The 57,671-nt window shown below is 38.0% G+C and carries 55 protein-coding genes and 4 pseudogenes (2 of these 59 running past the window's edge); 19 read left to right on the top strand and 40 right to left on the bottom strand.

Annotated features, from left to right (window positions below; all coding sequences use genetic code 11):
* Positions 1 to 518 (bottom strand): annotated as a pseudogene (malQ, locus tag AOR04_RS20850) (4-alpha-glucanotransferase); it reaches 1,473 nt to the left of the window's first position.
* A 9-nt stretch (positions 519 to 527) separates the two neighbouring features.
* The gene (locus AOR04_RS20845; RefSeq protein ID WP_007376355.1) at positions 528 to 830 is read right to left on the bottom strand and encodes an isoamylase early set domain-containing protein; all 303 of its coding nucleotides are present in this window, start codon (positions 828 to 830) and stop codon (positions 528 to 530) included.
* 391 nt (positions 831 to 1,221) lie between these two features.
* Here AOR04_RS20845 and AOR04_RS20840 point away from each other — a divergent pair, with 391 nt between their 5' ends.
* Complete coding sequence (locus AOR04_RS20840) at positions 1,222 to 2,154, top strand: hypothetical protein (protein WP_096794564.1); 933 nt, start codon at positions 1,222 to 1,224, stop codon at positions 2,152 to 2,154.
* A 59-nt stretch (positions 2,155 to 2,213) separates the two neighbouring features.
* Here AOR04_RS20840 and AOR04_RS20835 read toward each other — a convergent pair whose 3' ends face one another.
* Positions 2,214 to 3,383 carry a cache domain-containing protein gene (locus tag AOR04_RS20835; RefSeq protein ID WP_096794563.1) on the bottom strand — a complete coding sequence of 390 codons (1,170 nt, stop codon included), beginning with the start codon at positions 3,381 to 3,383 and terminating at the stop codon, positions 2,214 to 2,216.
* A gap of 153 nt (positions 3,384 to 3,536) precedes the next feature.
* Positions 3,537 to 3,770, bottom strand: a pseudogene (locus tag AOR04_RS20830) (IS3 family transposase); the annotation flags it as partial.
* A 155-nt stretch (positions 3,771 to 3,925) separates the two neighbouring features.
* Here AOR04_RS20830 and AOR04_RS21985 point away from each other — a divergent pair.
* Positions 3,926 to 4,319, top strand: a pseudogene (locus AOR04_RS21985) (IS5 family transposase); the annotation flags it as partial.
* A 118-nt stretch (positions 4,320 to 4,437) separates the two neighbouring features.
* On the opposite strand, the gene AOR04_RS20820 reads toward AOR04_RS21985, so the two are convergent.
* Entirely contained in the window at positions 4,438 to 4,866 is a 429-nt protein-coding gene (locus AOR04_RS20820) for an Lrp/AsnC family transcriptional regulator (protein WP_007376357.1), read from the bottom strand.
* 197 nt (positions 4,867 to 5,063) lie between these two features.
* Here AOR04_RS20820 and AOR04_RS20815 point away from each other — a divergent pair, with 197 nt between their 5' ends.
* The 5 genes from AOR04_RS20815 to AOR04_RS20795 are packed head-to-tail and all read left to right on the top strand — an operon-like array spanning position 5,064 to position 10,589.
* Positions 5,064 to 6,269 carry an aspartate aminotransferase family protein gene (locus tag AOR04_RS20815; protein WP_096794562.1) on the top strand — a complete coding sequence of 402 codons (1,206 nt, stop codon included), beginning with the start codon at positions 5,064 to 5,066 and terminating at the stop codon, positions 6,267 to 6,269.
* A gap of 50 nt (positions 6,270 to 6,319) precedes the next feature.
* Positions 6,320 to 7,354, top strand: a complete 1,035-nt coding sequence (astA, locus tag AOR04_RS20810) for an arginine N-succinyltransferase (protein WP_096794561.1) — start codon at positions 6,320 to 6,322, stop codon at positions 7,352 to 7,354.
* Positions 7,355 to 7,361: 7 nt separating this feature from the next.
* Positions 7,362 to 8,828 (top strand): succinylglutamate-semialdehyde dehydrogenase, encoded by a 1,467-nt coding sequence (astD, locus tag AOR04_RS20805; protein ID WP_096794560.1) that lies wholly within the window; start codon positions 7,362 to 7,364, stop codon positions 8,826 to 8,828.
* A gap of 35 nt (positions 8,829 to 8,863) precedes the next feature.
* Positions 8,864 to 9,667: a DUF1338 domain-containing protein gene (locus tag AOR04_RS20800; protein WP_096794559.1), complete on the top strand. Its 804-nt coding sequence runs from the start codon at positions 8,864 to 8,866 to the stop codon at positions 9,665 to 9,667.
* On the top strand, positions 9,567 to 10,589 hold the full coding sequence (locus AOR04_RS20795) for a hypothetical protein (protein WP_232525551.1): 1,023 nt from the start codon (positions 9,567 to 9,569) through the stop codon (positions 10,587 to 10,589). Before AOR04_RS20800 ends, AOR04_RS20795 begins: the two co-directional genes overlap by 101 nt.
* 495 nt (positions 10,590 to 11,084) lie before the next feature.
* Here AOR04_RS20795 and AOR04_RS20790 read toward each other — a convergent pair whose 3' ends face one another.
* The 3 genes from AOR04_RS20790 to AOR04_RS20780 form a co-directional block, all read right to left on the bottom strand.
* On the bottom strand, positions 11,085 to 11,558 hold the full coding sequence (locus AOR04_RS20790; RefSeq protein ID WP_096794558.1) for a hypothetical protein: 474 nt from the start codon (positions 11,556 to 11,558) through the stop codon (positions 11,085 to 11,087).
* A gap of 106 nt (positions 11,559 to 11,664) precedes the next feature.
* Complete coding sequence (locus AOR04_RS20785) at positions 11,665 to 14,640, bottom strand: TonB-dependent receptor (protein WP_232525550.1); 2,976 nt, start codon at positions 14,638 to 14,640, stop codon at positions 11,665 to 11,667.
* A 125-nt stretch (positions 14,641 to 14,765) separates the two neighbouring features.
* On the bottom strand, positions 14,766 to 16,046 hold the full coding sequence (locus tag AOR04_RS20780) for a flavohemoglobin expression-modulating QEGLA motif protein (protein ID WP_096794556.1): 1,281 nt from the start codon (positions 16,044 to 16,046) through the stop codon (positions 14,766 to 14,768).
* Between the two features lie 146 nt (positions 16,047 to 16,192).
* On the opposite strand from AOR04_RS20780, the gene AOR04_RS20775 reads away from it, so the two are divergent.
* The 7 genes from AOR04_RS20775 to AOR04_RS20745 all read left to right on the top strand — a co-directional run bounded on the left by AOR04_RS20775 (position 16,193) and on the right by AOR04_RS20745 (position 22,971).
* Complete coding sequence (locus AOR04_RS20775; RefSeq protein ID WP_008169639.1) at positions 16,193 to 16,450, top strand: DUF3081 domain-containing protein; 258 nt, start codon at positions 16,193 to 16,195, stop codon at positions 16,448 to 16,450.
* Positions 16,450 to 16,755, top strand: coding sequence for a hypothetical protein (locus AOR04_RS20770; protein WP_096794555.1), 306 nt, complete (start codon positions 16,450 to 16,452; stop codon positions 16,753 to 16,755). Before AOR04_RS20775 ends, AOR04_RS20770 begins: the two co-directional genes overlap by 1 nt.
* Before the next feature lie 409 nt (positions 16,756 to 17,164).
* Positions 17,165 to 17,740 (top strand): transcriptional regulator BetI, encoded by a 576-nt coding sequence (gene betI, locus AOR04_RS20765; RefSeq protein WP_007376366.1) that lies wholly within the window; start codon positions 17,165 to 17,167, stop codon positions 17,738 to 17,740.
* A 1-nt stretch (position 17,741) separates the two neighbouring features.
* Positions 17,742 to 19,205 (top strand): betaine-aldehyde dehydrogenase, encoded by a 1,464-nt coding sequence (gene betB / locus AOR04_RS20760; RefSeq protein ID WP_096794554.1) that lies wholly within the window; start codon positions 17,742 to 17,744, stop codon positions 19,203 to 19,205.
* 11 nt (positions 19,206 to 19,216) lie between these two features.
* On the top strand, positions 19,217 to 20,884 hold the full coding sequence (gene betA / locus AOR04_RS20755) for a choline dehydrogenase (RefSeq protein WP_096794553.1): 1,668 nt from the start codon (positions 19,217 to 19,219) through the stop codon (positions 20,882 to 20,884).
* A 158-nt stretch (positions 20,885 to 21,042) separates the two neighbouring features.
* Positions 21,043 to 22,260, top strand: coding sequence for a BCCT family transporter (locus tag AOR04_RS20750; protein ID WP_033038804.1), 1,218 nt, complete (start codon positions 21,043 to 21,045; stop codon positions 22,258 to 22,260).
* Between the two features lie 9 nt (positions 22,261 to 22,269).
* Positions 22,270 to 22,971, top strand: a complete 702-nt coding sequence (locus AOR04_RS20745; RefSeq protein WP_096794552.1) for a TorF family putative porin — start codon at positions 22,270 to 22,272, stop codon at positions 22,969 to 22,971.
* 29 nt (positions 22,972 to 23,000) lie between these two features.
* Here the strand turns inward: AOR04_RS20745 and AOR04_RS21980 are convergent, their stop codons facing one another.
* Entirely contained in the window at positions 23,001 to 24,176 is a 1,176-nt protein-coding gene (locus AOR04_RS21980; RefSeq protein WP_232525549.1) for a putative bifunctional diguanylate cyclase/phosphodiesterase, read from the bottom strand.
* Entirely contained in the window at positions 24,158 to 24,925 is a 768-nt protein-coding gene (locus AOR04_RS21975; protein WP_232525548.1) for a hypothetical protein, read from the bottom strand. Before AOR04_RS21975 ends, AOR04_RS21980 begins: the two co-directional genes overlap by 19 nt.
* 464 nt (positions 24,926 to 25,389) lie before the next feature.
* Here AOR04_RS21975 and AOR04_RS20735 point away from each other — a divergent pair, with 464 nt between their 5' ends.
* Positions 25,390 to 26,568 (top strand): IS4 family transposase, encoded by a 1,179-nt coding sequence (locus tag AOR04_RS20735; protein ID WP_050484169.1) that lies wholly within the window; start codon positions 25,390 to 25,392, stop codon positions 26,566 to 26,568.
* A gap of 269 nt (positions 26,569 to 26,837) precedes the next feature.
* On the opposite strand, the gene AOR04_RS20730 is transcribed toward AOR04_RS20735, so the two are convergent.
* Positions 26,838 to 29,081: a carbohydrate binding family 9 domain-containing protein gene (locus tag AOR04_RS20730; RefSeq protein WP_096794662.1), complete on the bottom strand. Its 2,244-nt coding sequence runs from the start codon at positions 29,079 to 29,081 to the stop codon at positions 26,838 to 26,840.
* Between the two features lie 147 nt (positions 29,082 to 29,228).
* The gene (fdxA, locus tag AOR04_RS20725; protein WP_007376373.1) at positions 29,229 to 29,552 is read right to left on the bottom strand and encodes a ferredoxin FdxA; all 324 of its coding nucleotides are present in this window, start codon (positions 29,550 to 29,552) and stop codon (positions 29,229 to 29,231) included.
* A gap of 195 nt (positions 29,553 to 29,747) precedes the next feature.
* Here fdxA and AOR04_RS20720 point away from each other — a divergent pair, with 195 nt between their 5' ends.
* Both AOR04_RS20720 and AOR04_RS20715 read left to right on the top strand, forming a co-directional pair.
* Positions 29,748 to 31,355, top strand: a complete 1,608-nt coding sequence (locus AOR04_RS20720; RefSeq protein WP_096794551.1) for an NAD(P)/FAD-dependent oxidoreductase — start codon at positions 29,748 to 29,750, stop codon at positions 31,353 to 31,355.
* 95 nt (positions 31,356 to 31,450) lie between these two features.
* Entirely contained in the window at positions 31,451 to 32,950 is a 1,500-nt protein-coding gene (locus AOR04_RS20715; RefSeq protein ID WP_096794550.1) for an amidase family protein, read from the top strand.
* 31 nt (positions 32,951 to 32,981) lie between these two features.
* On the opposite strand, the gene AOR04_RS20710 is transcribed toward AOR04_RS20715, so the two are convergent.
* From AOR04_RS20710 to dapA, 21 genes are all read right to left on the bottom strand, one after another.
* The gene (locus tag AOR04_RS20710; protein ID WP_002958629.1) at positions 32,982 to 34,286 is read right to left on the bottom strand and encodes a DEAD/DEAH box helicase; all 1,305 of its coding nucleotides are present in this window, start codon (positions 34,284 to 34,286) and stop codon (positions 32,982 to 32,984) included.
* Positions 34,287 to 34,376: 90 nt separating this feature from the next.
* Positions 34,377 to 35,606: a beta-ketoacyl-ACP synthase gene (locus AOR04_RS20705; protein WP_096794549.1), complete on the bottom strand. Its 1,230-nt coding sequence runs from the start codon at positions 35,604 to 35,606 to the stop codon at positions 34,377 to 34,379.
* Complete coding sequence (gene fabG, locus AOR04_RS20700; protein WP_007378697.1) at positions 35,606 to 36,331, bottom strand: 3-oxoacyl-ACP reductase FabG; 726 nt, start codon at positions 36,329 to 36,331, stop codon at positions 35,606 to 35,608. Before fabG ends, AOR04_RS20705 begins: the two co-directional genes overlap by 1 nt.
* Positions 36,328 to 36,783: an ApeP family dehydratase gene (locus AOR04_RS20695; protein WP_096794661.1), complete on the bottom strand. Its 456-nt coding sequence runs from the start codon at positions 36,781 to 36,783 to the stop codon at positions 36,328 to 36,330. The genes fabG and AOR04_RS20695 overlap by 4 nt, the downstream gene beginning before the upstream one ends.
* Complete coding sequence (locus AOR04_RS20690) at positions 36,776 to 37,945, bottom strand: beta-ketoacyl-ACP synthase (protein ID WP_096794548.1); 1,170 nt, start codon at positions 37,943 to 37,945, stop codon at positions 36,776 to 36,778. The genes AOR04_RS20695 and AOR04_RS20690 overlap by 8 nt, the downstream gene beginning before the upstream one ends.
* Complete coding sequence (locus tag AOR04_RS20685) at positions 37,942 to 38,502, bottom strand: DUF3261 domain-containing protein (RefSeq protein WP_096794547.1); 561 nt, start codon at positions 38,500 to 38,502, stop codon at positions 37,942 to 37,944. Before AOR04_RS20685 ends, AOR04_RS20690 begins: the two co-directional genes overlap by 4 nt.
* Positions 38,490 to 39,728, bottom strand: coding sequence for an NAD(P)/FAD-dependent oxidoreductase (locus tag AOR04_RS20680; RefSeq protein WP_096794546.1), 1,239 nt, complete (start codon positions 39,726 to 39,728; stop codon positions 38,490 to 38,492). Before AOR04_RS20680 ends, AOR04_RS20685 begins: the two co-directional genes overlap by 13 nt.
* 1 nt (position 39,729) lies before the next feature.
* Entirely contained in the window at positions 39,730 to 41,970 is a 2,241-nt protein-coding gene (locus AOR04_RS20675) for a transporter (protein WP_096794545.1), read from the bottom strand.
* Positions 41,971 to 42,016: 46 nt separating this feature from the next.
* Positions 42,017 to 42,526, bottom strand: a complete 510-nt coding sequence (locus tag AOR04_RS20670; protein WP_096794544.1) for an outer membrane lipoprotein carrier protein LolA — start codon at positions 42,524 to 42,526, stop codon at positions 42,017 to 42,019.
* A 23-nt stretch (positions 42,527 to 42,549) separates the two neighbouring features.
* Positions 42,550 to 42,978 (bottom strand): acyl-CoA thioesterase, encoded by a 429-nt coding sequence (locus tag AOR04_RS20665; protein WP_007378690.1) that lies wholly within the window; start codon positions 42,976 to 42,978, stop codon positions 42,550 to 42,552.
* Positions 42,971 to 44,515: an HAL/PAL/TAL family ammonia-lyase gene (locus AOR04_RS20660; protein ID WP_096794543.1), complete on the bottom strand. Its 1,545-nt coding sequence runs from the start codon at positions 44,513 to 44,515 to the stop codon at positions 42,971 to 42,973. The genes AOR04_RS20665 and AOR04_RS20660 overlap by 8 nt, the downstream gene beginning before the upstream one ends.
* Positions 44,508 to 45,476, bottom strand: a complete 969-nt coding sequence (locus AOR04_RS20655) for an LpxL/LpxP family acyltransferase (RefSeq protein WP_096794542.1) — start codon at positions 45,474 to 45,476, stop codon at positions 44,508 to 44,510. The genes AOR04_RS20660 and AOR04_RS20655 overlap by 8 nt, the downstream gene beginning before the upstream one ends.
* Positions 45,466 to 46,215, bottom strand: coding sequence for a glycosyltransferase family 2 protein (locus tag AOR04_RS20650; protein ID WP_096794541.1), 750 nt, complete (start codon positions 46,213 to 46,215; stop codon positions 45,466 to 45,468). Before AOR04_RS20650 ends, AOR04_RS20655 begins: the two co-directional genes overlap by 11 nt.
* Complete coding sequence (locus AOR04_RS20645) at positions 46,208 to 46,573, bottom strand: ApeI family dehydratase (protein ID WP_096794660.1); 366 nt, start codon at positions 46,571 to 46,573, stop codon at positions 46,208 to 46,210. The genes AOR04_RS20650 and AOR04_RS20645 overlap by 8 nt, the downstream gene beginning before the upstream one ends.
* Positions 46,557 to 47,921 carry an AMP-binding protein gene (locus AOR04_RS20640; protein WP_096794540.1) on the bottom strand — a complete coding sequence of 455 codons (1,365 nt, stop codon included), beginning with the start codon at positions 47,919 to 47,921 and terminating at the stop codon, positions 46,557 to 46,559. Before AOR04_RS20640 ends, AOR04_RS20645 begins: the two co-directional genes overlap by 17 nt.
* Positions 47,914 to 48,480: a hypothetical protein gene (locus AOR04_RS20635; protein ID WP_007378684.1), complete on the bottom strand. Its 567-nt coding sequence runs from the start codon at positions 48,478 to 48,480 to the stop codon at positions 47,914 to 47,916. Before AOR04_RS20635 ends, AOR04_RS20640 begins: the two co-directional genes overlap by 8 nt.
* 4 nt (positions 48,481 to 48,484) lie before the next feature.
* On the bottom strand, positions 48,485 to 48,730 hold the full coding sequence (locus AOR04_RS20630; RefSeq protein WP_002958648.1) for an acyl carrier protein: 246 nt from the start codon (positions 48,728 to 48,730) through the stop codon (positions 48,485 to 48,487).
* A 21-nt stretch (positions 48,731 to 48,751) separates the two neighbouring features.
* Complete coding sequence (locus AOR04_RS20625) at positions 48,752 to 49,009, bottom strand: phosphopantetheine-binding protein (RefSeq protein WP_008137204.1); 258 nt, start codon at positions 49,007 to 49,009, stop codon at positions 48,752 to 48,754.
* Positions 49,006 to 49,746: a lysophospholipid acyltransferase family protein gene (locus tag AOR04_RS20620; protein ID WP_033040640.1), complete on the bottom strand. Its 741-nt coding sequence runs from the start codon at positions 49,744 to 49,746 to the stop codon at positions 49,006 to 49,008. The genes AOR04_RS20625 and AOR04_RS20620 overlap by 4 nt, the downstream gene beginning before the upstream one ends.
* A gap of 34 nt (positions 49,747 to 49,780) precedes the next feature.
* Positions 49,781 to 50,494: a beta-ketoacyl synthase chain length factor gene (locus AOR04_RS20615; RefSeq protein WP_198403034.1), complete on the bottom strand. Its 714-nt coding sequence runs from the start codon at positions 50,492 to 50,494 to the stop codon at positions 49,781 to 49,783.
* Between the two features lie 116 nt (positions 50,495 to 50,610).
* Complete coding sequence (dapA, locus tag AOR04_RS20610; protein WP_096794539.1) at positions 50,611 to 51,528, bottom strand: 4-hydroxy-tetrahydrodipicolinate synthase; 918 nt, start codon at positions 51,526 to 51,528, stop codon at positions 50,611 to 50,613.
* A 171-nt stretch (positions 51,529 to 51,699) separates the two neighbouring features.
* On the opposite strand from dapA, the gene AOR04_RS20605 reads away from it, so the two are divergent.
* Positions 51,700 to 52,353 carry a DUF6058 family natural product biosynthesis protein gene (locus tag AOR04_RS20605; protein WP_007378679.1) on the top strand — a complete coding sequence of 218 codons (654 nt, stop codon included), beginning with the start codon at positions 51,700 to 51,702 and terminating at the stop codon, positions 52,351 to 52,353.
* 118 nt (positions 52,354 to 52,471) lie between these two features.
* Entirely contained in the window at positions 52,472 to 53,332 is an 861-nt protein-coding gene (locus AOR04_RS20600; RefSeq protein WP_008137213.1) for a delta-class carbonic anhydrase, read from the top strand.
* A 77-nt stretch (positions 53,333 to 53,409) separates the two neighbouring features.
* On the opposite strand, the gene AOR04_RS20595 is transcribed toward AOR04_RS20600, so the two are convergent.
* The 7 genes and pseudogenes from AOR04_RS20595 to AOR04_RS20575 all read right to left on the bottom strand — a co-directional run.
* On the bottom strand, positions 53,410 to 54,174 hold the full coding sequence (locus AOR04_RS20595; protein ID WP_096794538.1) for a 2-keto-4-pentenoate hydratase: 765 nt from the start codon (positions 54,172 to 54,174) through the stop codon (positions 53,410 to 53,412).
* A gap of 138 nt (positions 54,175 to 54,312) precedes the next feature.
* A pseudogene (locus tag AOR04_RS20590) lies at positions 54,313 to 54,716 on the bottom strand (hypothetical protein).
* Between the two features lie 108 nt (positions 54,717 to 54,824).
* Positions 54,825 to 54,983 (bottom strand): hypothetical protein, encoded by a 159-nt coding sequence (locus AOR04_RS21740; protein WP_007378675.1) that lies wholly within the window; start codon positions 54,981 to 54,983, stop codon positions 54,825 to 54,827.
* 26 nt (positions 54,984 to 55,009) lie between these two features.
* Entirely contained in the window at positions 55,010 to 55,165 is a 156-nt protein-coding gene (locus tag AOR04_RS21735) for a hypothetical protein (protein ID WP_198403033.1), read from the bottom strand.
* A gap of 302 nt (positions 55,166 to 55,467) precedes the next feature.
* Entirely contained in the window at positions 55,468 to 55,755 is a 288-nt protein-coding gene (locus tag AOR04_RS20585; protein ID WP_002958660.1) for a putative quinol monooxygenase, read from the bottom strand.
* A gap of 79 nt (positions 55,756 to 55,834) precedes the next feature.
* Positions 55,835 to 56,650, bottom strand: coding sequence for a 2,5-didehydrogluconate reductase DkgB (gene dkgB, locus AOR04_RS20580; RefSeq protein ID WP_096794537.1), 816 nt, complete (start codon positions 56,648 to 56,650; stop codon positions 55,835 to 55,837).
* 154 nt (positions 56,651 to 56,804) lie between these two features.
* Positions 56,805 to 57,671, bottom strand: the 3' portion of a protein-coding gene (locus tag AOR04_RS20575; RefSeq protein WP_096794658.1) for an MFS transporter. It continues 306 nt past the right edge of the window; 867 of the gene's 1,173 nt are visible here — the last part of the coding sequence; its start codon lies beyond the right edge, outside the window; its stop codon occupies positions 56,805 to 56,807.

The following is a 57,671-nucleotide window of genomic DNA, read 5'->3' as shown; positions in this document are numbered from 1 at the left end:
ATAGAGAGCCCTGTACGCTTTATATCATCTACTTGATATACTTGTTCAGGAACAGACCAAACCTGTGTATTTGAAAATTGCTCGCCTACTTTTATCGTTGCATCATAATATCCAGCTGGGATAAAAGGTAATTCAAGCGCAACCTCAATATATCGCACGCCATGCAAGTAATATTCACCTGTGACAGGTAAATCACGCATAGTTTGAAATGCCAAGTCAAGACCAAGCGCCTCTACTTTTATGCCTACACATAAATGCTGTTGACGCTCATCTATACGAATCTTTAAGGTATTTTCAGGCCATTCAAGCAAGCTAACACGCGGAACTAATTGCTGCCAAGTAGCTGCATCTAATTCATAGTTAAGATGCGCTATTTGATTAGCATCGTTAGTGTCAATACCACAGCACTGTAAAGCTTGCTTTCGTGTATCGTTGCTAAAAACAACCTGTTCACCAGTGTATTTAGTGAATTCATAACCAATGCCATGCAGGTAAAATAACTGCGAAAGAGCGTCCATTTATTGGCCTTAATTTATACGTTGCGTATTCACTATGCTATTTTCTGTGCCAAATGTATTACCAATGTAACCGTCGGCTTGGTGGTCGTTATCCCAAATATCTCCATTGATTAGATAACGAAAATGGAACTGCTGATCAATAGGAAGGCGTTGCTTACACTTAAAAACGCCCTGTTTTTTATTGAGCTTCATTGGCACTGGCTGCCAATCATTAAATTCACCTAGCAAACAGACTTGCTCTGCCTCAGGGTGAGTGAACTCAAAAGTAACTTCAGCTTCATCTTTTGTTTTAAAAAAACGTTTATTCAACATAGCAGGCTCCAACTAAACCATAAAGGGTAATTAATCTTTGCCACAGGCCATACAACTAAACAAAAAGGCGATGTGGATTCCATTCAAAATCATTAAACACGTTGTAAGTTAACCAAAACTTTATTTACGCATTATTACAGTGCAGCAATTCTTTTTTTTGCACCTAAAAAGTGCAGTTAGTATCTAAACATTCACTTTTGTAAAGCTCAATATTATAGAGCAATATTTAAACCAACTAGACGTGCCACACTTTATTTATTGTCTAAACTTTTATTAGTACCAAACATGAAATAATTCAAAAGTATTACTTAAACTTATAAAATTCTTTTGTTATGCGCTTTTATAAACGATAATAAACCGCATATTAATACTTTGAAATATCATAATTTTCATGTTGAAAAAAAGCATTCTAATAACTATAGCAATCACCTTTTTAATAATAGCCACACTTATTGGTTCTTCAATCTATACCCTTTATAGCAAAAAAGAAATCTCAGTTGATCCTAAATTAAAAGAAATATCAGGTATAGAATTTGATAAGCAAAAACGCCTATGGGCTATTAACGATGGAGGCAATGAACCCAAACTATATAGGCTCAATAAAGATGGCTCTATCGCCAAAGAAATCTTAGTTGAAAATGCCAAAAACATAGACTGGGAAGATATGAGTCAAAACAAGTTTGGGCATTTTTTCCTAGGTGATTTTGGCAATAACAAAAACGATCGCAGATGGCTCACTATTTATAAAATAGAAAACCCAATAGATATAAAAACAGATATAACTCAAGCAGAAATTATAAAGTTTACCTACCCAGAAATGGATGGAAGTCCAATAAAACCCAATAATCGAAATTTTGATTTAGAAGCATTTGTCGCGCTTGGCCGTCATTTATATTTATTTACTAAAAACCGCACTGAACCGTTTGATGGTATTACTAAGGTATATAAAGTGGGCGATCACGCCGCTAACTTCAAAGCTGAGTTAATCGATTCTTTCAAAACATGTACTACATTAGAAAAACTATGTTGGATAACATCAGCAGCCTTAAGTCCAGACCGTAAAAAATTGGTATTACTTGATTCAACCAGTATTTGGTTATTTGAAAACTTTGAAGGTGATAAATTTTTCTCTGGTGATGTATCAAAAATAGACCTAGGGATTGTTACTCAAAAAGAGGCTGTTACGTTCTTTGACGACAACACCATTGTATTTACCGATGAAGAGTTTAAAGGTATTGGCGGTAATGCTTACTTTATTAAGCTTGATGAAGCCAAAAAAGAAGTTATAAGAAAAAAGCCTACATCAGAAAAAATACTTCCGTAAAATAGTGTTAGCGAAGCTAAAGTTCTAAAGCTTAGCTAACTTATGTGAAATTTATCGAATTAGTTACTCTTTTCGTTTGACGAATGGAGTGATTTTTCTACATCAACACCTAAAATCAACACTCCAATATGACTATTATTATCATCTATAACAGGAAAACTTAGCTGTACTTGAAAATGATGTGTTGATGCATCATATGTAACGCTATCAAAGTTAAAGTCTTTTGACTGTTCAAAAATATTAGTAAACTTACTTTCATCTCCTTGCCAGTAATCACTGGTTAGCTTACTTATTGCTATATTTTTTCCTTGGCTATCAGTCAGTATAAGCTCAGTAACAACACCTTTAAATTGTGATTGCCATTTTTTAAATACTTTAGATAACGGTAAATCAAGCATAGTTAACCCATCAGCATGCTCAACGTGTTTATTTTCTTTTATCCATAGCTGGTCTCGTCTCTTAATTTCGGGCTCATTCAAAGGAGACTCATTACTTATTTGAACTTGCTCTACTAAACTAGGTAAGTTTAATAAGGTTTTAGCGCTCCTGTACAGCCTATCAAGTATTTGCTTTTCTTCACTTTTTGATAGTAAAAATGGAGCTTGCGCACAAGTATCTATATTTTCATCAAACTGCTGCAAAAATTTAGGAAAGCGTTTAATAAGTGAATGCGAAGCAAATAATCCCAAAGGTACATATCTAAAAAATTCTCTTTGATACTCGTCTTCATTAATGCCTAGCTTAGAGGCTGCTAATTCAAAATCATCTAAATTAAGTAGGATTCTATCAATCCGTTTATGGTGCATAACATTTACTATTTCTTCTAATGAATTTACTTCCACCTCAGCAATAATATTCTGAGTTTTAAACCAATTTGCTTGATAACTTCCTCTTACTGCACCATAACGCATTTTATTTTTTGGTTTATTAATGCTCTCTGGGTGAGTAAACCAGTACCAGCTTTCTAAAAAGATGGGAGATGATATGCGTCCATAAGCCTTCATTTCAGGCATTAAATGGGTTGTGAAATATCCATCTAAGCGATCTAACTTTACCTCTCGACGTGCACGTAACCATGGCAAGATTTTCAGCTGAAAAGGGGTTCCCATTTCAAATAAAATACATTCGACTTGGTTGACTGCATTATTAGGTGCTGTGGTGGGTAAATTTGTCCCTAACTGGATAGGCTCAGTTAAACCTAATAAGAGGGTAAAAAAATATGCGGGCATAATCCATAATAAATAATGTACAAATTAAAATGAGTATAGTCATGCATATTAAAAAAGCATAAATTCTCCTTACGAAATTTTTTATCTTGTCAATGGCTTTAATATTTAAATCTATGATCTATATGATCCCCAGCATTAAAACTGGACACAATACTAAGCAATGTTCTTTAGTTCAAATGTTTCTGAGCTGAGATAGCCATTCGCACTATGCCTTCTTGTTTTGTTGTAATAAACTTCAATGTATTCAAATACTGCTTGGCGCATTGTTTTCCTATCCATAATTGGCTCCCCATGAATAGCGTCGACTTTCAATAAGTAAAAGAAACTTTCTGCGCAGGCGTTGTCCCAACAATTTCCTTTTCTACTCATGCTTTGCTGTAATTCATAATTTTGCAGCTAACAGAACCGCTTCTTGTTTAAATTCAGTCGTATGAGTTTTACGTGGTTTCTTTGTTTTCATAAGTACATCTATGATTATTGTACTTACTTAGGGGCTGTTGATCTTTGTTTGAATTTAGTGCGCAAGCGGTGATCTCGTATAAAATACAAGTATAGTTCATTTAGCTGTTGATAGTTATGGCTTACCAATTGAATTTATTATTACTGGCGGCGATGTTTATGATAGTAAAGTGGCAAATGAACTGATTGAATTATTGCCCCAAGGCGATTTTGTTATCGCAGACAAAGGCTATGATAGGAAGCCATTAGAAATAAGGTTCGAGAGAAAAACTCAAGCCCAGTGATCCCTAGAAAGAAAAACTCAAAACAGGTAATGGTGATATTGATTGGTGCTTATATAAATATAGGCATTTAGTTGAAAATGCCTTCGCAAGGCTAAAGCACTTCCGTGCTATAGCGACAAGGTACGATAAATTGAAATTACAGTTTGAGAGTATGTTAGCACTGGCATGTGCAATGATTTGGCTACCAATGTGAAAGATCAACAGCCCCTAGTCGTGTGTCTAAAAATAATGGCAGGGATCACCCTTCTATTATTAACCTAAAGTATACCGAGTGTTCACTTAAAGACTAAAAACAAAAGAACTCAACGACTCTAGCGCTTAAATTTGGTTTCTAAAATAACAGACGATGTTGTACGCTCTACCCCATCAAGATTACCAATATCGTCTAGTAGATGACTAAGTTGCTCCAAATTTTGTGCTTGAACTACCGCAATTAAATCAAACTCGCCACTTATGGCATAAAGCTGTGAAATAGCGTCAATTTGTTTTAGTTCTAAGTTGGTTTTAGTGGTGAGCTTTTGCTTTACTTTTATTGATACATGCGCCGATACCATTTTGTTTAAATAGTCATCTCCGTAGTCTACGCTATACCCTTTAATTACCCCGCTTTCTTCTAACTTTAACATTCTACTTTGCACTGTAGAGCGCGACAGGTTCAATAGTCTGGCAAGGTCAGAAATACTCGCGCGTGCATTTGTTTTTAGTATCGATAATAGCTTTTCGTCTTGTGGAGTTATCATAATGGTTATTTATTTCGTTATTTTGCCTTTTATTCTAATCATTTTTCACAAAATAGCACTGCAATTTTAACTGCGAACCTTCGATAATAGTGTCCTATAAAAAATAATAACGTGTTTGCTCAAGAATAACGGCTATATTCTTCTTTAATTTAGCAACTAATCTTTTATCTAAGCCCATTTAATTTAGGTGTACAAAAATGCAAGTAACTAGAGACTTATTTAACGACGTAATGGTACCAAACTATAATCCATCAGCAATCATTCCAGTTCGTGGTGAAGGTTCACGCGTTTGGGACCAAAACAACAATGAGTTTATTGATTTTGCCGGTGGTATTGCAGTTAATTGTTTAGGTCACTGTCATCCTGCATTAGTAAAAGCACTAAAAGAACAAGGTGAAAAAATTTGGCACTTATCAAATGTTATGACCAATGAGCCAGCACTTCGTTTAGCTCAAAAAATGGTTGAAGCAACATTTGCTGATAAAGTTTACTTTGCAAACTCAGGCGCAGAAGCAAACGAAGCAGCGCTTAAGTTAGCTCGTCGTTATGCATTGGACGTATATGGCGCTGAAAAAACGCAAATTATTGCCTTTAATAAAGGTTTTCATGGTCGCACATTCTTTACAGTAACTGTGGGCGGGCAAGCGGCTTATTCAGACGGCTTTGGCCCAAAACCTGCTGACATAGTACATTGTGATTTTAACGATATATCGGCATTTGAAGCGCTGATCAGCGATAAAACATGTGCTGTTATGATGGAACCATTACAAGGTGAAGGCGGTATAATCTCACCAACAGATGACTTTGCTAAAAAAGTACGCGAACTTTGTACTAAACATAACGCGTTACTTATTTTTGATGAAGTACAAACGGGTGTTGGTCGCACAGGCGATTTATATGCTTATGAAGGTCTAGGGGTTGTTCCTGACATTTTAACAACGGCAAAAGCATTGGGTGGTGGTTTTCCAATTGGCGCTATGATCACACGTACACCGATTGCTGAGCATTTAAAAATTGGTACTCACGGTTCTACTTATGGCGGTAATCCGCTAGCTTGTGCTGTAGCTGAAGCCGCATTTGATACAGTAAATACACCAAACGTACTAAACGGAGTTAAAGAGCGCGAGCAATTATTCCGTGACGGATTAAACGCAATTAACGAAAAATACAACGTATTTAGCGAAGTACGTGGTAAAGGCTTATTAATTGGCGCAGTACTAAATGACAAATTTGAAGGCCGCGCACGCGACTTTTTAGTAGCCAGTGCTAATAATGGTTTGATGAATCTTGTAGCGGGTATGAATGTAATTCGCTTTACACCGTCTTTAGTTATCCCGTTTGAAGATATTAAAGAAGGCTTAGCGCGCTTTGAAAAAGCCGTTAGCGACGTAGTAAACGGTTAATATAGTTTAAATTAGCACGCCTACAGGCGTGCTATTGGAGCAAGCAATAAATGCAAGTATTACGTCCTATTACTGCCAATGATTTTGACGCGCTTAAACAAATAGCGATTGAATCCGGTCATGGGTTTACCTCTTTACCTGTGGACGATGCACAGCTTAAAGAAAAAATTGAACGTGCTGAAAAAAGCTTTGCCAAAAACATTAACCAGCCACTTGATGAAAGCTATTTATTTGTTTTAGAAGACAGTGAAACAGGTGACGTTATTGGCACAACCGCTATAGAAGCTGCGGTAGGTTTATCGGTGCCTTTATATCATTATCATTTAGGTAAAACAGTACACCACTCGCCTACTTTAAATGTATATAACACCGTTGATATTTTAAGCATGTGTAACGACTACACAGGTTGCTCAGAAATATGCACATTATTTTTGCGAGAAAATAGCCGCAAAGGTTTAACGGGTCGATTTTTATCACGTTCACGCTTTTTGTTTATGGCTCAGCATAGCGAGCGTTTTGCCGATACCGTTATCGCAGAAATGCGCGGTGTTAGCGACGAAGACGGTCATTCTCCTTTTTGGCAATGGCTGCAAGAGCACTTTTTTAGTATCGAATTTCCACAAGCGGATCACTTAGTTGGCTTAGGCGATAAGGTATTTATTAGCGAGTTAATGCCTAAATACCCTATTTATGTGAACTTACTTAGCAAAAAAGCCCAAGCAGTTATTGGACATGTGCATGAAAAAACAAAACCTGCACTAAAGTTATTAGAAAAAGAAGGTTTTGAGCACAGAGGCTACGTTGACTTATTTGACGCAGGCCCAACAGTTGAAGCAAAGCTTGGAAATATTCGCAGCATTCGCGACTCTCAAGTTTGCCCTGTTACGATTGGCGAGCTTGATCACATATCACAAAATAGCTCTGATACGCTGGCTGTATGTAATCAAGGCGTAAGTGGCTTTAGAGCAATATTTACCAAAGAAGCACATTACAATCATGCAAAACATACCCTCGTCATTAGCCAAGATGTGGCTAATGCGCTTAATTTAAGCCAAGGAGATGCAGCGCGATTTTTCCGCCTGTAAATAATTTATGAATACACACCTAATAAATAATCAGTGGCATGCAGGGCAAGGCCCAGCATTTGAGTCAATCAATCCTAGTAATGGCGATGTAGTATGGCAAGGTAATGGCGCAAACGCCCAGCAAGTAGATTCTGCTATAAAAGCAGCCAGAGCCGCGCAATTACAATGGGCAGACAAACCACTTAAAGAGCGTATCGCCATTTTAGAAAACTTCGCAGCACAATTAAAAGAACACAGCGAAGAATTTGCTACTATTATTGCACGCGAAACGGGTAAGCCATTATGGGAAACCCGCACCGAAGTGGGCGCAATGACAGGCAAAGTAGCTATATCTGTAAAAGCGTACCATGAGCGTACAGGTACAACCGAAAACCCAATGCCCGGTGCTAAAGCGTTTATTAGACACAAACCGCATGGCGTTGTGGCTATTTTTGGCCCGTATAACTTTCCGGGGCATTTACCAAACGGGCATATTGTTCCTGCAATTTTAGCCGGTAACACCGTGATATTTAAGCCATCAGAACTAACGCCGCACGTTGCAGAATTTACCCTCTCACTTTGGCTAAAAGCGGGCTTGCCAGCTGGTGTTATTAACCTTGTGCAAGGTGAAATTGAAACAGGTAAAGCACTTGCATCTCATAAAGACATAGATGGATTATTTTTTACTGGTAGCTCAAACACTGGTCACTTACTACATAAGCAATTTGCAGGACACCCAGGCAAAATATTAGCACTTGAAATGGGCGGTAATAATCCTCTTATTGTAAAAGATGTGAGTGATATAAGCGCCGCTGTGCACGATATTATTCAATCAGGCTTTATTACCTCAGGTCAGCGCTGTACGTGTGCACGCCGCTTATTTATTGAAAAATCGCTCAATGGCGATGCTATTTTAGAAAAGCTAATAAGCGCAACTAAAAACATAGTTGTAGACGACAGTTTTGCTACAGAGCAGCCTTATATGGGTGCAATGATAAGCGAAAAAGCAGCACTGGGTATGGTTGCCGCGCAAAGTGAATTAGTCTCAAAAGGCGCGCAAATCCTTGTTGAACTTAAGCAATTAAAACCAGGCACAGGTTTTGTAAGTCCAGGCATTATTGATGTAACAAGCATTACCGACATGCCAGATGAAGAGCATTTTGGGCCGCTAATTAAAGTGTATCGTTACACCGACTTTGACAGTGCAATTATTGAAGGCAACAACACAAGCTTTGGTTTATCTGCAGGTTTACTTAGCGACAGTGAAGATGATTACACTCACTTTTTAAAGCGCATTCGTGCCGGTATTGTTAACTGGAACCGCCCCATTACAGGAGCCTCTAGTGCAGCTCCATTTGGCGGTATTGGCGCCAGTGGTAATCACAGAGCAAGTGCCTATTACGCCGCCGATTATTGCGCATACCCTGTAGCATCTGTGGAGTCAGATAAAGTGAGCTTACCGCAAACCCTAGCGCCGGGCTTAGTAATTGAATAAGCAATAAAACCAAATTTTAGATTTAAGGACTTAACATGCATACTGATGTAAATACATTATTTGAGAACCTTTGGGAAAACTATTTAAACGTAACTCCATCGGCAGATAAAATTCATGACCTTTTAGGTTCAACGCAAAAAGATGACATCATTAACGATCATATTGCGCTGCGTACATTTAATATAGAAAAAGTGAGTCTTGAAAAGCTCGCCGCTCACTTTTTAGCAATTGGTTACAAAGAATGTGGTGAGTACCACTTTGAAGCTAAAAAACTTTACGCAAAACACTATGAGCATAGCGATCCTAATCAGCCAAAAGTATTTATCTCTGAACTGTTAGTAGAAAAATGCTCGCCAGAGTTACAAGCCATCGTGACAGATATGGTAAGTCAAATTGACGAAAGTGCAGTTACAGCAGACAACTTTTTATATTCAGGCACGCATTGGCAAGTAAGCACCGATACTTACAAACAACTGCTAGCTGAAAGCGAATATGCAGCGTGGATGTCGGCGTGGGGTTACCGTGCCAATCACTTTACCGTAAATATTAATACGCTTGCTAAGTTTGATAACATTCATGATGTTAACCAAGCTCTAAAAAATGCAGGTTTTTCGCTTAATACATCAGGCGGCGAAGTTAAAGGCTCACCAGAGGTGTTACTAGAGCAATCGTCAACACTTGCTGATGAATACTCAGTTACCTTTAGTGACGGTGATATGAGCATTCCTAGCTGCTTTTATGAGTTTGCTATTCGTTACCCTAAAGCAGACGGCGAGCTTTATACTGGTTTTGTTGCAGCCTCTGCTGACAAAATATTTGAAAGCACCAACGCTCGATAATAAAATTCAAAATTTAGTACAAAAAAGCCCGAAAGGGCTTTTTATAAAGACAACACTGGAGATACTTGGTATTTTTAAAGAAAAAGGCATAAATATGAAGTTTTTTAAAATATGTATTCTTATCAGTTTATTAGTTACACCTTCTTTAATTTATGCGACCCCCTCCCTTACTATTTTATCTTATTCGTATTTTTCAGATGAAGATGCCGATTCAAGGGCCCGCGAACAATACTATAATTTTTTTCAGCCAATTTTGAACACGTACTTTGATACCGTTTTAACGAGAACAAATCATGCTCGATTAATTAAACGTTTATCGACTAAAGAGGCTGTTTGTAGCTTTAATTTAATAAAAACAAAAGCTCGAAACAAACAGCTTGTCTTTTCTCAAATTCCAACTTATATGCATCAGCAACGCAAATTATTCGGTTTCAAAAACACTTTAAAAGATTTACCTGCAAAAGTTTCTATTTCAAAATTACTTAATAACAAATACACCTTTGCCATAGTTAGTTCAACAAGTTATCAACAATTAGATGCGATATTTTCGGATTATAGAACCCAAGTAGCAAAAATAACAGGCGCAAACAGCTTTGCTCAACTTAGCCAATTATTAATTCATAAACGTGTTGATATGATCATCGATTATGAAAACACTATGAAAATGAACTTAACAGATACGCAATTTTCTCAGCTAGAAAGTCGAGACATTAGTGAATACCCCGAGTTTATAAATGGGTACTTTGCTTGTAGTAAAACTTCAGAAGGAAAAAAAGCAATCGCCTTAATTGATAATTACATGAAAACACCTGCAGCCTATGATTTTTTAAAGCAGACTCACCATAATTCGACTTCGCCAGAGGTAGCAGAGCGGATGATGGCAATATATAAAACTACGTTTAATATAGCTCAACACAAATGAATATTAAGATTTGAAACTTAGTTAACCTTCATCTGACCCCTGTTTCTTGTCATGTTCATATAACCACTTGACAATTAATAATTAACTTCAAGAATTTTTAAGAGTCACCTACGAGGGACGTTTTACTCTTTGTTGCCGGCATGAGTATAACGGCGAGAGCCGAACGCGAAAGCTTTACTCGGTTTTTTACTTATCCCACTAAGTTACAAACCTCGTACTACGATTAAATCGTTCCTAAATAGAACAAATTCCAATCATGCAAGGTCAACAAAAGTGAATTTAACTGTGCACATACATTATTAGTGACACTGAACTGACTCGTAGATAAACCATACACAAACAGTTGTTTGTACTTACACCTACAGCTGGAGGTACGTGCACTAACTTGGCAACAACCAGTGAAGCCAACTTAGTTGCTAGCGAAGATATCCCGAGTGAAAGTACTATTCACAGGGTTCCAATTAAAAGCAGTTGCTCATTCCAACCGCGCTTTTATTAAATTGAACCTTCAAAACATTGCTTTTCCCTTAATCTACCCTCAATTATGAGTGGTTTTTTAAGTTTGGATTTTTTTATGTCCGAAACTATTTCTCGAGTGGTTTCATCTTCAATCCAAATAAATACATTATTTCCATCTATTTTTCTATTTAGAATATATCTTCCCCCTGATTTTAAATTAACTTTAAATTTTACAAAGGCATTTTTTATGCTCGATTGAAAATCTCTGTCACCAATTACTGCTTTAACCCATAAGATGTGTTCTCCTCTCTCATATTGTCTAGCCTGATGCCAGTCTGTTGGTAATTTATTATTACACATTAAAAATACGTATTCTCTTTTCTTACCTTTATCAAAAGCAAAGTTTTCAAAACGAAAATGATTATCTTTTATATCTATTTTAATAGGAAAATTTTGACATCCAGTTACAAAAGATAAGCAAACTAAAATTAATAAGTAAACTTGCTTCATATAATTTCTTCTTTATTATTGTTTTACTTCTAAAGGAGTCATAAAATAAAAAAGCACTATAAAATTATAGTGCCTTTATTAGATTCATTTCGACTAGGTCAAAAAATTAGAACATCATATTGAATACAACTTCAACACGACGTGGCGTTTGGAAATATAGAGAACTACCAAACTTCGCATTCGGGTTGAATGCTGCATCTTCTTCTGCTAATTCCTCATAAGTGGTAACATTTGAGGCATCAAATAAATTGAATACATTTAAAGCTATATATGCAGAGTCAAACGTCTCAAAGTCACTTAAGTCATATTTTATATTAGCATTAATTGTTGTAGTCCAAGGTGTTCGGCCAAAACTACCACGAGAGAATTTAGTATCTCCTACATAATAAGTATCACCGTATTCATAAGAACCTTGATCTGGAGCATAACCCGCACCAAGTGCATTACGAGGACGACCAGAAGTAATATTAGCATTCATACCAACAAGTAAGTTATCTGTAACAGCGTAAGAACCGAACAGTTTTAATGCATGACGACGATCATTTGGTAAATAACCGTTTGCACCATCCATTAAGTAAGGGTAATCCCAGTCAGTAGTTAAACCAGCATCATCTTGACCATTATCAGATTTCACATAACCTTCAGCATTGCCGTAACTTTGTGACCATGTATATGTTGCGTTAAACATCCACAGTCCGTCCCAAGATTTTTCAAGTACTACATCCACTGAGTTGTAGTTACGTTTAGCATCTGGATAACCTAGTTGCTCTGCAGTGAAATCGTAATCTTCTAATGTGCCGTCACCATCATAATCATACTGGAAGGAAACACCCTCACCAGGATTAAATAATAAGAAATGATCACTATCTAAACCAATATCCTTGAAGGCTTCAACCATACTGCCATCATCTATGATGCTTTTTACTTCACGGCGCGTAAATTTAACACCTAGTGACCAGTCTTCGTTAAGCATGCCTTGGTATCCGAAAATCAGCTCATCTTGGTACATTGGTTGTAGACCGTTATCACGCACACTAACAGGGCTAGGTGTAGTGCCATCCCCTATTACATCTGTCTCACCTAGCTTATCTCCAAGTACAGGAACACCATCAGAACCTTCACTTTGAATTGTATAGTAATCATGCGTATAAAGCTCTGCACCTGATAGACGAACATTTGTATTTGATGCAACTGGTAGATAGTAACGACCTGCGTTAGCAAATATCTTATGCTCACCATCACCAAATAAATCATATGCTAGACCTAAACGAGGAGCAAACTGATTATCAATTTTAACAAAAGTGTTACCACTTGCATTTAAGTTTTCAAAACTATCCCAACGTAAACCAATTGTTGCTGTTAATTGTTCTGTAACATTCCAAGTATCTTCTATATAAAATGCTTCATTATTGATATCAAATTCACCACCAACATTGTAGTTACGAACACGTACGTATCGGCCTGATTCATTAATTTCATAACCGTTTGGTAAAATTGAACCTGCATCATAACCAATATATCTGTAATAAATGCCACCAGATAAGTCAACCTGGCTTGTGGAAGTGTTTTTTTCAGCATCATACCCGAAGCGTAAACGATGATCGTCAGCAACTAACCAATCAAAATCTAAACGATACTGCTTTCGCTCATCGCTATTAGTAGAAATTTGAAAAGCTGATGGATCCCAACAACCTAAGTTTTGCCCTGCTTGAGCATCGATAACTACAGGGCAATCAGCGCCAGCTGAACGCGTAGTATCATTGAATTCTACTTTACCAGCCATTGCGGACACAGATAGATAATCTGTCAAATTGCCATTATAGCGGATAGACCAGCTAGTACCACCACTTAGTGTATTAGAGCTAGAAGCATTTTCTTTATCGAGAGCCCCATTTTCATCACGATCATAAGTAGTTGAGTATTCTTTAGATTCATCTTTAAACATCCAAGCCATTAAAGAGTGATCTTCATTAATATTCCAATCAAGACGACCCAAGTAATATGGGTCATCATCTGTACGATTCAGCAATGCCGTACCACGTGACGACAGATCATCGTAGTCGTACTCTCTAAACTCATAAAGAGCATAGAAAAATAAAGTGTCTTCGATTAATGCACCACTAGCAAAAATATCAGTAGTTCTTGATGCTCGTGAATCTTCGCTATTATCAGTTATAATATCACCAACTGTGTTTGCGCAAGTTTTAACAACTTCATCATTTACAGATTTATAACTACAATCATCTGATAAATAGTTTGTGTTCGGACGTTGGCCACCGAGTGATTCAATATTCTGGCGATGTTGAAGACCGAAATGAAATTCATTAGTCCCAGCTTTTGTTACTGAGTTAATTACACCGCCTGTAGAACGACCGAATTCAGCTGAATAACCACCCGTTTTGATTTGAAAAGAATCATAAGATAAGAATGGAATTGTAGAGCCCCCAACACCATTTCGGAAGTTGGTCATATTGAGACCATTTACATAATAAACATTTTCAGCTTGTGATGCCCCACCGAAACTCCCTAATGAATTCCCTTTTGCATCAGAAAAACGTGAGTCACCAAGGTTTACACCCGGCGATAATAATGCTACTGAGGTAATATCTTGCGCAACCGGCAGGCGAGTTAATTCATCAGCTGAAATATTAAATGAAGCCTCAGAACTAGTTACATCAACACGTGCAATTTTACTTCCTGTAACAGAAATAACTTCAATATCACCCTCAGTCATTCCAACTTCAATAGCAGCTGATTTACCGATACCAATTACAATGTTTTTAAGTTCTGATGTCTGGTAGCCTACTTTTTCAATTTTAATATTATAGGTACCAACTGGTACAGCGTTAAGATTAAATTGGCCATTGCTGTCAACCTGGATAGACTTAACATAACCATTCGCTGGATTCGAAATTGTTACAGTTGCACCTGCAATCGGAGCTTCGTTAGCTTGTTGTGTAATGATACCTTTAATTGCACCATCAACATTGCTAGCTGAACTAATACCACTATAAAAGGTTAATGTTGAGCATATTGCAGCGCATAACGCTGCTTTTTTAAATAGTTTTGCTTTTGTTTTCACGATAATTATCCCTGTTTTTGTTATTAAATTACATCCAAAAGGATGAAAAAATACAATAGCATTAGCGTTTCCAGTATGTAAACAAAAAAACAGATAGTTAACATAAAAAATAAAAATACCATTAATTATAAAAATAGCGGTTTATAATCGTTTTCTAACTTTTCAAACGACAAGTCGCCAATAAAACGGCCAAAGCTCAACCAAGTTGCCAAACCGCGTAAATCTTTAAAGTGTGGTGGTACAAATTGTGGGCTCTCTATTACACCTAAATCATGAAGCTGCGATATTAATCTAAAATCATCTATCGATATTTTACCTACCAGTAATAAAGGAAGTCTATCGATTCGACCAAGCTGTATTGCAACGCGTATTAAGTTATAAACCAGTACAAAGCCTTTAATGTAGGCAATATCTTTTGTAAAAGGCAAACCTGTTGGCGTACTGCCTCTAAATACACGCTGCGCAAGTGTGTAGCTGTCATCTTTTGATAAACCTTGCGCTACGTAATCACGGTAAATGTCTACAAACTCAGCGCCATCTATTACCTTTGTAACGGCTTGAATACGATTCACTAATTTAGATAAACGCCTTGGGGTCGATTTTAATGTAATAATTTCGGTTAGTACCGCTAAACCTTCTTGGGTAATAGTGGAGCTTGGCGTACCTTTACTCAAACACGTTAAATAAGGCTGAGCTAAACCATTTTGAGTGGTACCTACGTGTATCCACCCTTCGTGAACTTCTAAAATATCAAGTTCACGCTGCGAAAACTTAACATCTTGATTAAGCTTTATATTATTAGCACCTGCGGCTGCATCACTAACAATACCATCGCTAAGCATTACCTCTACGTTTATGCCTGCCATACTAGCGGTTACTTGCTCAAACAGAATACGCACTGCATCAACAGCATCAATATTTTTAGGGTCGTCAGGCAGTATGTCGGCTATAAGTAAATTTTGCAGCGGTTTATCTAGCATATTAGCTAGCTCAGAAAGTGAGGGCTCACCGGCATGAAATAAATCTTTAGGGTGACCAAATAACTCCACCGATAAGTCATGAAACTCTGGTGTGCCACGATACTCAAGCATGCTTAATACTGTTTTATACTCTGTGCACATTTTTCCCATGTATTGAGCAATGGGATTTAACTGCCCCAATTGATTAATAATGTTACGGTGCAAAGTAGAAAACGCTTGGCGTAACTCGCTAGGTACAAAACCAAGATCGCGCTGTTGATAGTATGCACGATCGATCAGTGGATTTTTTTGACATTTTTGTCTAAAAAACTCCTCTTTAGTTTGTTTATCCCAATTAATAGCATCGAGTATCCTAATAGGCGTTTGCAATGCAATTAATTGATCCGATAACTCACGAGTTTTTAGTAGTAACGCCTTGTCTATCAAGGTGTAAGCTCAACAATAAATGAATTTTGAGCATAATTTAAAAAGGCCAAATTACAAAGCAATATCACATTTTTTTAGCTATTGTTTTTAAGATGATCGACCCTCATATCTATATCGTATTAGCTTTTTAATAAAAGGTATAAAACATGAAAAACGAACTCGACAATAAACAGATTTTAGCCGTATATGAACGCATAATTCAAAAAGGTGAAATGACTGATGAAGGCAAACATTATCAGGGAGTTACTGCATATTCAGACGTAGACGGTTACACCGTATATCTACAAGGTAGCGGCGTAGAACTGCGCTTTGGTTTTCATAATACTTACCACCTTGACTACGAACATGAAAAGCATAAAGACGACTTTTTGAAAAAATTATATAACATTGCAAACGAGAGCTAATGCACCCACGAAAACTAAGACACCGCCCGACCAGTAAGCTCAATACTACTTTTATTAATCAAGTAGTAGAAGAGCTTAAAGCTAATCCAAGTAAAGTCTCTATTATTCAAGACAACCTAGAACAGTACCGTTCTCAAACTCATTTAAAGCGTGGTTTTTTACTGGCTATAGAGCGCTTTGATTGGGTATTTGAAGCAAACAAAGATATTGATTTCATTTGCCAGCAAATTTTAGCTGATGACTACATTGGCAATAGACTAAGACGTTACCCCCTACTTTTTAAAGGCGTTATTAATAATGCCTGACCTTTCAATACCAAGCGCTTTAAAACGATAAAACCACAAAGTTTACTCTCCATATAAATTTATTAGAGCACTAAGCAATTGCAGGTTTAGTGCTCTTTTGTATCAAAATAATACTGTTAGTACTCTAACTATTATTGTTCTAATGGTTTTTTGACATTTTATTCATTTATTTCTGTAAACAAATCATTACTATTATTAAATTTAAAAATTAAATTCTCAAGCCACTGTTTTAAATGAAATTAAACAAATAAAAACCTCATCTTCTTTGCCTTATTAATTGCACTTTTATTAATGATTAATCTACATTTTGGCATCTAGGTATTTACTTCAGCCTTGAATTGTTAGAACTATTACCTTAAGCTTATCTTTATTGAACGTTCAATTAATAATAATTATGCCTAAAGTCGGAATGGAACCTGTTAGACGTCAGCAGCTAATTGACGCAACTATAGAGTCAGTTGCTACTAAGGGACTTCAAGGCACAACGATAAACAGCATTAGTAAAAATGCAGGTTTATCATCAGGTATCATTAGCCATTATTTTGGTGGAAAGCAGGGGTTAATTGAAGCCACGGTTAGATACTTACTAACAAGCTTAAAGCAAGGCTTAATAAGTAAAGTAAGTCATCAAACCACTGCCACTGAGCGTTTAATGTTTATTATCGAAGCCAACTTTGCGCTTGTACAACAGCGTAATGATACAACCCGAACGTGGTTGAGTTTTTGGGCGCAATCGATGCACGATGAAGAATTACACAGACTACAAAACGTAAACAGTAAACGCTTGCAAAGTAATTTAGCATTTTCTTTTAAGCAATTAATGCCTATTGAGCAAGCAAATCAAGCTGCAGAACTTAGCGCCGCGATGATCGATGGCCTATGGTTAAGAGCAGTACTGAGTAAGTCAGACAATAATCAGTTTAAACACAGTGAAAAGTTAGCAAAAAGCTATGTACTTTCACTTATCAAGCAATATGGAGCCTAGCGTGACTACACCTGTCTATCAAAATTTTATTAACGGCCATTTTCTTGCAAACCAAAGCGGCAAAACATTTGATGTAACAAACCCAGCTACGGGCGAGGTTATTTACGCAGTAGAGATTGCCGACGAATTTATTCAAAACGCAGCCATTGCCAGTGCAAAGCAAGGCTTTGCTCAGTGGTCAGCAATGACACCCATTGAACGCAGCCGCATTTTATTAAAAGCAGTGGCTATTTTACGCGAGCGTAATGATGAGCTAGCACTTGTAGAAGTACTAGACACCGGTAAACCAATGCAAGAGGCAAATTGTGTTGATATTGAAACCGGCGCTGATGTAATTGAATACTTTGCAGGCCTTGCGCCAGCACAAGTAGGCCAACAGCAAATGGTGGGTGATGACTTTTACTACACACGTAAAGAACCGCTAGGTATATGTGCGGGTATTGGTGCATGGAACTACCCACTACAAATTGCATGTTGGAAGTCGGGCCCTGCCCTTGCTGCTGGTAATGCATTTATATTCAAACCATCTGAAGAAACACCTCTTGGCGCTATTAAACTTGCAGAAGTATTTGTTGAAGCTGGCGTACCTGCAGGTGTGTTTAATGTTGTTCAAGGTGCTGGTGATGTAGGCCAGTGGCTAACGCAGCATAACGAGATTGATAAAGTATCGTTTACAGGTGAAGTAGGCACTGGTAAAAAAGTAGTGGCAAGTGCTGCCGGTACTTTAAAAGATGTAACGATGGAGCTTGGTGGTAAATCTCCACTATTAGTATTTGATGATGCTAACATTGAGCAAGCGGTTAGCGCGGCTATGTTAGGTAACTTTTATACCCAAGGCGAAATTTGTACTAACTGTACACGTATTTACGTTCATAAAAATATCTATCAGCAGTTTATTGATGAACTTAAAGCGCGCACTGAGAAAAACATTATTGCCGGCGACCCACAAGATTTAAATACAAACTTTGGTGCGCTTATTTCTAAAAAGCACCAAGAACTAGTAATGAGCTACGTTAATAAAGGTATTGAAGAAGGTGCAACGCTATTAACTGGTGGTACAACGCTTTCACCTGAGTCTGCACCTAATGGCTATTTTGTAGCACCGACTGTGTTCATTGATTGCAACGACGATATGACTATCGTTAAAGAAGAAATATTTGGCCCTGTAATGAGCGTGCTTGTTTTTGACGACGAAGACGATGTTATTGCACGCGCTAACGCAACTCACCTAGGCTTGGCCGCAGGCGTATTTACTAGCGATATTAAACGTGCGCACCGCGTTATTCATAAGTTACAAGCTGGTATTTGTTGGATTAATGCATACGGTAACTCACCTGCTGAAATGCCAGTTGGCGGTTATAAGCAATCGGGCATTGGCCGTGAAAATGGTATACAAACTCTTGATCAATACACGCAAACTAAGTCTATTTATGTTGGTATGGCCGACATAGAAAGCCCATTTTAAGGCGCCCTACTATGAGTAATCATTACGACTATATTATTGTTGGCGCGGGTTCGGCGGGTTGTGTTTTAGCAAACCGTTTATCTGAAGATTCAAGTAACCGCGTGTTACTACTAGAAACTGGCGGTAGCGATAAAAGTATTTTTATAAAAATGCCAACCGCGTTATCTATTCCTATGAATAGTGACAAATACGCATGGCAGTTTCATACGCAGCCTGAGCCTCATTTAGATAACCGTGAAATGCATTGTCCTCGAGGCAAAGTATTAGGCGGCTCGTCATCTATCAACGGCATGGTATATGTACGTGGCCACGCAAAAGATTTTGACGAATGGCAGCAACACGGTGCAAACGGCTGGGATTACCAATCGTGTTTACCGTATTTTCAAAAAGCAGAAAGCTTTTACCTTGGTGAAAATACTTACCGTGGTGGAAAAGGCCCGCTTGGCGTTAATAACGGCAACGAAATGAAAAACCCGCTTTACCGCACCTTTATCAAAGCAGGTGTGCAAGCCGGTTACGCTTCTACAGATGATTATAATGCATCGCAGCAAGAGGGTTTTGGCCCAATGCACATGACCGTAAAAGACGGCGTGCGCAGCTCTGCTTCGCGTGAGTATTTAGACCCTGTTAAATCGCGTAGTAATTTAACGATTATTACAGGTGCACTCGCACAGCGCGTGATTTTAGATGGCAAAAAAGCCACAGGCATTGAATACAAAGTAAATGGCGACGTTAAAACTGCACATGCTGCAAAAGACGTTGTACTAAGTGCAGGCCCAATCGGCTCTCCACATATTTTACAACTCTCTGGTATTGGTGATACTCAAGCGCTTGAAAAAGCAGGCGTTGAAGTACAGCATCATCTACCAGGTGTAGGTCAAAACTTACAAGATCATCTTGAGTTTTACTTTCAATACAAGTGTAAGCAACCTATCACGCTTAACGGCAAGCTAGGCATTGTTTCAAAAGGGTTGATTGGCGCGCGCTGGTTATTAACGCGTTCGGGTTTAGGTGCAACGAATCATTTTGAATCGTGTGCGTTTATTCGCTCAAAACCAGGTGTTGAATGGCCAGATATTCAGTATCACTTTTTACCAGCGGCTATGCGTTACGATGGTAGAAGTGCATTTGCAGGTCATGGTTTTCAGGTGCATGTTGGTCATAACAAACCAAAAAGTCGCGGTAGTGTTACTATTGCTTCTGCGAACCCTGAGCAGCCACCAACTATTTTATTTAATTACCTTGAACACCAAGACGATATTGAAGGCTTTAGAGCGTGCGTTCGCTTAACACGCGACATAATCGAACAAAGTGCCTTTGATGAATACCGCGATGAAGAAATTCAACCTGGTAAACATATTCAAACAGATGAAGAAATAGATGCTTTTGTTCGCCAAGCCGTAGAAAGTGCCTACCACCCTTCTTGCTCATGCAAAATGGGTGAAGATGATATGGCCGTTGTTAATTCAAATACGCAAGTACATGGTATTGAAGGACTGCGTGTTGTTGACTCTTCTATATTCCCAACAGTTCCTAACGGAAACTTGAATGCGCCTACTATTATGGTTGCCGAAAAAGCAGCTGACATAATTTTGGGTAAAAACCCATTACAGAAATCGGATGTGAATGTTGCCATAACAACAAACTGGCAAGAAACACAACGTAGTTCAAAGATCTAACTTTAGCCACATGCTCAGGTTTAGCCTCGTCGGGCTAAACCTGAGCGTGCCTTGCAGTGGCACACGATGTAAATAGGTTACGTTGTGTTAATGCGAGAATAAAACAATAAAATACGGAGTGCTTATGAATTATTTTTATTCATTATTGGAGGGTAACAATGACTATTTGGCTTAATGCAGGCATCATTTTTACTTTACTCGCAGTTGTTATTATCTTACTTAAATGGGGTAATGTACGTGTAGTAGGTGTAACACCGGTAAAAACCTTTACGTTTATAGCGATACTATTTACATCAGGCCTTGATGTTGGCCTTATTATGTTTCCTTTAACTGAGTTTGCAGGTTATGCAGACATAAAAGCAAGCCCAGAATACGCGTTTGCAAATCCACTGGCTATTGAATTTGGCTATTGGGGATTCTTGATCTGGGGATTTTACTTTCTTACGTGCTTTTATTTCTGTGTAATAGAACCTAAAGTTAAATTTTTCGAAATTCCTTGGGTCAAATTTATCAATAATGTTGTAATTATTGGCACATGTGCATTTACCGCTTATTTACTACTTACAAATTTACCTTGGTACTTACCCGAATTAGGTGACGGTACAAGTGTAGTTAGCGAGTTTTATTTAATTGTATTTGCTGCGATTTGTTTTGCAGTGTACTCAAGCACCGACATTAAATATGTGCGTATTTTAAGTATTGCGACTACGTGGTTATTCTTAGCGTTAATAGGTTTCATGTGGGTTGGCGCGTTTGTTATTGGTGATAGTGAAATGTCTGCGTTTACTAATAACTTGGGCTCAATTGGCACTTACTTTGCCAACATTAACGAATTTGTTTTACCGTTGAATGATTACCATGAGTTTTACTTATTTTGGTGGTTTGCGTGGAGCATAATGATTGGTCAATTTACATCACGCTTTGTTGGTGGACTTAAAACATACCAAGTATTAGGTGCGATGTTGATATTCCCTTCTATTCCTATTGCGATATGGTTTAGCGTACTTTATCACTACCATGAAGCAGGGATCCCAACTCAAGGTATTAAAAACTTTGCTATGGTATTTGTAGGTATTGTATTTGTAATCAACTCACTCGACTCGTTAGTGCGTTTATATACAGATAACCTAAACCTTACTGTTAAACGTTTTGGTAAAATGAAATATATACTTGGGAATGTTGTCGCTCTGTCTCTATTAACACTATTATTTAAACTAGAGTTTTTACAAATTCAGTGGGTAGGCGCATTAGTTATTGGACTATTCTTTCTGTGTGCTGCTTTTATTGGATACAGTAAATTTAAAACAGTCAAAAATATAGACAGCTCACCAAAAGCAAACAAGATTGATTACACAAAAATAGACACAGTACACTAGGGATAAACAATGAATAACAAACTAAAACAACTTGTAGTAGCACTACCATTTGCACTTTTATCAACAACGGCAGCTGCTGATTGGTCAACAACAATCACGGCAGCGTCTGACTACACATTTAATGGTGTAACACAGACAGATAGCGACCCTGCAATTCAAGGCAGCTTAGATTATGCTTTTGATAGTGGTGTATACGCCGGTGTTTGGGCGTCAAATGTAGATTTTGGTGATGACACTGATTTTGAACTTGATGCTTATGTAGGCAAGTATGTGCAGCTTGATGAGCAGTTTAGCGTTGACTACGGTATTGCTTATTACACTTATCAAGGTAATAACAGCGATGGTAACTACGCTGAAGCATACACTAAGTTTGGCTATGCGAGTGAATACGGCCAAACTGAGCTTAACTTTTGGTATAGCTGGGATTACTTTGGTCAAGGTGGAGGTCATGTAATCTCAATGGTTGCACACACCTATGAGCTGGCTCCAAATCATGCACTACGTGCAAGTTTTGATATATCAAACTCACTTGATGGCCAAAAATGGGCGTGGGACGTTAACGAGAAAAAATCATACAACCATTACCGTTTAGCATATCTAACTAGTTATGAAGGATTTGGTATTGAAGTGGCGGCTGAAAATACGAGCCTTGACTACGATTACGCAGATGAGCGTATCGTACTTGCCATATCACGTACTTTTGATTTGTAAGTAAAACACATCAATAATTAAAAGGCTTCTTATGAAGCCTTTTTTATACTCTCAAGATAAGCGCATAAAGAACTCGCATCTAACGGTTTAGAAAAATAATAACCTTGTAAATGCGAAACGCCTAAACTGTATAACTTTTCGCTCTGATCAATTGTCTCAACACCTTCAGCAACCACATCAAAGCTAAGTGAACTGGCCATTTGTACCACTGCATTTACTATACTCAGACCTTTTTTATCGACATCTTGAATAAACGTTTTATCTATTTTTACGATATCCACACCAATATCTAACATACTTGATAAGGATGAATAGCCAGTACCAAAGTCATCTATCGATATCCTAGCCCCTAACTCTTGCAAAGATTTAACCGTTGATAAAAATGTACTTTTATCCTTAGCAAATACTGACTCAGTGATTTCTATATGTAACTTATCAGCTGGAAAGCTAAATTTTCTTAAAATATCAGCAACTTCAACAACAAATTTTTGCCCTTGAAGCTGCATAACAGAGACATTAACACTAATTGATAAATCGGGAATGATTCTTTGAAACTCGAGCCCTTGAATACACGCGTTTTTTAAAACCCAGAGTCCAATTTCACTAATCATCCCATATTGCTCTGCAATAGGAATAAACTCATCCGGTGGAACCGGTTCACCATCCATTTGCCAACGTAAAAGTGCTTCAACTGAACTGGGGAAATTTGTATTCGAATCTATAATAGGTTGAAAAACAAGCGATAAACTTCCGTCTTGTACCGCAAAAGAAAGCCTGTCATTTAAGCGTCTTATACGCTCAAGTTGCATACGCAAATTATCATCAAAATAACTAATTTTTCCTCTATTAATACGCTTTTGATGATACATCGCCATATCTGCATTTAGAATTAATTCGTCCAAATCACTGCCATGTTCAGGATAAAATGCAATACCTATCGTTGCACCTATTCCCGCTTTGTAATGGCTATTCGAGTGTACTTGTGTAATGGCACTAATGATTTTATTTGCAAAATCATTAGTTTTATCCTTACAGTTATAATCAGTAAGTAATAAAAATTCGTCACCTCCCCATCGACACTTATACTCATTTTGGCTACACACTGCTGAAATTCTCTGGGCAGTTTTTGTTAAAATCTGATCGCCAACCTCATGCCCCATAGTATCGTTAATATGTTTAAAGCCATCTAAGTCAATAAATAACAACGCAAATGATTCATTAGGGTATCGCGATAGCTTTTTTTTGACTCTTTTAAAAAAGCGTTTCTATTCAATAATTGAGTAAGGGAATCGCTATTTGATAGATGATAAATTTCTTGTGTTCGTAATTCGACACGCTGCTCCATCAGTTCTAATAGTTCAATATTTTGATTTTTTAAATGGATGGCATTTTGCGTAAAGTTTGCAGCCTTGTGTAAAGCAATAAGCGTAACAAACCCAAAGCCTATACCTAATACTCCTAATACATTTTGATAATGTTCTTCAGATAGGGTCAGTAGCACTGAATATGGTATCAATAACAAAAATGCGTAAATAAAACATGTTGGTCGATGCGCTGAAAGAATATTTGCAGAGCCACCACCTAGTGCAGAAAAAATGATGATTATACTTGTAAGCTCTAGGACGCTGAAAGATGAATGGAAATACAATCCATAACAGCACCAAATCAACGCCGTGAGGGTTACACTTAAAGAGAATCTATATAAATCAACATAACTCGCTGCTTTACTGCTTCGTTTAAAATAGTAAACATCTATCAAACGGATCCCTAAAACAACAACCATGATAAACCACCAAATAAGCTTATCGGTAACTGAAGTAAAAGACTTATCACTAAAACCAAAAACTATGCCCGTACTAGCAATAAAAGATATAAACAATCCAGAGTAGGCATTTAAATAAAGGATCCGCACACTATCATTTAATTCTTTTTCTATTAGAGGGCTCACATGCATTAAAGATATGCCTTTGTTTAATATTATCAACTTTTTATACTACTAAACGTAAGCTTTAAATTCGATATTGTCCAATATAAGGTGTCTTTTGATGTGTTTATTTTCAGTGCTATAGAAGGTAAAAACGATAGATATGAGCGTTGTTCTTCACAAAACGAAGACCCTATGTACTTGCTATGTTGAATTAATTTTATTGAGGAAGTAGTTCAGCAAACACTACCTTTACTGAAAATTTAAATCTGCTAGGGGCTGTTTATCTTTCGAGGTTAAATTTGCAGCAGTCTGTTTGGTATTTAGGCAAGGCAGAGTCTATGTAGTGTGGTTATTTCCCATAAATAGGCAATAACGTGGAATAAATGCCAAACATGCGCTGCCCGAAGGGCTGACGAATCCCCAAAACGTGACAGGCACAGCAATTTATGATCTTATGTAAATCACCACAACCCACATAAGTCACAACTGCTATGCCTGACACATCAGTTTGCCATAAGTACTTTAAACATGCATTAGCGCCATTCAATAATGCCAGAGTAAAAACATTACTAAGCTGCAGTAATGCATTAATTTCGGGCAATAAACTTACCTTAACTGAAATCGGCAGAAATTTGTCTGGCGCTGTGGATGTAAAACATAAAATAAAACGCGTTGATCGCTTCTTAAAAAATACTCACCTCTACAATGAAAGGGTCGCTATCTATAAAGCATTAGCTCATCCTATTATCGACTCTTTACCAATGCTTGCAATTGCCGTTGACTGGAGCGGTGCCTGTGGTCACGACTATCACTTACTGCGAGCAAGCTTACTTGTGGATGGGCGCTCTATCGTGATTTATAACATGATTGTTGAGCAGAAGAATTTTGATAGCCCAGCAACCAACAGCCTGTTTTTAGATGAACTTTATGAAGTGCTTGGACGACATCCTAGTGTCTATATTGTAACAGACGGCGGCTTTCTTACGCCTTGGTATAGTAAAGTACGCGAACTTGGTTGGCATATGATAGGTCGATTAAGAGGCTCAATGAAGTGTAAACTAGCCATGCAATCACAATGGCATACATTAAAACAACTTAGGGCTGGTGCCAGCGATATACCAAAGGCGTTAGGTCAAGCACGACTAACTCAGTCCAGCCCGACAGCATGCGATGCATTTTTACACGTATATCATGGAAAAAATAAAGGAAGAAAAGGAAAAAGCAGATTTACGAAAGATACAAAAATGTATCAAAACTTAGCGAAAGAGCCATGGTTACTCGCGACATCAGACAATACAATGACGAGTAAGCGAGTAGTTGGTTTATATAGTAAAAGAATGCAAATAGAGCAAAATTTCCGCGATGACAAAAGTTTGAGATATGGTTTTTCGTGGCGTTTTAGTAAAAGCACCGGCATAAATAGAATAGGAATATTATGCTTGATAGCCACAATAGCGAGCACTGCGTTATGGTTTATAGGGTGTGAAGCAGAAAAAAGAAAGTGGCATATAAAATTTCAAGCAAATAGTGTTAAGAATCGCCGAGTTCTTTCATTTTTAACCTTAGCCAAGCAAGTCATAAAGCTATGTAAGAGACGTATTACACAAAGCTATATAGAAAAAAGTTTAAAAAACTTTATTTCTAATTATCAAAAAGAGGCCGCTGGATAAAGTGGGGATCCCTCAGCCCGAAGGGTTCTGCCTAGGGGCAATTTACTCTTTGTTGCTTGGTTTTGACTTAGCCCGCTAGGTTACAAACCTCACGCCGCGATTAAATCGCCCCTAGATTGAACAAATTTTAATCCTGGAAGGTCAACAGGCCCTAGTAAAAGAAATTTACTATTAAACTCGAAACTATACATATGATTATTGTACTTAAATAAAATTGTAACAGTCTTTCGAGGTGACTAATAAGCATTAATCACCTCGTTTTAGCTACTTTAAAGTTGCCATGCATAGCTAACTTTTGTAAAAAACGTACGCTGATCTCGTTCAATATTTTTAAGTGAATCGTCTTGGTACCCTCTATCTGAATACCCTAAATAAAATAATGTTTGTGCGTTAATTTTATATGAGTAAACAAGCTGGCTACCATAATCCTTATTAGTTTGACTAACCTGATAAAAGTAAGCTTTTTCGTTACGATCTATATCTTCAAATTGTAAAATTAACTTAAGTATTGAACGCATACTGAATTTATAATGAAGCCTAAAATCAACCAAGTTCGCTGTAAATACACGATCCCCTTGTGGGTTGTCTAATTGGCTGTAATTATGTTTCACATCAAGCTGCCAGTGGTCGTTAATATCCCATATTACTTGAGTTTGGGTATCAAACACATCGCCAATCTGCTCATTCGCATAATCAATTCGGCTAGCGTATTCAAGATATAACGAAAGCTTTAAATCTTTAGTAGGTTTGAACCCAGTGTAAATATATCCAATATTTTGATTATAAAAATTATCGTTATAATTTTCATAACGGTGCACTAAACCAATTTCAAAAATGGATTGTTTTTGACCTTTGAAGCTTAAAAAACCTTCGTATTCTTCTTCAAGTAAGTCGCCGTTTTGCGCCCACGTTTTATCCCAGTCAGCTTCATATGACCATGAGGTAAGTAAATCTGACTCATCTCTGTACCATGTTTGTCCGCCACCTAAGCCTACTTTTTCATAATCGACTTTAGCTTGATAACCTAAATCAGTGCGGTAATCCTGCCCAATATTTTCATAAGAGGCGAACAATTTATAATCACGTTTATCGCGGGTAAGTTCTAAGGCATAAGCTTCATCTGACTGAGTTTCAGATAAGTTATAGTTTTCAATTAAAAACGCCGAGTTGCGAGTATCAGCCGTCGATACTTGATACAAAAGAGTATCCGATTGATTAAACCAATAACTACCATCAACTGACAATACTGTATTATGGTAGCTATCACTTTCTCTATGTGTGCTTGAAAGTCCAATAGTACCTTGCTGACCAATATCATATTGATAACGCCCAGCCACCGCATTCGTTTTTTCGTTTAAGCTTGCAAAGCCAGAGCCCTGATTCGTTGGCAGTAAAATATTACTGTTGTCGTCGTCAGCCAGCATTAAAGCATAACTATGATTGCCTGTTTTACCCGTTAATTTTGCGCCTAAATTAGGCTCTGCAATTGTACGCGTGTATAAAAGTTCAAATAAGCTGCTTTTAAAGTAAGAAGCACCATCTAAAAAGAAAGGACGCTTTTCAGCGTAATAAATAGAGAAGGTTGTGTTTACATCAAGTTCTAAAGAGTCTGTTTCTACTTGCGAGAAATCAGGGTTAATTGTTGCGTTTAAAACAGCGTCTTTTGTTAAACCCCAGCGTAAATCTAAGCCCACTTCAGTGTCTATATCGCCATTATTCCAATCACCCGGTAATTCAGGTTTGTTATCGTTACGAAGTGCCGTCAACGTGGGTGTTAATTGAATATTTTTACTAGATTCAATGTCACTAAAGCCAACTAACTTATCAAACTGACAAAGGCTGCATTTCACATTTCTGTCAAAGCCCATGTTTGATAGCTGATATAATACATCTCGTTGATAGTTTCTCATTACAGAAAAACCCCACGTTAGCTCATTTTTATTTTCAGGAAAACGCAGTGCTTTAAAAGGAATACGCATTTCAACAACATAACCTTTCTCGTTAATTTGTCCTGCGCTATCCCAAATAGCATTCCATGAAGTATCAGAGCTCCACCCATCGGTATCGGTCATTCGTATATCGCCTTGCGCGCCCAGCGGGTTCACATGGAATTCATAGCCACTGCGTTCATCATTAAATGTATCAATAACAAGAATAACTACGTCGTCTTCCCAGAGCGTATCACGATCACGAAGTGATGCACGAATTTGCGTAGGGTCTGGGTCTTGTGCAACATAGGCAACATATAAGTTTGTGCCATCTTCATAGATAAAGGCATCAGTTTTTACAGGAGGAGTGCCTTTTTCATTAGGCTCGTCTTGGTAGAGTAAGGAAACACGTGTCGCATCTTTCCAATGCGCTTCATCCATAACACCATCAACGGTGATATTTGAATCAATGCGGGATAAGGATACTTGCTGTTTTTCAGCGGCTACATCTAGGCTGGATAGTAATAAAGAAAAACTTGAAAGTATAAAAATAATTTTTTTTATTATGGTTATAAAGAGTTGCATAAACATCCATTTAAACTTGCTTTACTCGGTGTGAGTAATTTATAGGATGAATTGTAATTTAAGCGAGTACATTTGTTAATACCTTGCAAAGATTATTATGCTAAATATTAACGAATTAATAATAAAGGACTAATTTTAAAATGATAATTAAGTTTCGAGTAACTTAAGTTTGTTGTCTATACCATTCCATACGTCAGCATCTTCTGGTGCAGGTTTTACTTGTGTAATACGTGGCCATACAAGTGCAAGTTCTGCATTTAACTCAGTAAACTCTTTTTGAGATTCTGGTAATTCATCTTCTTGATATATAGCATCAGCTGAACACTCAGGTACACATAATCCACAATCAATACAATCAATTGGGCTAATAGCTAAAAAATTAGGGCCTTCAAAAAATGCATCTGCTGGGCACACTGATACGCAATCGGTGTACTTACACTTTATACAATTTTCAGTAACGACAAACGCCATAATACTTTAACACCTACTATTTTAAACAACAGCTGTAGATCATACCCATCAATCCCAAAAATACAATAAATAAGTGCCATATCAGGCTATTTTAACGTAAAATACGCGCCTTATGTTTGCACACTCTTTGTGCCCTGCATCCCCTTATTGTGAGCGGTAGATAAAACCCCGCTATGACACCTAAAAGAGATATAAATGATACGTTTAACCGAAATAAAGCTGCCACTTGATCATGACGAAGATGCAATTGGTCAAGCAATTGTAAATAAACTTAAAATCCAACCTGAACAATTGCACAGTTTTAATGTGTTTAAACGTGGTTATGATGCACGTAAAAAATCAGCTATTTTACTTATTTATACACTCGATATAGAAGTTGATAACGAAGCCGATCTACTCACCGAATTCGAAAAAGACCAACATGTAAAAGTAGCGCCAGACACAAGTTATAAATTTGTAGCCCACGCTAATAATAATATCAAAGAGCGTCCTGTCGTGATTGGTTTCGGCCCTTGTGGTTTATTTGCAGGTTTATTACTTGCCCAAATGGGCTTTAAACCCATTATTTTAGAGCGCGGGAAAGAAGTACGTGAGCGAACAAAAGACACGTTTGGCTTTTGGCGTAAACGCACACTTAATACAGAATCAAACGTACAGTTTGGTGAAGGTGGCGCAGGTACTTTCTCAGATGGTAAATTATACAGCCAAGTAAAAGATCCAAAACATTATGGTCGTAAAGTCATTACTGAATTTGTAGAAGCAGGCGCACCCGATGAAATTTTATACGTAAGTAAGCCACACATTGGTACGTTTAAACTTGTCACCATGATTGAAAAAATGCGTGCCCGCATAATAGAACTCGGTGGTGAAATTCGCTTTAGTACACGTGTTGACGATATTCATTTAGACGACGGACAAGTAACAGGTTTAACACTTTCAAATGGCGAGCAACTAAACACTCGCCATGTTGTATTAGCCGTTGGCCACAGTGCACGTGACACGTTTGATATGATCCATAAAAGAGGGATTTATGTTGAAGCAAAGCCATTTTCAGTCGGCTTTAGAATCGAACATAAACAATCAATGATCGATGAATGTCGTTTTGGTACAAATGCAGGAAACCCAATTTTAGGCTCTGCCGATTATAAACTTGTTCATCATTGCGACAATGGCCGCACCGTTTACAGCTTTTGTATGTGCCCAGGTGGCACAGTAGTCGCGGCAACCTCAGAAGAAGGCCGCGTTGTTACCAATGGTATGAGCCAATATTCACGAAGTGAACGCAATGCTAACAGCGCTATTGTGGTAGGTATATCACCAGAGCAAGATTTCCCTGGTAATCCACTTGCTGGAATAGACTTACAACGCAAACTTGAAGAGCAAGCGTATGAGCTTGGTGGTAGCAACTACGATGCACCAGCGCAGTTAATTGGAGATTTCTTAAAAGGTAAATCATCTGCAGATTTAGGAGAAGTACAACCCTCTTACACACCTGGTATTAAGTTAACTGACTTGAGTAAAGTGTTACCACAATTTGCAATTGATGCCCTTCGCGAAGCGATACCAGCGTTTAATAAAAAAATTCGTGGTTTTTCAACTAACGACGGTTTATTAACCGGTGTGGAAACACGTACTTCGTCGCCTATTAGTATTAAGCGTGATAAAACATTCCAAAGTATTAACACCAAAGGGCTTTACCCTGCAGGTGAAGGCGCAGGTTACGCTGGCGGTATTTTATCAGCGGGTATTGATGGTATTAAAGCAGCTGAAGCAGTCGCACTGTCTATGTTAGAAAACGCTTAAACCTCTTTTTTAAGCTGTTTATCGAAAAGCCTCACTTTGTGAGGTTTTTTTGTGCTAAATGTATAGAAAATAATAACACCTCAAGCACCTCAACAATGATCAAAACATTTACCTTTTCGTTGCTTATTGTATTAGCAATTTTTAACGCTAAAGCACAAGAGCTAAAAACCATCGATGAAATCCACACTGCATATAAAAATAATTCTATTAATGCACAGCAACTCACCCAAAGTTATATAGAGCGAATTAATAAACTTAACCCACAATACAATGCAGTTATTAGTATTGAACCTACAGCTATTGCTCAAGCTAAAACGTTAGATGAACTTGCCGCCAAAGGCTCTTGGGCAGGTCCATTACACGGAATACCTGTACTTCTTAAAGATAATATAGAAACGAAAGGCACACTTCCCACAACGGCTGGCTCTTTAGCACTTAAAAATAACGTTACTAATAATGATGCTTTTGTTGTTAAACAACTACGTAATGCGGGCGCTATAATTTTAGGCAAAGCTAATTTAAGTGAATGGGCAAATTTTCGTTCATCCTATTCATCGTCAGGCTGGAGTGCCGTAGGTGGGCAAACACATAATGCGCACGATGTAACACGTAATCCATGTGGTTCTAGTGCAGGCTCTGCTGTGGCAATCGCACTTAACTTTGCGCCTATAGCATTAGGGACTGAAACAGACGGTTCAATTACGTGCCCTGCCTCAGTAAATGGAGTTTATGCAATAAAACCGAGTATGGGCCAAGTATCACGCTCAGGTGTAGTGCCTCTTTCTAGCAGTCAAGATTCAGTAGGGCCGATGGCGCATTCACTTAAAGATGCACTGCTGGTTTTGTCGGTTTTGCAAGGTGAGGACCCCCTTGATGCAACAACTACAGGGTTTGAATTAAAAGCAGGTAATCTAAAATCAAAATCGTCACTTATTATCGGTGCGCTACCTAGCGATAAATTTACAATTGAAACGCAGCGCCTTTATGCCAAGCAGTTACAAGCATTAAAACAGGCTGGGCACACTGTTATTAATGTAGTTATTACTGATAACTTAGATACGCTATTTGTTGATGAATACTATATTTTACTTTACGACTTTAAAGCCGAAATTAATCACTACCTCGCAAGCACTCCCGCACAAGTAGCTGTTAAAAGCCTAAAAGCACTTATTAATTTTAATATTCAAAATAAAAATACAGAAATGCCCCACTTTGAGCAAGATATCCTAGTTCAATCGCAGGCTATTGATTTAACAAACAAACAAAAATACCAAGAGACTAAAGAACGCTATCGCACTTTAGCAACGACAGCCATTGTTAATGTATATAAAAACAACAAGCTTGATATTGTTATAGCGCCTACAGTATCACCCGCCTGGAAAACAGACTTAGTTAATGGTGATAATTTTAATGGCAGTAGTAGTTCGTTATCTGCTATTGCAGGAACAACGCACATAACCCTACCTGTCGGAAAAGTAAGTGGTTTACCGGTTGGTTTGTCCATAATAGCAAATAAAGAGGACGAGCAAGCGGCTTATGTATACGCAAATATTATTGATGAGGTGTTATCACTAGGCACAAAAAAACCTGAGTAAACTCAGGTTTTTTTAAACTATACGGCGTTAACTATGACTTTTTAAGTGACAGTTTTTCGCCTTTTAAGCTTTTACGAACGCTTGAAATACGTGAGCGATTTACTGCTCGCGCTTCACCGGTTGCTTGTCCTGATAACTTGTTAGAACGTGTACGGCGTAAATGCGCTGGTTTTTTACCAATTTTATCAATGAGTACTTCACGGTTACTTACTTCGTAACCTTCTAAATATACACGTTTGATTTTTTGACCGATTAACGTTTCAATTTCAAACAAAGTGTTTTCTTCTTCGCGGCTAACAAATGAAATTGCTTGACCTTGGCGACCAGCACGACCTGTACGGCCAATACGGTGAACGTAATCTTCTGCAAGCCATGGTAAATCAATATTAATTACACGAGGTAAACCATCAATATCAATACCGCGAGCAGCCACTTCTGTAGCTACTAATACACGTACTTTGCCTTCTTTAAATTCACGTAAAGCACGACGACGGTTGCCTTGAGATTTGTCACCGTGGCAAACGCCTGCCGGAATACCATCAAGGTTAAGCTCTTTAACAAGCTCATCAGCCGTTTCTTTCATGTTTACAAATACAAGCACTTGTTGCCAGTTTTTCTTACCAATCAATTCAGAAAGTAGCTCTTGCTTACGACGTTCTTCAACAGGGTAAACAACATGCTCAACAGTGCTTGCTGTACTGTTAGTTTGATCAACACGTACTATTTCAGCTTGTTTTAATACCTTAGATGCAAACTGTTTAATCGCTGCAGGGAATGTAGCTGAGAAAAGTAAAATCTGGCGCTCTTCTGCACAGCTTTTAATAACGTTTTGCATATCTTCAATAAAGCCCATATCAAGCATACGGTCAGCTTCATCAAGAACAAGGTGCTTAACACTTGCAAGGCTTAAGTTACCTAAACGAATATGATCAAATAAACGACCTGGTGTAGCAACAACAATATCCACACCTTCTTTTAAAGCGTTTGCTTGGCCGGCGGTACTAACACCACCAAATAAACTAACGACTTTAAGCGAAGTATGCTTTGCAAAATCTCTGAAGTTATTTGCAATTTGTTCTGCAAGTTCACGCGTTGGCGCAAGTACTAATGCATGAGGTGCATTCGTTGTGCTGAGTTCAGACTCAACCAATTTTTGGATGATAGGTAAAGCAAACGCGGCTGTTTTGCCGGTACCAGTTTGTGCACTGGCTAAAACGTCTTTACCTTTACGAACAGCAGGGATTGCTGCGCGCTGAATGGGCGTAAGAGTGTGATAGTTAAGTTCGTCCAACGCCTGGATGATTTCAGGAGCGAAACTAAAAGATTTAAAATTCATGCTGTATAACCTACGGCCACATTATCAAGGGTCGCAAATTATACAGTAAAAACGAGTCAACAGTTAGTCATTACTTCTATTTTAACGCGTTTAATCTGCTTTATAGCGTTTAAATATTAAAGAGGTGTTAATACCACCAAACGCAAAATTATTACTCATTACGTAATCGGTATTAATCTCACGCCCTTGGTGTGTTATGTAATCAAGCAGAGCACATTCGTCATCAACGTTGTCTAAATTAATTGTTGGTGCAAACCAGTTATCAGCCATCATATTAATGCTTGCCCAAGCTTCTATTGCACCACAAGCACCTAAAGTATGTCCCAAATAACTTTTTAACGAGCTAATAGGTTTATTGCCAAGTGCGTTAAACGTTGCATGAGATTCGGCAATATCGCCTCTGTCTGTCGATGTACCATGCGCATTTACGTAACCAATTTCTTCTGGTTTTAGATTGGCATCTTGCAGTGCCATTTCAATCGCTAGTTGCATTGTTTTTGATGTAGGTTGAGTAACATGTTCACCGTCAGAATTGCAACCAAAGCCAACCACCTCTGCTAATATTGTCGCTCCGCGTGCTTTGGCATGCTCGTATTCTTCTAAAATAAGTGTACCCGCGCCTTCGCCTATCACTAAACCATCACGATTTGCATCAAAAGGACGAGGTGTTTTTTTTGGTGTTTCATTTTTTGTAGATGTCGCGTAAAGGGTATCAAATACTGCAGCCTCTGTGATGCACAACTCCTCTGCACCACCAGCAACCATTATTTTTTGTCGGCCAAACTTAATCGCTTCATAGGCGAAGCCTATACCTTGAGAGCCCGATGTACACGCTGAGCTTGTTGTTATAACGCGCCCTTTTAAACCAAAGAATACACCAACATTTACAGGGGCGGTATGCGCCATCATTTTAATGTAACTGGTTGCTGTTACACCCGACATCGAACCCGTTTCCATCATATTTGCAAAGGCGAGTAAAGGCGCAGTAGAACCCGTTGATGAGCCATATGCGATGCCCGTAGAGCCATCTGTTAGGCTTTCGTGTTCAAGTAGCTTTGCTTGTTCAAGTGCACACTCAGTAGCGCGAGTTGACATAAGTGACACTCGCCCCATTGAACGTACTTGTTTGCGCTTATAGTGACTTGGTCGCTCAAAGTGGTTAACTGGTGCTGCTAGACGAGTATTGAGTTCGTCGGCCATATCCCACTCTGGCATAGTAACAACCGCATTTTCACCTTTAATTAAGGCTTGTTTAAATTCAGACCAATCATCACCCAATGCAGTGACCACTGACATACCGGTTACGACAACGCGTTTCATCAAACCATGCCACCATTAACAGAAATTACTTGGCGTGTAATATATGCTGCGTCATCAGACATTAAAAAAGCGACGGTTCCTGCAACTTCTTTAACGCTCCCCATGCGCTTGAGGGGGATCATTTTCATCATTTCATCAATAGGTAATTCGTCAGTCATCGCCGTTTCTATCAAACCAGGTGCCACACAATTAACTGTAATTTTGCGTTTTGCCAATTCTAATGCAAGTGCTTTAGTGGCCCCAATAATACCGGCTTTTGCTGCACTATAATTTACCTGCCCTCGGTTACCTGCAATACCTGATACCGACGACATTGTAATTATACGCCCACCTTTGCGGCTTTGTACCATAGGCATTACAGTTGGGTGTACTACATTATAAAACCCATCAAGGCCTGTGCGTATAACACAATCCCAATCTTCCCCTTGCATGGCCGGAAATGCCATATCGTTAGTAATACCTGCATTACATACCACGCCATAATAAGCGCCATGCTGAGCTATATCTTGCTCTATTTGTGCCTTTGCCAGCTCTCTATCGCATACATCAAATTGCAGTAAGCTGGTCGTTCTACCTAAGTTATTAATTTCATCGCATGTTGCTTGAGCCTGCTCAACACCCGATCTGCAATGCACTGCAATATCAAACCCTTGCTCAGCAAGTTTTAACGCAATAGCTTTACCAATACCACGGCTTGAACCTGTAACTAAAATTCTTTTTATCATTGATTTTCTCTTATAAATTCCAGCGGATTTTCAGGCTGAAATACATTAATTTTTGCTTGGCAAAGTAAGGTTTCACGCAAGAGTATTTGGCATTCAAATACACTCAAACCTGATTCTTCTTGATATAGCTTTTTCACTTCAATAGTCAGCTTACTGCCGTTTTTAAAACACGGTAGATAAGTTTGATATTTTCGCGTACCAATTAAAAAACCAATTTTTACAGGTTTATTTTCATCATTCGCCAACGCGCCAGCGTAAGCGGCAATAGACTGCGCCATATACTCAACGCCAATATAGCTAGGTACACCATTAATCGCAGGACTAAAAAAAGGGCTTTGCTCAGTGATAGTAATAATGCATTGTGCTTCATCTTCGCTATACGCTAAAAGGCTGTCGATTAAAATCATAGGCGCGTCGTGCGGGACCACTTGCTCAATAGGGTAATTAGTCAACATTAACTCCCAATATTAAGCTGGCATTATTACCGCCAAATGCAAATGAATTAGATAAGCAGTATTTAAGAGCGGGCTTAAACGCTTGTTTTATTATTTTTATATCAGCCAAATCACCGTCTTCTTTAATTGCGTTAAATGGCAGTATATGTTGGCCGCTATCTTTTAATAATAACCAACATATACCGGCTTCAATGGCGCCTGCAGCACCTAAGGTATGTCCTGTTAAATGCTTACTTGAACTAAGCGGGGTATTGTTGCCAAACACGCGATTAATTGCAAGTGCTTCCATTTCGTCATTTTTGAAAGTGGCCGTACCATGGGCATTAATATAGTCAATATCACCAGAGGATAACTTTGCACTTTTTAATGCTTTTTCCATTGATGCTTGAGCACCCATTCCATTAGGATCAGGTGCAGACATATGATGAGCATCAGAACTTTCCCCACTGCCTACTAGCATAATGCCGTTATTTGTTATTGGTGTATTTTTAGTCATTACAAATAAAGCTGCCCCCTCACCAATATTAATGCCGTCTCTATTGCTAGAAAAAGGCTGACATAAACCTGAGCTTAAAGAAGCGAGCGAGTCAAAGCCATTAACTGTTAATTGACACAAACTATCTGCACCACCACAAATTACTACATCAGCTAAATCAGCATTTAACAACGCACGCGCACTAATTAGCGCTTTTGCACTTGAGGTACACGCTGTAGAAATACTGTAACAAGGCCCTAATGCACCTATTTTATGTGCAATGTAATGAGCGGGTGTAGCTAACTCTTGATCACTGTAACTAAAGTCATCAGGCCAGAGTTTTGTACTTTCATAGCTTTTACGCGCTCTTTCGCCGTCATGAATATCTGAGGTACTAGTACCCATTACAATTGCGATACGCGACCTATCAATATGCGAAAGTTTATCTAAGGTTGGCTTAATCTGTTCTAAAGCTAGATCAATAAATGTATTGATACGTTTATTATTTGATAAAGCAATAGATTGAACTTGCCCTACATACAGCGGGGCTTGCTCAGCACTTAGGCTTTTATTTAAAGTTAATAAAGGAGTTGCAGGGTTATATTTATTTAAGCTTGTTGTGGTTGCATCTTGGCCTATGCCCATCGCACTCACAATGCCTAAATCATTCAGCCAATATGTCACTGTGCTACCTTTTTAAATGTTATTTGATACTGATGTAAAATATTGTTCAACGTTGTCGACTCATCACTATAGTCAATGGTGATAAATGTACCCTCATCGTTAAATACTTCCCGATTAGAGCCAACCTGCTCTATTAAAGCACCCTCTAACTGCTTTTGTAAAAATGCTACTGGCCAATGTACTAATGCAATATCCGCTAAAATATAATGAGGGTCTATCCCTTCTACCGCCAGCATATTTCGTGTTTTTACTGGGCCATTTAAAGGTTTTTCAAGCTCCATAATCGGAAAGCCTTGCACTGTCATTAACAATAACTTAATTGCACCTTTGTCATTTATAGCTAATTGGGCAAATACAGTGTGTGTGTTTTGCTGATTCGTAATATACAAAACATGCTGCCAAGACTTATCAAACATTTGTGCTGGCACGCTATTAATATTTAATTGAATATTAGGTGATAGATACACTCTATTTTTAGATGCTGTAAAGCTCGTACATGCGCTCAATACAGCAAATATAAATACACTACACACCGCATACTTAATTAATTTTGACATAACTGAGCCAACACATTTAAACGGCGTTCACTTTGTGCAACAAATGGGTTATTTGTATCCCATGCGTAACCCGCTAAAATAGCACTAATCATTTCTCGCACCTGAGTATTTTGTTCAGAGTAAAATATCACATCCTGAAAACGCGTATCGTACCACCCTGTTACAAATGTTCTAAAACAATCGACTCCAGCTTGTAATGGCTGTGCGTAGTGAGCGTCAAAATCGACGACTTCGTTTTTTAAATAGCGATCAACAAGTGGGGCAACTAAATTTGCAGATTTGAGTGCAATTGTTACACCTGATGAAAATACAGGGTCTAAAAACTCCCCCGCATTACCCAATAAAGCAAAGTGCTTACCATATAACTTACTCACATTTGCCGAGTAACCTTTAATATTCCTTGCAGGAGTTAATAACTGACGTTGTGCCAACAGTGTTTTTAAATAAGGGTCTTGCTCTATAAATTGATTTAGCACATCGCTAGATTCGTCGTTATTAAGACGCTCCGACTGCGCCACAACACCAATACTCGCAGTACCATCACTAAAGGGAATAAGCCAATACCACACATCAGAATATTGAGGATGTACGGTAATCAAAATTTTATTGCGATCGAAGTTTTTATCACTAATATTGTCTTTAAAGTGGCTAAAGTAAGCGCTGCGTACAGGAAAGTGAGAGGGAAGCTCTAAATCTAACAATTTTGGTAATACACGCCCAAAGCCACTTGCGTCCAATACAAACCGAGCATTAACGCGGTAAGCTTGCTGCTGCTCGTTGTGCACAAGTAACGACGCACCATTTAATTCGTCATTATAATCGACTACAGTGTGTCTATATCGAATTTCTACGCCTTGGTCTTGTGCTTTGTCTGCTAATAACTTGTCAAAGTCGGCTCTTTTTACTTGGTACGTAGTGCCTGGGCCATCAGTGAATTTTTCGGTGAAGTTTATAGTTGTATTTTGCCCCGCCCGATGAAAAGCAGCACCATCTTTAAATTGAAAACCTAAAGACGCTGCATTGTCATGTACTGAATCAATTAAAGCTGCCTCTTCTAAGTAGGCCATGCATTGCGGTAATAAGCTTTCACCAATTGAAAAACGCGGAAACACCTGTTGCTCGAGTACAAGTACCCGCCAACCTTTTTGAACTAACAGGCTACTAGCCAGAGCGCCTGATGGACCCGCGCCAATAACAACAACATCGTACTGCTCAAGGTTATTCAATTTATTGTTCCTTTTGAGGCTTTAAAACACTTAGCGGTGATAAAAAATAAATAGCTAAGATCCCGACCATTACACTCAGCCCAAAGCTAAAAATAGCAGGGGTTTCAGAGGCACTCAGCATGCCAAATACCCACATTGATGACGCTGCAGATAAACTAATCGCCAGTACATTTTTGGGCTCTAACTTATTTATTTGATAAAAAACGAGGTAATCAATTGCTAAAGCAATAACAAGTAATGCACCGAGCAAATTAAATAACGACAAGCTACCTTGAATTACGTTACATATCCAGAGCATGCTCAACACCACAACAGATAAAATGGTTACTTGCAGAAGCGCTATCTTAATCGTAAACCGCCAGCTAAATAGCAGCCAGCTGATCAGACCCGCGAGCACCAAGCTTAATAGCAAATATTCGCGGTAGTCACTTAATAAAGCACTAATTTGTTGAGGTTTGTTATAAATATAAACACCTTTGCTTTTTTCAACTTCATTAATTAATTGATCAGATGAAATACCCGAAAGAGACATCCATGTTATCGACTGATTTAGTTCAACAACCATTTGGGAACGTAATAATGGTTTAAGTGCACTCGCGACGAGTGTTTCATAAGTGATTAACGGTGATTTTGTACTTGCAAGTGCTTGCCCTGTAACGCGCTCTGCAATATCCAAAACCCCTTTGCTTTTAGCCTGTTCAAACACAGCCTGGTTATCGCCCTGTCTTTGTAAACTAGGCAACCAATGGCTAATGCTATTATGTTTAAAATTTGGGTCTAGTTGGGTTAAGCGTGTTAAAAATTGTTCTTGTTTTTGTAAAAGCGCTTCGTCGCTATTTGCAAACATAAAAACAATTTGGCTGTCCCATTGTCCAAGTAATAACAAATGCTTTTTTTCGTTTAGCATTAAGTGATCGGAGCTTGCATTTAATAGCTTTACATCATCATTAAAGCTAATTGGTTTAATTAAAAATAACGCACTGATAAAGGCCAGTAATGTAATAAGTATTGGTGTTTTTAGGTGGTTACAATATTCAAAAACATTGATGAGTTTTTTACTCATTAATAAACTCGAAGGCGATAACGTGAGCGTAGATTGCCACAATGGCAAAACTAACACGGTAAATAGCCATGCACTCACCAAACCGGCAATAACAAACACCCCAACTTGAGACAATAACGTCAGTGGCGCACCGAGTAAGCAGCAATAACCCAGCGTAGTCGTAATAAGAGACAGTAAAAGCGCAGATTGTGTCCCTTTGCTGTAGCCTTTTTCATGCTCTTTTTTGGCTAAATCAGTCATGCCATGAAATGCATAATCAATGGCAATACCAATCAAGGTAACTGCAAAAACAAGCGTTAATAAATGAATAGTCTTAAATAGCAACACCATAGCGATAGCGCCACCAGTAAGTGCGCTCAGTACGGTAAAGCTTGCTAATAAAATACTGTTTAAACGCCTAAATACCCAAAATACCATAACAATAAGGGCTAATAAGCTAATGCCACCAAACAAGCTCATCTCGTATTTAGCTTGTTTAGCATTTTCAGCCGTATGAAATAGCACACCGGAGTAAGTAATGCTTAAATCAGGGTAGGTTTTATTAAGTATATTGATCTGTTTAATTATCGCGCCAGCTAAATCAATTGATTTATTAACCCCTAAATTTTCAGGCGCTAAGTTTGCCAAAATGACACGGTATTCAACGCCTTTTAAACGTCGAGTTAAACGGCCTTGTTCAAGCGTAAACAATTGGCTTTGTTTTAAGTTATCTTCTATAAATGCCGCTAAGCTCAAACTTGTATCTTTGCTTAAGGTAGCACTTACAAATGGGTTGCCTAACTGATTTAATTGCGCAAGGTAATAATGTTCAAACGTTGTTTTGTTGCTTAATGTTTGTTTGTAAGTATCACTTAATAACGCATGTTTGAAAGGTGAGAATGTTTGCGCTAAATCGTTAACGGACGGAAAGTTAAGTGTGCTTTTAATTGCATTATCGTCAAGCCATTTTTGGAAATCATCAAATGCTTTATTTTTATTATTTCCTGCAAACGAGAACATAACACGGTTAGCATTTTGCTGAAAAAAAACATCTTCCGCATGTGCAATTTGGGAGTGCGACTTTGGCAATAAGCTAAAAATATCGGCGCTAAACGTTGGTTTAGACAGCCAAAAAGCTGCAGCAAAAAGTAAAATTAAACTGCTAAACCACCCTACAATAACGGTAATTCGTTTTGTCACTGCACTATTCCCTTAATTAACCACTGCATTATTTAAAAACATAATTTTATTTGGGATAAGTAAACTCAATTTTTGTGTTATTTCCTGAGTGCTCATTTAGTGTAATACTGCTCACTTGCTTAGCAGTATTACATAAAATAAAATCACTAAATAATTGCTGTAACATCGCTTCTTTTGGTGTTAACTGTGTGCAGCCGTCTTGCATTTTAGCAATGTCAAAACGTGTTTCCAGCGCACTCATATTTACGCTAAGTAAGTCACTCAGTAATCCTACAAATTGCTCGCTACCGGGTTGTGGTATTAACTCACCATTGGCATTTTGTGCAAGCACTTTGCCGTTTTCTATTATGAGCATACTCTCAACAGGCATTTTCACTTGCCAAATTAGTTTTTCGTCAATTAACGAAAAAACACCCGACGAAATAAAAGGCTTAGCAAATCCATTAAATTGCTTATATTGCTTAAACTCACCTTTAATAGCTGCTGCATTTACTACAGAGCAAAACAGCAAAAAGCTAATGGCAATGCTCAATGTAAAACATTTTAAAAAATTCATTTAATCGCCTATAAAATAAAAATTTAATTCAAAACTGCTTTTAACTTATTAAATAAAATAGCGGGTGATTCAAATTGCATTTCTTTGGAGCTGATCTCAACCGCAACTTGCGTGGTTGAGGCTTTAGTAAGGCGCTTATTAGTTAGCGAGTCAGTGATTACGTAGTCAATCCGTAGTCGATTCTCGAATTCTTTTAAATAAGCCGCTACTTTAATTTTTTGAGTAAATACCGCTGAGGCAATATACTTTATTTGCATATCAACAATAGGCCACGCGTAGCCCGACTCATGCATTTGTGGGTAATCGTAATCAAATAAACGCAGTAACTCACAGCGCGCTACTTCTAAATAACGTGGGTAATTACCATGCCATACAACATTCATTGGGTCGCAGTCATGAAATGGAATTTCAATTTCTACCACATGCGTTAATAATGCACCTTTACTATTCATACAACGCCCAACGTTTAGTTTGAATATACCCTATTGTTTGCCTTAGCACGGCTTCCATTGGTCTATCCTCTGTGAGGTTTTCAAAGTAATCAGTTATATCGGTATACATGTTTTGCATATCTTGCGTTAAAGTCGAAAACTCAAGATCGCCTTGCTTAATACGTAATCTAACACCTTGAATACTGGCTAATAACGTACTTGCTAACACTTGTTCTGTTAGCTGTAAAATACGTAAACAATCGCGTGACGCAATAGTCCCCATACTCACTTTATCTTGATTATGGCACTCTGTAGAGCGAGAAAAAACGCTGGCCGGCATGGTTAATTTCAATGCTTCAGCAGTGTAAGCACTACAGCCAATTTGAACCGCTTTAAAACCATGATTAATATAACGGCGCTCTGGTGCACTATCAGACAAGTTTGAAGGTAGGCCGTTGTTGTACTTAGTATCAACCAAAGAAGCAATTTGTCTGTCTGCTAAATCAGCAAGGTTTGCAACGGCTGTTTTCATGCTATCCATTGCCATTGCAATGTGGCCACCGTAAAAATGCCCGCCGTGCAATACATGCTCACCTTGGCCGTCAATTATTGGGTTATCGTTTGCTGAGTTAAGCTCGTTTTCTATCATGTGCCTAAAAAACGGCAGACTATCTTGCAGCACACCAATAACATGGGGTGCACAACGGATTGAATACCTATCTTGAAGTCTGTCTGCATTACGAGGGTGATCGTGATGGTTTAAATCTTTTCTTATCCAACGCGCAATTTGTTGCTGCCCTGGGTGCGGCTTAACTGAAAATAATATCTCATCAAAATGATGGCTATTTCCTTTAAGTGCTAAGCTTGCTAATGCAGTAATACGGCTCGCCAATTTAGCCAAGTAATTAGCCCTATCAAATGCTAAACACGCTAATGCAGTCATTACCGCTGTGCCATTCATAACGGCAAGACCTTCTTTTGGCCTTAGTGTTAGTGGCTCTAAGCCAACTTCTTTCATAACTTCAGCACTGTTACGTACTTGGTCTTTGTAAAACACATCACGCTCGCCTACCATCGCACCTGCAACGTAAGATAACGGTGTTAAATCACCGCTGGCACCTACTGACCCTTCTTGTGGGATCACAGGCACTATATCGTTATTTAAATAATCTTTAAGTAGGTGCAGCATTTCCCAGCTAATACCAGAATAGCCTTGTGAAAGTGATGTTAAACGCGTCGCTAAAATTGCACGCCCTTGCACTTTATTAAATACATCCCCCAGTCCACAGCCGTGAAAGCGAGTTAAATGCAGAGGTAATTCATCAACTAAATCAAGGGGTACTGCCACCGTTACAGAATCACCGTAACCAGTTGTAACGCCGTAAATTACGCCATCTTCTCTTAAAAGTGTGTCTAAAAAACACAAAGCGCTATTAATTTTAACGCTAAAAGTTTCACAGCTATTTAATTGCACTTGTGTTTCATTAAAGGCAACTCGAACAATATCTTCAATTGATAATCGCTGATTGCCAAAAAGCTGTATATTTTGTTCAGTCACACTTGCTCTCCATTGATTGATCGCGCACTACCTGCTGATCACTTTTCCAAAAATCGTAAAAATTAAACCACTGATAAGGATATAAAGCTGCGTAATAACTCAAACGCTCTGCATAGTCAGTAATAATAAGTGTTAGCGCCTGCTGTCGCTCTCGTCGAGGCATTTTTAATGATTGGCTGTAATGCTCAAATATCACTTGATACTTTTTGCTTTTTTTATCTTTTAAACAAAACAAAAAGTAAACGGGACAATCAAGCAACGCGGCTAATATAAAAGGCCCCTGTGAAAATGGGGCGTTTTTTCCTAAAAATGGTACCTGTACCGACCGAGAAGCCGTTGTTGTGCTTGTTCTGTCACCAACAATAACGATTATTTCCCCCAGCTCTACTTTTTCTTTTAATAAAATAGCTAAGTCAGGGCCCATATCAGTCACTTGTATTAAATTAACCGACACATCTGGGTTAATCTTTTTAAGCATTTTATTAAATTCAACAGCGTGATGAGTAAACACCAATACATTTATTTTTTTACTGCTGCGGTGTTGGCTAAGTGCCCTGCATACTTCTAAATTACCCAAGTGAGAACCTATAAAAATAGCCCCTTGGTTTTGCTCATCTAACTCAGCAAATAAATGCTCATTAGTGTACTTAATATCACGTTGGGTTATTCGCCCAAGCCAAGCATCAATTTTATCTAATGCGCTATCTGCAAAACTGCAAAAGTGTGTTAATTGCATTTTAAACGTAACAAGTTGTTTGCAGCCTTGGTAAACATTAACCTGCGCTAAAAACGCTTTAGATGCTTTACGTGCTACTTTTCCTGTTAAGAAAAGATAAAAAACCACAGGAAACAAAACAATCCACAGTCCTTTTCTACCCAGTAATTTATGGGCAAATAACAGTATTTGAATACCTAAAAAATTACCGCGTTCCTGCATTTTAGACCAATGTTTAGTGGCCATAACGCCTCTTTAATTTATGACAAATTAACACAGGAGAGCGAATCAACATGCCAAAAAACAAACGAGTGTGTAACCAGGAAATACGCGCATTATCGTGCAATGGTTGAAAATGAGAAAGCCCATTTTCAGGGTAAATTACTTGGCTAGGTAAAAATACAAAAGGCACATTGCGCCAATATAAACGCACTAAAATTTCAGGGTCAAAATCCATGCGTTTTCCAAGCGACACCTCATCAATTAGCTTTGTACTTTGCTCAAGTGGATACACTCTAAAGCCACACATCGAATCTACAATTGTAAAACTTAACGTTTCAATCCATACCCATACATGCGTTAAATAACGTGCTAAATAACGGTGTTTAGGCACTGAGTCATCATATATTGGGCAACAACTTATAAGCGCTTTAGGCTGAGCATTTGCAAGTGCTATTAGTTTTTTAATGTCAGCTAAATCATGCTGCCCATCTGCATCAACCTGTATCGCATGTGAAAAACCTAGCTTATGTGCCTGCTTTAAGCCTGTTTGTACCGCGCCGCCTTTGCCCTGATTATCGTCGTGGGTAACTACACTCAACTGCGCGTATTTTGCATCAAGGTTACTGAATACATTTTTAGCTTCGGCGTTGCTTGCGTCATCAACCATAATAATAGGAAGATTAAATGACGATAATTGGCTCAGTACATCATCAATAACCGTAATATGATTATAATTTGGGATAACAATGCAAAAGTTATTCATTTATTAGGCTATCAAAAACAACACGGCCAGATGCATGCTGTCCTTTGTTTGAATTATAAGAAAAGGTATATTTATTCTCTGCTTTTTGCTCAAGCAATAATTCAACTGTTATACCTGGGGTGATCACTACCTGAAACTTTAATACTTCAACATTTTTAACAGGTTGCTGAACCTTATAATATTTACAAATTGCAGCCACAGCCCAGTCTAATTGCACAACACCTGCGAGTATTGGGCCATCCGTAAAGTGTCCTTTGAAATAATCTAAATCATGAGGAACTAGTAAGCTTAATTTATACTTTTGCTCTGCTTTTTCACAAGACAGTAAATCAGGCTGTGTTTTAGTCAACTTTTGCAAAAAGACTCTCCAATGCTTTTAAATTTAACTTTGCCTGTGAGTTGTATGGTAATTGCTCTACAAAACGCCACTTTTTAGGGATACAAATTCGCTCAAAGCGCGCTAATGCATGCGCTTTTAATAAATTATTTGTAGCTAGCTTACCCTCACCATTAAAGAGCATCTGCCCTTTATGCGTAAGCACAACAATAGCCCCTACAATTAATCGCTCACCAGGCAAGGCGATTACTTTAGCTTCACTTACCCACTCACTAGTACACAAATGTAGTTCTAGCTCATCTAAACTTAATCGTTTTTCTTCTAATTTTATAATTCGGTCGAATCGACCTAATAATCTAAATTGACCATTTTTAAGTACTTCGCCTCGATCATCTAAAGGGTAATTTTTGTCGCGAACAAGTGGAGAGGTTAAAATTAAACGCTGATCATCCAAAGCCCGTACTTTAATACCCGAGAAAGGCTGCCAAAGGCTAACTTTTTCATGTGATGTAACTTGTCGATATGCAATACCACCTGTTTCGGTACTACCAAAAACTTGTGTGACTGGTTTATTTAATTGCGTAAACAACGAAATGGCATCTTCATTTAGTAGCGGTCCACCTGATGAAAATATCCATTGTAAATGAGACTTATCATTCACTAATACATTATCGATACATAACCGTTTTAACTGCGCTGGGCTTGAAACAAACACTACTTTTTTAAATAACCTAAGCTTTTTAGCTACATGCTCGGGGTAATGCAGTAGTTCTGTATTAACAACTTTCCCTGCACGCAATGGCCACAGTAACCTAAACAGTAAACCGTATATATGCTGATGCGAAACACTTGCTATAAAAATAGGATTATCAATCAGTGCGTAGCTGTTAATTAATGTATTTACTTCTTTATTTATTACCTGCCACGTTTTTACAATTGGCTTTGCTTTACCCGACGAGCCCGACGTATAAAAAACGATTGTACCTTCTTCAGGCCAATTAATTGTTTCAATGAATACAAAGTGAGGTTGATTGGCTAAAGTGCTTACATCTAAAAAATCAGCCGCTAAATCAGCTATTAATTCAGACTCACCAATAAAAAACGGCGTCTGTTTAAGCAAGGAGTTTAACGTTTCAGGTTGCCCATTAGGCGGCAAAATCACTGTATTTCCGTGTAATGCCAAAGCAAATAAGTACACGGAAAATTTGTAGGCGTCTGTGGTGTATAAAACAACCGATGATGTAGCGTTTAACGTTGATAGTTTTGCTAAAACCTCATTTATATCACTAACAAACTCACGCTCAGAAATATCATTATCAGTATGATTAAAACATGTTCTTATTGCATTACTTTGAAAAGCATTAAACACCGGCGTTCCTTTTTACTTTTTGTCTGACTAACCACTCTATAGCAAACAATGTGCCCATAGCTAAGTAAGCAATAAAACCATTATAAAAAGCCCAGGTTTCTAGGCTACTAAAAATACTGGTGTACAGGGCAATACCACCGTTTAATACAAAAAACAGACACCACACTAGCGTTACTTTTTTTGTATAAATCAGAGCGTTTTCATCAAGTGAGGGCTCAGTAATGCGCGCAAAGGTTTCAATAATAGAAGGCCCTTTATACAAAGAATACGCAAACACAACTAACATAACTAAATTAATGATTACGGGATACAAACGCAGCCCTAAGTCGCTATCCATTACCTTGGAAATCAAAATAGTAATGACTGCTAAAAATGTAGCGGGCTTTAACCACGGCATTTTATCAAATAAGGCTCTGCTTAACCAAAGTCTAAGCCCGAGTAAAAACAGCAGTAATACTGTAATAATCTGACTATTAAAACGCGTAAGGCCTACGTACACAATAATAGGGTAGCAAGCCAAGCAAATCATAATTAACGTTGTTAAAACTGCTTTTAACATAGTATTAGTTAACTAACTTTTCTATTTCGGTGACTATATCTTGCACTGTGCGCACAAGCTTAAAGGCATCAGGCTCAATTTTTTTACCTGTGATTTCTCTTAATTTCACAACTAAGTCAACTGCATCAATACTGTCTAAATCAAGATCTTGGTATAGGTTAGCCTCTAAGCTAATATCTTCTGGGTCTATTTCAAATTCGTTTTCTAAAATGCCGTGTAATACATCATAAATTTCAGCAGCGGTTTTCATTTTTCTTCCTACTTTTATATATTAAGAACGTGCTTGTTCAATAAATTTTGCTAAAGAATTAACTGAGGCAAAGTGCGCTTTAGTTTGCTCAGAATTTGCATCTATTTTCACATCAAATTGCTTTTTTATCGCAAGGCCAAGCTCTAACGCATCTATGCTGTCTAGCCCTAGCCCATCTACAAATAAAGCGTCATCGTCTTTAATGTCAGCAGTGGTCATGTCTTCAAGGTCAAGGCTTGAGATAATCAGTTGTTTTATTTGTTCTTTTAATTCGCTCATATATTTTTTAGCTCTTGTGTAAAATAATGTTGTAAATCTTTAGTCAATTGGCGTGATTGCATTGCAGGCATATCGCTGTCGTACGTTGCACAATTAAACTGCTGGCTCGTAAGCCTCATTGTAAAATGCGCCTGATATGGCGCGACTTTATACCAAGGAGTGCCTTTGGTTAAAGTGTTTGGTTTCATTTTAATTAAAAAAGTAGTGATAGGCGCATTACATCTAATTGCAATATTTGCAGCGCCACGTTTAAACTTTAATTTTTTGTGAGGCTCTGTCCGTGTCCCTTCAGGAAATACAATTAAGTTATTACCCGTTTGTAAACTTTGCTCGCACTCTCGTAATAACTCTTGCGGATCATCATTACTTATATAGCCTGTGCTTTTAATAACGCCGCGCACAAAAGGGTTTTTAAATAAATGCGCCTTTACTACGCAATCTGCGTTTTTTATCACCGAAATTAAAACAACAACATCAATTAAAGAAGGATGGTTTGCTAATATCAATTGTCCTTTTAAGCTTTCAATTTGTGCTTTATCGTTAACATGAAACCGAATAGCACCCAGTAAATGCATTAAGCTAACAAACAATTTGAAGCAGTAATGCACTGTTTTTCGAGCTTTAAGCTTTTGTTTAACTGGGTTATTTTCAAATAAACGCTGAGCGGGAAAAATAATAAAGGCTAATACTAAACCACCAATTCCAAAAACTGAAAAGCAAAATGCAGTAGTAATCATTCGCCAAAACAATCCACATAGCCTTTGTGCATTTTTAAGCATGGTACGTAAGCTGCCAATCGTGCTCAAGCGCGTTATGAACAAGTAATATATTGCTGCGCTCATACAAAGCTTTAGCGCATTGGATACTCATTGGTAAGTCGCTTTTTTCCATGCCCGTATTAAATACTTTTTTTAAACTAAAATGAGGTTCGCCTTCTTGCGGGGCTCTGATTATTAAACCAATTGAGTGTGCTATTTGCTGTTCATCAGCGAACTGCACGTAAATGTCAGGGAGGGTTTCATCGGTATGGACTATTAATATATGTTGCTGTTCACTATCAATAAGGCGTACAACGCCATCTACTAGTGCATAAATAAAGCTTTCAGCGCCTGCCGAAATTGCATTTGTAGCACTTGTATTACCCTGTATTATCCCAAAAAGTCCTGAAGCCGCATTATGCACACTTAGCCCAAAACCAGTTGGCGACAAAGGCTGATCATTTACTACATCAACAAGTAAGTTAGACGTTTTGTGAAAATCGCCGTGGCGAGAAGAGAAAACACTAGGTAAATTAATATAGCTACCTTGAGCACTTACTTGATGGGCACTAAAGAGCGCCATTTTAATAAAAGGAGTCATGCGGCGTCGCTGCATAGCAGGCACCCAACTAAGATTTAATACGGAGGAATCAAACCAATTACTCTCTTTTATTTGTCGCTGTTCAGGCTTTATCCATATAGCGAGTTCTTCAACAACAAATTTCACAGATATACATATTTTATTAATTATAAGGACGAGAATTTTACCGATATTAGCAATAAAAGTAAATAATCATTAAATAAAAGCCAGCAACTAAAATCATTCAGTACTGGCTCATATTACTAAGAAAGTAGAGCAATATTTTTTATATCTATATAGTCAGCCTTACCGCCTACTACATCACTTTCGTTAAGTTGATTTATTAATGGCAAACCGATTTTTTGTTGCTCCTCGCTAAGCGGTAAATACGGTAATCTAAATACTGGATTTACTGCACCTGTCATCATCAACGCGGTATTAATAGCAATCGGGTTTGGTTCACAGAACAACCAGTTCATTAATGGTTGTAACGAAGTATTTAGCTCGTTATTTTTAGTATCCATTAATTGGCGAAATAACCCAGGTATTAAGTTAGAAGTAACCGAAATAACACCGTGCGCTTTATGTGTGTGGCGCGCATCGTGGCTTTCGTCATCGTTACCCGACCAACATGCAATACCTTGTTGCTCATAATGGGCAATGCGTTCATTGCCGCCACACTCTTTAACACCAATAAAATATTCGTGCTTTGCAAGTGGCTCAATAATATCAGGTGTTAGGTCTTGACCTGTGCGCCCTGCTACGTTGTAAATAAAGGCTGGGCCAATATCAAGCACACGCTTAAAGTGCTCTTTAACACCCGCGATTGACGTACGTCCGTAGTACGGGTTAATTTGCAGTGCTGCATCCATACCGCTGGCAAAGCCATATTTAGTTGCTTTAATCGCTTCACGGGTGTTGTTACTACCGGTATTACCAACAATAACCAGTTTGTCGCCATACTTGTTTGCACTGTGCGCTATAAGCATTAAATGCTCTTCCCAGTTCATTAACTGGCCTTCGCCTGTTGTGCCACCGACTACAATGCCATCAACGCCCGCTGCAATTTGTATTGCAACGAGTTCATCGTACTTTGCTAGGTCTATTTCACCGTTTGCTAAGTATGGCGTTTTAATCGCTGTAATAAGGCTTGCTTGTTTAATTTGTTCTAGGGTGCGCATAAAAATTCATTATTTATAAAACTTGCGCTATTTGTAACATATTTGCCAGTACTTTTGGAGGTGTAAGCGCATATTTAATTATAAAATACCTTGTGTTATTGAGTTTGTTAATTCAAAATGAAGCACTGTATATATAAACAGTATTTGTATTTTAACGATACCAGAGGCTTTATGCGTTTATCTGACTACTTAGCAACTCATTTTTATAACACCGATGAACTATGCCAAGCATTAAATATAGATTCAGACATGCTTTTAACTTGGCAAGAGCAAAGTGTTTTCCCCAAACCAAGTTATTGTATTAAAAGTCAACTTAGTTGTAGTTCATATTCAGGTTTGTATGAATGCGAAGAGTATGACGATTACTACCCACGCGGCTGTGTAAATTGGGGGCAAGGTTTAATAAAACAAAAAATAGAATCATCAAGCCATGCTTTTAATTACTTTGCACAACAATACATTGCCATTTTGACTAAATTAGCTCAGCAAGGGTTTGAATTTAATGAAGAGTTATTTGGCTGCGAAATAGACGAGCACTTACAACAAGTCTGGCAACAATTTTTATGCAGTAAATACGGCGTACTTACTCAAAATGGATTAATAGACGAAATAGTCGCTGTTGATATTGGTCGCTTAGTTGTAGACGATATTACCGAACTACGAAGTAAAGCGAGTTTAGACAAAGACGAGCGTTCTTACTTACATCCCGCTATGAAGCTTTTAAACCGTGCACTGAGTCATGGTGCCGATCATGAAAAGCAAAGCACATTACGCACTCGCTACATTGATGCACTTGTTTTAAAGTATGATTTGTCTATTAAATAACATTATATTAAGTTGATTATTTACTATTTTAGGATTAAATGAGATCTATTAACGTAACTATCACGTATCAAACGAGCGAAAATTCGCAATAAAGCACCTTAATAAAGGCACTGACTCAATGACAATGAAAACAAAAATAAGCTTAATTTCTGCTGCACTCACAATTCTTTCTTTTAATACGCTTGCTAAAGCTAACCACGAGAACGTAAGCGATGACGTAGTAAAAACACAGCGCGCCGCACTTGCTAAAAACACAATTAATAAAGGTTTTGGCCCTCAATCTCCGCGTAATATTGATAATCATAAAGGCGAGAATACAGTAATATTTTCTGATGCGCCTGCTTCATCACAAATGAACTTATGCAATATCCATTTTCATAAAAATGCAGAACACGCCGGCGGCGAGTTTAGTAAATATGCAGGCAATGGCGATGGTCATGGCTATCAAAGTGGCTATGTGTATTCAGGCTCTTTAACTAAAAATGAGAGCAAACCTACAAAAATAAAGATTTGTCCGAGCGAACACGGCGCTCTTTCAGTAGGCGACACCATTGAAGTTCACAATGTGCATAGCAGTGCAATGGTTAAACCTGGCCCTACACTGGGTAGTTGTTTGAGTGATTCGATTAAAAATCCGCAACTACGTGTTGAAGCGCAAGTATACGTATTAGTAAACGATGCAAACGCGCTTGATTTTAACGAAATAAGTAACGTGTCATCGGTTAATGGCTATTACCAAGCAGCGAATGCACTTACTAATACTGGTGAAGCAGTTATTTATACCGGCTCTACCACTGGCCCTGGTTACAATGAGGCAGGCTCTCCTTTCCAAGTAACATGGTCAGTTAAACCAAAAGTAGCAAAAGTAGATATAAACAGTGTAGGTAAGTGGTGTGAAAGTAATACCTTTAATGAAGATCATGCTCACGGTGTAAGAAATCTCGTAATAAACCCTGCATTACTCTCTAAAATCAAATAATTAAAATTTAGCCTAATAAAAAACAACCCACTAATTAGTGGGTTGTTTTATTATGACCGTTAAAATGAGTATTACGCTTAATGGGATAAAAATGTCACATTAAATGTATTTAAATCTTCATATGTAATACATGTTTGCTCATTGGTATTAAGCTCAACAACACCACAATAAGAACCTGTTATAAACACTTGCCCTGCTTTTAAGCTAATTCCCTTTGCTGATAAGTAATTAACTGCCCAATAAAGTGGAAGTTGCGCAAATTCTGCAGGATGCACACCCGCTAAATTTAACTCCAGCTCAGTTTGCTTAACGTTTATATTTACAGTACTTGCGTTATACGCTTTGGCTTTATCTATTTTCGGGCCTAAATACAAGCCTTGATTAGATAAACCATCAGCCAGCTTTTCAATGTGAGTGCTTGGAGTGTCTTCATCAAATCTTTTTTGAATAAGCTCAAGTGCCAAGTGGACGCTGGCAAATGCAGTATCCACGTCTTCATTTGTATAGGTTTTATTACTTGGTAAATCGCTTTGTAAAATAAATGCAATTTCTGGTTCAATAAGCGCTTTATTGTTTGTTGTATACAGTGGGCAATTTTCAGCTTGTTTTATAGGTGCATGTAAAAGAGGCGCTAATATAATTGAGCCATCATCTAAAGGCAGCATACACTTCCAGCCATATACAGTTTGATCATTTAAGTAAATCATCAACTTTTGTACTTCTATCGCATCGTCAGTCGAGTCTAGTACTAACTCTTTGGGAAAGTTTGAACGCGCTGGGTTTTCTTCTCTTTGTGCTAATAAATGAGTAGCAATTAGTTTTAGCTGTATTGAGTTGTTCACATAAATCTCTTTAAAATACGTTGCTGGTTAAGCAGTAAATAGGAAGGATTATATTATTAATATATTAGTTTAGGCATTGGAACATCATGTTAAATGCCTCTAGTTAAAATTGTATTTAAAACAAAGCGTGGTAATTATTTAAGTATCAACAGATTTAAGCGAGCGTAAAAACAGCCCTAGCCACCAAACGCTAAAATTATAATAACAATCAAATCAAACGACGTCATAGTTCGCATACTAAATCGAACACTCGATATAACGCCAAATATTAGTGCTGTTAACGAGCCAAGCGATAGCACCCAGCCTAAAATGTTTTTAGAATTATAAAAAATTAGGCCCACACCAAAAAGAAACGGGATCATAACCATGCCGCCTGTAACGCCAAAGCCACCTAAAGCATTAACACTATAAATGCGAGAGCTTAGTCCAAAATTAGAAGTCACCGAAATTGCGTTTAGCAGCATATAAAAGCCACCGCACATCATAATTAAACCAATAAAAAAATGCCCAATATCACCAGAGCTTCCACCCGCACCTTTCATTATTAATTATTCCTTTTATATTTTTAACTTAATCGTTTTAAATGGTAATTGCTCAACTATTAACATTGACCGCGGTCTACAAATCAATCAGTGCACACGCGAAAACACTTATCGCGTAATTACATGCCAAATAACATAAAACCAAGATAAAAAACCATGCAAAATTGCCCATAACACAGACTCGTTAGCACTCCATGAAATAGCAATTGCTAGGGCTGTACCAAAAGAGACTCCATATTTTACTATTTCATTTCTTGAGTTTCTCATTAATTATATTCCTAATTTTTAACTTATTAGTTACTTGATTTGCTTACTAAAACTGAAAGCTCTTTACCATCAATATTGTTACTTGCTTCTTTGCCTAGTTCAACAACTAAAGAGGGAGCCACATGTTTTCCACCTAGTTTCATGTCAGTTGCTAAGCTATCAGAAGAATCATCAATTTGCATTAGTAAGAGCAAAACCATATGAATTATCAACTAAAACAGGTGGGCCAAGTAGATTTTCTATTACCATAAAATTTGGCGTTCACTACAAAACTATCTTAGATTTCGACACACTACGAATTCATAAAAAGAGTCCTATTAGGTTGCATTGATATATTGGGGAAGTTGAGTATTTTAGAGGCAGGTTAGAGTGAAAAAATAAAAAGGTGATGTAAGTTAACAGCACCTATTTGAGTATTTACTTTATTACATGTAATTTAGCTAAGTATTTTAATACATACCATAATAAGCACTATAAAAATAATTTAACCAATTGATTTATATACATCGATACTACTATTGGTTAAAAGCCCAGTAACTTGCGTACCAAACGCTTTAAAGTGTGGCTCGTTTTTATGCGCTTCAAAGTGCTCGTCAGACGCCCACTGTTCGCTAACAACGTAATCGGTATGTTCATCATCACTTTTTACCGATAGTTCATAACGTAAGCACCCTACTTCTTGGCGCGATGACTTTTGTAAGTTTTCAAGTGCTGTAAGCATTACATCTGCATCAATATTTTTGCACGACAGTGCCGCTATAACCGTTAACATGTGTATTCCTTTTTAAAAGTTAAGGTGTAGATAATCTACACCTTAAAATATTTAGTTTAACTTTGCGTTTGAGGTAAGTTTACTGATCCCACTGCGGCGCAAAGTCTGGTGTTGCTTGGCGGTCGCCACAATCTAGGCCATCAATGCGAGCTATGTCTTCATCATCTAATTTAACGTGGTCGTTAAAGTTATCTTCTAAATTTTTGCGCTTAGTTGATGATGGAATTGTCGTCATGCTGTTGGCGTTAACCCATGCTAAAACAACTTGTGCTGGGCTTGCATCGTGCTTGTTAGCAATGTCGATAATGGTTTGATCTTTAAGTACGTTGCCTACTACAAATGGCATATACGCAGTTACATGTATATCGTGCTGAGCACAAAATGCGCGTAATTTAGTATTAGTTAAATATGGGTGAACCTCAACCTGATTGGTAAATATTTCACGCGAGTCAAGCGTTTGCATTGCTTCATTTAAGTTTGCAATGGTGAAGTTTGATACACCAATATGCTTAGTTAAACCAAGCTGCTTCGCTTTTAGTAATTCAGTGAGGTATTCACTCATTGGCTCGTCGTTAGCAGGCGATGGCCAATGAATTAGTAGTAAGTCGACCGAATCAACTTGTAGCTTTTCAAGTGACTTTTTAACGCTTGGAATAAAGTCGCTTTTGTTTAATTTGTTATTCCACACTTTGGTGGTTAAGAATATTTCACTGCGCGGAATATTGCTGTCTTTTATAGCTTGACCTACTTGCTCTTCATTGCCATAAATTTGTGCGGTATCAATATGGCGAAACCCAACTTCGAGTGCCATTTTTACTGAGTTATAGGCAGTGTCGCCCTCTAAGCGGAATGTTCCCATACCTAGTTCTGGCATTTCTATTACACGTTTTGTCATGGTTTATCCTTATAAAATAATCGGTTAAAAACAAGCTCTTTTAAAGCTTTACGAAATACACCTTTTACTTCTTTTGTGTCGTCACTTAAAAATCTATGACCTCATAACAGGTATGAGGTCATAGATTTTAGTTTCAATCTTAACAGCTAAGACTTTATGCTTGCTGAATTTCACGTTTATCAAGCATACCGCTGTAGCGTGTAACACCGAGTGCTAAAACAGAGATAACAGCGCCTATCCATGCTGTGTCTTGCAGGGTCATGTTCTCTACTACGCTACCACCAATAATTGAGCCAAGTGCAATACCAATATTAAATGCGGCTATGTTTAAACCTGATGCAACATCTACCGCATTTGGCGTGTGCTTTTGTGCTTGCTTTACTACATAAAGTTGCAAGCCTGGCACATTACCAAAAGCAAATGCGCCCCATACTAAAATAGTAAGTACAGCAGCAATTTTTGATTCCATCGTAAAAGTAAATATCAGTAAAATAACACTCAAAGCGCTGAATATAATACTCAGTGCACTAATTGGGCCGCGTTTGTCTGCCAACTTTCCACCCCAAATATTACCTATCGCTACCGATACGCCGTAAACAAGCATTATTAAAGCAATAGCCGAAGGCGCAAAACCTGTTTGTTGCTCTAAAATAGGTGCTAAATAAGTAAACGCTGTAAACGTGCCGCCGTAGCCCAATATCGTCATTAAATACACGAGTAATAAACGCGGTTTTACAATTACTTGTAGTTGCTCTTTGAACGTGGCTGGTATTGATTGTTTTAAATTTTTTGGCACTAAAATAGAGCTGCCGATTAATGCCATTAAACCTAATACCGACACAACTAAAAACGTTGCACGCCAACCAAAGTGTTGTCCAATCCATGTACCTAGTGGCACACCAGTTACGAGTGCTACAGTAAGCCCGGTAAACATAATGGCTATTGCACTGGCTTCTTTGTCTTTGCTTACTAGGCTAGTGGCAATCATCGATCCGATTGAAAAAAACACACCATGGGCAAG

The organism is Pseudoalteromonas sp. 1_2015MBL_MicDiv (assembly GCF_002407505.1).
In the GTDB taxonomy this organism is placed as follows: Bacteria; Pseudomonadota; Gammaproteobacteria; order Enterobacterales; family Alteromonadaceae; genus Pseudoalteromonas; species Pseudoalteromonas fuliginea.
This window is presented reverse-complemented; position numbering and strand designations above follow the sequence as displayed.

Coding starts and splice junctions, on each gene's coding strand:
- AOR04_RS20605 (WP_007378679.1), top strand. CDS start 51,700: ATGCGTTTATCTGACTACTTAGCAACTCATTTTTATAACACCGATGAA.
- AOR04_RS20730 (WP_096794662.1), bottom strand. CDS start 29,081: ATGCAACTCTTTATAACCATAATAAAAAAAATTATTTTTATACTTTCA.
- AOR04_RS21975 (WP_232525548.1), bottom strand. CDS start 24,925: ATGCATGTGAGCCCTCTAATAGAAAAAGAATTAAATGATAGTGTGCGG.
- AOR04_RS20735 (WP_050484169.1), top strand. CDS start 25,390: ATGCCTGACACATCAGTTTGCCATAAGTACTTTAAACATGCATTAGCG.
- AOR04_RS20705 (WP_096794549.1), bottom strand. CDS start 35,606: ATGAAACGCGTTGTCGTAACCGGTATGTCAGTGGTCACTGCATTGGGT.
- AOR04_RS20585 (WP_002958660.1), bottom strand. CDS start 55,755: ATGTTAACGGTTATAGCGGCACTGTCGTGCAAAAATATTGATGCAGAT.
- AOR04_RS20795 (WP_232525551.1), top strand. CDS start 9,567: ATGAGTTTGCTATTCGTTACCCTAAAGCAGACGGCGAGCTTTATACTG.
- AOR04_RS20815 (WP_096794562.1), top strand. CDS start 5,064: ATGCAAGTAACTAGAGACTTATTTAACGACGTAATGGTACCAAACTAT.
- AOR04_RS20770 (WP_096794555.1), top strand. CDS start 16,450: ATGCACCCACGAAAACTAAGACACCGCCCGACCAGTAAGCTCAATACT.
- AOR04_RS20715 (WP_096794550.1), top strand. CDS start 31,451: ATGATCAAAACATTTACCTTTTCGTTGCTTATTGTATTAGCAATTTTT.
- AOR04_RS20625 (WP_008137204.1), bottom strand. CDS start 49,009: ATGAGCGAATTAAAAGAACAAATAAAACAACTGATTATCTCAAGCCTT.
- AOR04_RS20620 (WP_033040640.1), bottom strand. CDS start 49,746: ATGATTACTACTGCATTTTGCTTTTCAGTTTTTGGAATTGGTGGTTTA.
- AOR04_RS20820 (WP_007376357.1), bottom strand. CDS start 4,866: ATGATAACTCCACAAGACGAAAAGCTATTATCGATACTAAAAACAAAT.
- AOR04_RS20790 (WP_096794558.1), bottom strand. CDS start 11,558: ATGAAGCAAGTTTACTTATTAATTTTAGTTTGCTTATCTTTTGTAACT.
- dkgB (WP_096794537.1), bottom strand. CDS start 56,650: ATGACAAAACGTGTAATAGAAATGCCAGAACTAGGTATGGGAACATTC.
- AOR04_RS20845 (WP_007376355.1), bottom strand. CDS start 830: ATGTTGAATAAACGTTTTTTTAAAACAAAAGATGAAGCTGAAGTTACT.
- fabG (WP_007378697.1), bottom strand. CDS start 36,331: ATGATAAAAAGAATTTTAGTTACAGGTTCAAGCCGTGGTATTGGTAAA.
- AOR04_RS20650 (WP_096794541.1), bottom strand. CDS start 46,215: ATGAATAACTTTTGCATTGTTATCCCAAATTATAATCATATTACGGTT.
- AOR04_RS20750 (WP_033038804.1), top strand. CDS start 21,043: ATGACTATTTGGCTTAATGCAGGCATCATTTTTACTTTACTCGCAGTT.
- AOR04_RS21740 (WP_007378675.1), bottom strand. CDS start 54,983: ATGAGAAACTCAAGAAATGAAATAGTAAAATATGGAGTCTCTTTTGGT.
- AOR04_RS20685 (WP_096794547.1), bottom strand. CDS start 38,502: ATGTCAAAATTAATTAAGTATGCGGTGTGTAGTGTATTTATATTTGCT.
- AOR04_RS20745 (WP_096794552.1), top strand. CDS start 22,270: ATGAATAACAAACTAAAACAACTTGTAGTAGCACTACCATTTGCACTT.
- dapA (WP_096794539.1), bottom strand. CDS start 51,528: ATGCGCACCCTAGAACAAATTAAACAAGCAAGCCTTATTACAGCGATT.
- AOR04_RS20720 (WP_096794551.1), top strand. CDS start 29,748: ATGATACGTTTAACCGAAATAAAGCTGCCACTTGATCATGACGAAGAT.
- AOR04_RS20835 (WP_096794563.1), bottom strand. CDS start 3,383: ATGCCCGCATATTTTTTTACCCTCTTATTAGGTTTAACTGAGCCTATC.
- AOR04_RS20775 (WP_008169639.1), top strand. CDS start 16,193: ATGAAAAACGAACTCGACAATAAACAGATTTTAGCCGTATATGAACGC.
- astA (WP_096794561.1), top strand. CDS start 6,320: ATGCAAGTATTACGTCCTATTACTGCCAATGATTTTGACGCGCTTAAA.
- AOR04_RS20600 (WP_008137213.1), top strand. CDS start 52,472: ATGACAATGAAAACAAAAATAAGCTTAATTTCTGCTGCACTCACAATT.
- astD (WP_096794560.1), top strand. CDS start 7,362: ATGAATACACACCTAATAAATAATCAGTGGCATGCAGGGCAAGGCCCA.
- AOR04_RS21735 (WP_198403033.1), bottom strand. CDS start 55,165: ATGCAAATTGATGATTCTTCTGATAGCTTAGCAACTGACATGAAACTA.
- AOR04_RS20635 (WP_007378684.1), bottom strand. CDS start 48,480: ATGTTAAAAGCAGTTTTAACAACGTTAATTATGATTTGCTTGGCTTGC.
- AOR04_RS20670 (WP_096794544.1), bottom strand. CDS start 42,526: ATGAATTTTTTAAAATGTTTTACATTGAGCATTGCCATTAGCTTTTTG.
- AOR04_RS20800 (WP_096794559.1), top strand. CDS start 8,864: ATGCATACTGATGTAAATACATTATTTGAGAACCTTTGGGAAAACTAT.
- betA (WP_096794553.1), top strand. CDS start 19,217: ATGAGTAATCATTACGACTATATTATTGTTGGCGCGGGTTCGGCGGGT.
- AOR04_RS20665 (WP_007378690.1), bottom strand. CDS start 42,978: ATGAATAGTAAAGGTGCATTATTAACGCATGTGGTAGAAATTGAAATT.
- betI (WP_007376366.1), top strand. CDS start 17,165: ATGGAACCTGTTAGACGTCAGCAGCTAATTGACGCAACTATAGAGTCA.
- AOR04_RS20630 (WP_002958648.1), bottom strand. CDS start 48,730: ATGAAAACCGCTGCTGAAATTTATGATGTATTACACGGCATTTTAGAA.
- fdxA (WP_007376373.1), bottom strand. CDS start 29,552: ATGGCGTTTGTCGTTACTGAAAATTGTATAAAGTGTAAGTACACCGAT.
- AOR04_RS20710 (WP_002958629.1), bottom strand. CDS start 34,286: ATGAATTTTAAATCTTTTAGTTTCGCTCCTGAAATCATCCAGGCGTTG.
- AOR04_RS20655 (WP_096794542.1), bottom strand. CDS start 45,476: ATGGCCACTAAACATTGGTCTAAAATGCAGGAACGCGGTAATTTTTTA.
- AOR04_RS20840 (WP_096794564.1), top strand. CDS start 1,222: ATGTTGAAAAAAAGCATTCTAATAACTATAGCAATCACCTTTTTAATA.